The organism is Allobosea sp. 10L422 (assembly GCF_056395345.1).
The window spans coordinates 726,252-782,510 of the sequence record NZ_JBFTJI010000002.1 but is presented as its reverse complement, the minus strand read 5'-3'; the positions used below and the strand labels follow the sequence as shown (position 1 = coordinate 782,510).

The following is a 56,259-nucleotide window of genomic DNA, read 5'->3' as shown; positions in this document are numbered from 1 at the left end:
TGCTCGATCTCGACATCCGCCTTGAACAGTCCCGCGAGGAAGCTCTGGAGCCGCGAGGCGGATTTCGCCTGCGCGCCGATCAACCCGGCATGGGCGAGCTTCTCGGCATCGGGCACGCTGTCGCGATCCCGATAGGGCTTCGAGCCCACGCCGATCATGCTGCCGATATAGGCGGCGAAGCGGTCGAGATCGGGCCGGTCATGCTGCGCGATCGGCCGCGAATCCGCCCAGGCCCGGTAGAACAGCTGCAGGAAGCGATGGTTGAGGATGTCGAGGAAGCGCGGAAAGGCATCGTCCCGCGCGATCTGCCAGTGATAGCTCTCCTCGGTCGTCGCCAGCGGCAGCGCGCCTTGGGGACCGAGCAAGCCGAGGAACTTGACGAAGAGCCGGAGCCTGCCCTGCGCGTCGCGATCCGCCTCCGCGATGGTCGAGGCCGGAAAATCAAGGAAGGCCTGCTCTCCCAGCGCGACGTATTCCTCGCGCCGCGAGGCGACATCGCCGATGCGCGGCTTCTCCGGGAAGCTGCGCTCCAGCCGGCGCATCACCGCATAGAAGTCGAAACGCCAGGGCTCGGCTTCGAGCTGCGCCTGAAAATCCGGCGCTCTTTCCAGCGGGGTGGCGGCCTCTTCCGTCACAGGATTCGCCTCGAACCGGCGCGCGGTGGAAAGCGCATCACCTCGCCGCGCTCGACCGTGCGGATCACCGTCTGGGTGAAATGGTTCATCGCCGCGTATTCGGCGAAGAAGCGGTCGAGCACCGCCCCGAGCAGAATGACGCCCGAGCCCTCGAAGGCCTTCTCATCGAGCAGAACGGTGATCTCGAGACCGCGCCCTGCCCCCGTTCCGGCCCGCTGCGGAAAGCGGCGCACGACGGGGCGGCTGTCGACATCCTTGATGCCGCGGATGCGCCGCTCCGTCGCACTGTCGGCAAGGTCGGCGAAGAGCGAGAGCAGTTCGCGCAGCGCCTCGCCGTTCTGCCCTGCTCCGCGCTGGACGAGGCCGAGCTGGTTGAGGCTGAGCAGGTTGATCAATCGCCAGGTCACGACGCCGGTGCTCGCGGTCTCCGCCCGCAAGCGCAGCTGCGAGACGATGGGCTCGCGCGGCGGCGTCGGTCCGGCGAGGCACACGAGATCGAGCGAGACATTGTCGATCAGCCGGAAATCGGCGCCGCCGACGCCAGTCGGGAGATGCTCGGTCAGGTGCCGGTTCGAGCAGAGCGCGCGCACGCTGAGCTCGGCCACAGAGGCGCTGTCACCCACCCTGGCCGGCTCGGCCAGCGAGATAAACATCTCCGTGCCGGTATAGTCGGAGGCGCGCCCCTGCCGCCGCTCGGCCGAGGAGCGCCGCCGCGGCAGGCGCCTTTGCGTATAGTGCAGCCCCTGCAGCGGTGACGCGCCCTCGGGCGAGGAATAGAGCGGGTGCACCGGCTGCTTCTCGCGCCCGCCGGCATAATGCGCGTGGACTGACAGGATGCTGTGCGGCTCGTAGTCGAGCGCGCGGCTCCGATCGGGCACGACATGGAATTCGTGCTGATTGCTCTTCACAGGGATGCGGTCGGCCGTCTTCTCGAAGAGGTTGACCGCAGGCGCCGCGTAGAGCGCGAACATCTCCTTGCGCACGGCGCCCGGCAGCCGCGTATTGACCTCGTCGAAGACGAAGATGATCTCGACCGTCTTGGCGGTGAGCTTCGGCATGATCGTGTCCAGCCCATCCAGCCGAAAGCCGAGAAACTTGCGCGGGAACCAGAACAATTCGCGCAGCAATTCGAAGCCGCGGAAGATGCGGGTATCGGCCGGCAGCAGCGCCTCGTCCTCGTCAAAGCCGATCTGCTCCAGCCGGCAGCCCTCGCCCGGCGTCACCACCGGATCGCCGAACGGGTCGAGATGGCGGAAATGGATGCCGATGCAGTTCGCGAATAGCTGCTCGTAGAGCGCGACCGCATCGCCCTCGCCGCCGAGCAGATGGAAGTTCAGCTCGCGGGCGCGGCAGCCGGCAAACCAGCTCGCCGGGTTCTTCTGCGCTTCGGCCGCCGAAGGCTCCTGCTCGGAATCGGCCATGACGCGATGCATCAGCGTCAGGCGCAGCCCCGCCAGCGCGCGCGGCCCGGCCTTGAGGCCGAGCGCCTGCAGCGGCCCTGGCGCGGGGATATATTCGGCCGCCGTGATCTCGAAGGGCCAGAGCATCACGTCCGAGCCAACCCGGTAACGGCAGGCAACGCGCCGCTCGCGTTCGAGATAGGTCGCGTCGACGTAAGAACCACGCGGAATCCGGACACCCTCGCGCAGGCCTGGATCTGAATAAGGCGGGGTGATGCCGGCGAGCAGCGCCGAGGGTGTCGGCGCGAGGTAGTTCGGCAGGAGCTGTTCGAGGAGGTTGTTGGTGAATTCGGGGAACTCATGCTTCAGCTTCAGCTGCACGCGCGCGGCGAGGAAGGCGGCGCCTTCCAGCAGCCCACCGACCATCGGGTCCATGCGCTCGCCGACAAGCCCTCCCAGCCGCTCGGCAATGCCGGGATATTCCTCCGCGAACTCCTTGCTGTGCTCCATGAAGAGCCGGAGTTCCTGATTGTAGAGGTCTAGAAACTCCTGGTTCATCGCGTCAGCGCCCCTTGATCGCGATCTTGCCGGTATCGAGTTCGAGATCCGCGACGAACTCCACGGGCACGTTGAGCGGCTCGCAGTTGAGATCGGCGCGCACGAGGAAACGCACCTTGAGTTCGGCCGGATCCAGCGCGTGGTCCCGTTCGACGGCAATCGACTTGCGGATCAGCCGTGGCTCGTAGCCCATCAGCACACCAGCCAGATCCTCTCGGATCGTATCGACGCGATGCTCGTCGATCGACAGCCGCGTCAGATCCGGAAAGCCGTGGTTGAGGATGGAGCGGCGCACATGCTCCAGCCCCCCGAGATCGAGCGCGGAGGCGAGGTTGATAGTGTTCACCAAAGCATCGAGGTCGAACGCGATCTCGCGCCTGAGCTTCTGTTCGGTGATGGCGGCGCGCGGCGCCGCACGCCGGTTCGCAATCACGCGCTCGCCGCCCTCGTCCCTCAGGTCGAGCGCAGTCTTCGCATCCTTTTCCAGATGCGCTTCCCGAAAGGCGAACATCAGAGGCGGCCGCAGCCGCTTCTTCGCGATCGGATCGGTCATGTTGCTCCGCCCGGCTGGCAAGGTGCCGGTTCCGGCCGGATCGCCCGGCGTCCTCACGGACGCGGAATGGCGATCCAGCCCCTTTGCCGAGGCATCGGATGGGTCCGAAAGGCGCGTTCCACTTTTCGGTCCGATGCCGGCGGAACCGGCGCCTGCACTACTTCGCGTTGGCCTTGATGTCCCAGGTCATCGTCATCGCCGCATCGAGATCGCCATCGGCCTTCTGCGGCTTGTACTCGAATTTGATCTTGGCGTAGTTCAGCGAGAACTGGTCGGTCGGGATGCTGTTGCCGCCGACGGCATCGCCGGACTGATAGCTCGACACCAGCAGGTCCTCCAGCGTCACGACATAATAGTCCTTCTGCTGCTCGCCCTGCTTGCGGACATAGAGCACCGCCTTCTTGATATGCTTGCCGCTGGCGCAGGCCTGCGCAAGATTGGTCGAGGCCTTGCCGACCTGCGAGGTGAAATGGACGTCCTGGAAGCTCGCCTTGCCGGCGCCGCCGCCGGCATTCGCGGCATGCGAACCGGCGTTCGAGACGCCCCAGGAGAAGGAATCCACCTCGATCGTGTCCTTGTGGGTCTTGTCCTTGCTTTCGCCCTTGATGCCGTCGATCTCGAGCAGGAAGTCGGTAGCCATGTTTACCTCCAGAGTGTGAATGGTGGGATGCTCACTTCCGTGAGCGGACCGGTGGACGCACCTCTCCTGTCGCGCCGCCCGGGCGGGCCGACGCGCCGAAGATTCTCGTTGCCGCCGTCACCTGACGATCAGGTGGCGGTCACTGCTTGGGAGCTGGCAGTCGCGAGACCAGGCTCAGGCCGATATCCATGCCTTCGAGCTGGAAGTGCGGCCGCAGATAGAACTTGGCCGAGTAGTAGCCAGGGTTCTCCTCGTCCTCGAAGACGTCGATGCGCGCGTCGGAGAGCGGGCGCCGCGCCTTCGTCTCTTCGCTGGAATTGACCGGATCGCCGTCGACATATTCGGTGATCCACTCCTGCAGCCAGCGGCGCAGAGGCTCTTTCTCCTTGTAGGAGCCGACCTTGTCGCGAACCATGCATTTCAGGTAGTGCGCGAAGCGCGAGACCGCGAACATGTAGGGCAACCGCGCGGACAGGTTGTCGGAGGCGGTCGCCGCCACGCCGTCCGGCCCCGAGAAGGCCTTGGGCTTGTAAAGCGACTGGGCGCCGATGAAAGCGGCCTTGTCGGTGTTCTTGCGATGGATCAGCGGGATCAGGCCGGACTTGGCCAGCTCCGCCTCACGCCGGTCGCTGATCGCGATCTCGGTCGGGCATTTCAGGTCGATGCCGCCATCATCCGTCGGGAAGGTATGCGTCGGCAGGTTCAGCACCTCGCCGCCCGACTGGACGCCGCGGATGCGGGTGCACCAGCCATACTCCTTGAAGGCGCGGTTGACGTTCACCGCCATCGCATAGGCCGCGTTCATCCAGGCGTATTTTTCGCCACGATGGCCGTCGGTGTCCTCCTCGAAGGCGAACTCCTCGACGGGCTCGGACTTGGCGCCGTAGGGCACGCGGGAAAGCACCCGCGGCAGGCACAGGCCGACATAGCGCGAGTCTGCCGCGTCCCGCAGCCCCTTCCAGGCGGCGTAGTCCGGCGTATCGAAGACCTTGCCGAGATCGCGCGGGTTCGACAGCTCCGTCCAGCTATCCATGCCCATCAGGGTCGGTTCCGCGCCCGCGAAGAAGGGCGCATGGGCCGCCGCCGCGACCTTCGACAGATCGCGCAGGAGCTGCACATCGGTCGGGACATGGCTGAAGTGATAATCGCCGACCAGGCAGCCGAAGGGCTGGCCGCCGAGCTGGCCGAACTCCTGCTCATAGACCTGTTTGAACAGCGGGCTCTGGTCCCAGCGCGCACCGGGATAGGTCTTGAGATTGCGGGCGAGCTCGTTCTTCGAGACGTTCATCACCTTGATCTTCAACTGAGCATCGGTCTCGGAGTTGAAGACGAGGTAGTTGAGTCCGCGCCAGGCGCTCTCGATCTTCTGGTATTCGGGTGCGTGCAGCACCTCGTTCATCTGCTCGGTCAGCTTGGCGTCGAGCCTGGCGATCATCTCCTCGACAGTGTCGATGACATCGCCCTTGATCAGGGTCGAGTCCGCCAGAGCCTGGTTGACCAGGGTCGCGACCGCGTTCTCGACCTCGGTCGCCGCCCGTTCGGTCTTGGGTTTGAAACTCTGCTTGAGGATCGCCGAGAAATCATCGATCTCGCGGGTCTCTACAGCCGCGCCACCGGGCTGCTGGGTTTGTGCTTCCGCTGCCATTGCCGCCTCGCTCGCTTAACCGCCTGACGGACCCTCGATCACATGAGAGCATCGCTTCTGCGAAAACCGGTTCCCGCGTTTTCGCGCAATGCTCACACGGCGGGTCCGTGCCCCTGTCTTCAGTTCGCTGTCTTGTCTGCTGAAGGCTCGCTCTTGCCGAGCCTGTCCTTGAGCGCCGCCATCAAATGCGGATCGGCGAGCAGCGCCTTGATCTGGTCGCTCGCTGCCATCTTGCCGTCCATGTAGCGCAGCAGGTTGGCGAGTTGCTCGCGCGCTTCCAGAAGCTTCGACGTCGCCGGAATCTGGCGGGCGATCGCCGCCGGATTGAAGTCCTCGAACTTTTTGAACGTCAGCGTGACCGAGAGCTTCTCGTCGCTGTTCTCGCTCAGCTTGTTGGCAACGTTGAACGACACGGCGGGCTCGATCGCGGCCATGCGCTGATCGAAATTGTCCATGTCGAAGTCGAGGAACTTGCGCTGCGAGATCTCGGGTTTCTCGATCGCCGATGCATTGCCGGAAAGGTCGGCGAGAACGCCCATGACAAAGGGCAACTCGATCTTCTGCTCGGCGTTATACGGGTCCTCATAGGTGATATGGACCCGAGGTGGTCTGTTACGGCGGATGAACTTCTGCCCTGAATCTCCGGCCATGTTACGCGCCCTCTGCATCCGTGCCACGCCGACGTAACGTGACATCCTATCCGGTTTCACCCATCATCGATATAGTCGCGCCATCGAGACGGAAGGTTCAAAGAAAAGACAAAAGACTGACCTAGCTGTCGCTCTCCGGAATCTGTGCGACATCCGGCAGGATATTGCCGAGAAGCGACATGAAGTCCTGCTGTGCCAGCCCGCAGGCCTTGTCCATCAGCAGCGGCGTCGGATGCGATGGCTCGACCTGGCGATAGAAGGCGGAAATCGCTCTCATCGCGCTGACCGCATCGGCGCGGCTGCCGATCAGGATCGCAGGCGACGCGTGATTTGCAGGCACAGCAGCCGTCGCTGCAGTCGCCGCGGCGCCAGCATCCTCCCCAACCGGCTCGTCGGCGACCGCATCTTCGTCCGCACGACCGCTCTCATCGGGCTCCTCGGAAGCCTCGGCATAGCCAGCCTCAGCCTCGTTCTCTGCCCCGTAGCCATCCGGCGCCGGCAGCCGCTCGAGCGGCAGCCGGAATCGGCGCAGCTCGCCGATCTCGATCACCGCCTTGTCGACATGCTCGGGAAACATGATCTGGATGACCTCGATCAGTGACTTTCCGATCAGCTGCTGCGCTTGTCCGATCAGCAGGACGGCCGGGCTGGAAGGCTCGGTTTTGCGAAAGTAGCCGAGGCATGCGGCCAGCGTATCCTTCACTTGAAGGATGTTCGAAAGGCTGCCGGGACCGAAGCTCGCAGGGCTCGCCGCTGGCACTGGCGCGTCGTTCGCCCCTGGCGCCGCCCCGGCCGGTTGATGGCCCGGAACGCGCCGCGCGACCGCTGCGTCGAGAAAGGCTGCGATCTGGTCGAGAAGCGCCGCCAGGCGCGGAAAGCCGAGCGGATGATCGACACCGACCTTCTCGAGCCAGATCATCTGCAGGCGGCCAAGCGCGTCGCGCGCCGCACCGATATGGCCGAGACTGGCGGTGAGTTCCTCTGCGTCGACTTCCGCCAGCGCGGCGTTGATCGCCCCCGCATCGGGATGCTGCTCGCCCTCGACCAGGCGCGTCTCACCGCTGGCGACGAGCTGGCTGCGGAAGATGAATGGGCCGAGGCGACGGCTGACGAAGAGCGGCGCATGCTGCAGCGGCAGCACCACCGTCGGCAATTCGTCGAGCCCCTGCAGCGCGACTTCGCGCATGACGAAGTCACCGTCCGTCGCCCGCGGGTGAACTTCCTGCCAATGGCTGCCGAGGAGTTCGGCCATGGTTGAGAGGCTGCCCGCAAAACCGGCAACGTCCCGGTTGAGGATCGCCAGCTTGGCCGCGAGCACGAGCAGACGTAGATCGCGCGTGCGTTCAAGCAACTTGCCGAGGTCGGAGAACGCGGCCGGAAACTCGATGCTGGTGCGGTCGAAGGCGACCTGGCGGCCCTCGTCGTCGCGGCGGAAATACGAGGCCGGCAGCGCGACCTCGAGCCGCGCCGTGACGTTCATGAAGTCGTTGTCGTCCTCAAGGTCCGGTCCGCAGGGTTCTTCGGCCGAAACGGATTTCGTCCACTCGGCGAAATTCAAATCCGCCATCGCTCTCCCCGCTCGCAGGCTGGGCGACGAGGGCGGAGCCCGCACCGCCCGGGTCATCGGATCCGGCGCCTCATTCGGTGCGCAGGCGTGTCTCCACCCGGCGATTGTCGCCGGAGAGCGGATCGGCGACGAGCAGCCGCTCCTGGCCGTAACCCTTGGCAACGAGCTTGGCCGGACTCACGCCCTGCTGGCCGAGATAGCGGACCACCGCCTGCGCCCGCCGCTGCGACAGGTTGAGATTGTAGCCGGGCGTGCCGGCGGCGTCGGTATGCCCCTCGACCATGAAGGTCTGCGTGGCGAGCTGCGGCATCTTCAGCGCCTTGGCGAACTCGTCGAGATTGACCTTCGCCTCCGGCTCCAGCACGTCCGAATTGTATTTGAATTTCACCATGAGATCGAAGGCGCTCGGCGGCTTCGCCACCTCGACCGCATGGCCAGCCTTGGCACACTCGGCCTCGGTGCCGACGCACAGGCCGCGCGTGACGGCCGGCTTTGGCGCCGCCGTCGGCCCGAAATGCTTGACGATATCATCGGCCTTGTAGGTCTGCGCCACCGCCGGTGCGGCCACAGTGAGAACCGCAGCGCCGGTCAGTGCGACAAAGGCCATGAAGCCGGACTGCTCGCGCATGGGAACCCTCCCGATAAGTTGCGCCATTCGGCGAACGAAGACTTGAGGAGCCGACGATGACTCCCGCTGTTTGTTGCGTCAAGGCGAATTTAGGTTCAATCGGCGAGGGATTTCGTTGATGTCTGCCAATCTAGGGCAAGGTCAAAGAACCGCGTCATTCACGACGCCGTCTGGCCAAGATGAATTTACACTTATAAAGTTCGAAGCCGACGAAGCTTTGAGCGAATTGTTTACATATAACATCGAGGCGGCAAGCAAAACGGAGAACGCCGACCTGCAAAGCATCATGAGCGAAAAATGCTCGATCAAGTTCACGCTGAAGAACAAGAGCGAGCGGGTTCTGAACGGCACTCTGGTCGACGCACAGTGGCTAGGCCAGCAGGATGATCTTCACATCTACCGCTTCACGCTGAGGCCTTGGCTCTGGCTGCTCTCGCAACGGGCGGACTGCCGGATTTTCAAGAACAAGACGGCGCTGGACATCGTCAAGGAGATCTTCGGCAAGGAAGGCTCCGCGAGCTTCGAGGACAGAACGAGCGAGCCTCTCCAGCCGATCGACTACTGCGTGCAGTATCGCGAGACCGATCTCGATTTCGTGCTGCGGCTGATGGAGCAGTACGGAGTCTACTACTACTTCAAGCACAGCGACGGCGACCACAAGCTGGTGCTCTGCGACTCCCGCTCCGGCCATGACGAGGTCACGGCGGCGGCCGAGCCCAGCTTCCAGGGCGCGGCTTCGGCCTATGCCTTCGTGCCGCAGGGCAAGCGCTTCCCTCGCTCGCAGGTCGAGCATCTCACCCATTGGTCGACGATGCGCCGCCTGCGAAGCGGCAAGTTCGAGCTCAAGGACTATGATTTCGAGAAGTCGGAATCCGACCTGACGGCCAGGGCCGAGGAAGGCTTCCCGAAGGCGAGATCCTACGAGGCCTATGACTATCCCGCCGCCTACACCAGGCGCGACCGCGGCGAGCATTTTGCCCGCGTGATGGCGCAGGCCGAACAGGCCAAGGACGACCGGCGCTATGCCGGCGGAGACGCAGCCAGCCTTTATCCGGGCGCGCTGATGAAGCTCTCCGACCATCCGGCCGGTGCCGAGAATGCCGAATACCTCGTCGTCCGCGCCAGCCATGCCTACGGCATCCAGAGCTATCGCTCCTCCGGCCGGCAGGATGAGGCGCTCTATCACGGCTCCTACGAGTTGCAGAAAAGCGACCGCCGTTTCCGCGCCCCGCTCGTGACGCCACGCCCCACCGTCTACGGACCGCATACGGCCAAGGTCGTGGGCGAGCGCAACCAGGGCGAGGAAGGCGATATCGACGTCGACGAGTACGGCCGGGTCTGGCTGCGCTTCCATTGGGACCGCGAGGACGGCTCCACCTCCTGCCGCACGCGCGTCGCGCAGATGTGGGCCGGCAAGAACTGGGGCGGCCAGATCATCCCGCGCATCGGCCAGGAGGTGATCGTCGAGTATATCGAGGGCAATCCCGACCTGCCGATCATCGTCGGCGCCGTCGTCAACGACCAGCACAAGCCGCCCTATGATCTGCCGGCGAACAAGACCCAGTCCGGCCTCAAATCGGAATCGACCGACGGCGTCGGCTTTCCCGATTGCTACAACGAGATCAAGTTCGAGGACCGCAAGGGCCAGGAAGTCTTCGAGATGCACGCCGAGAAGGACCATAAGGTCGTGGTCAACAACATCGAGACGCGCGAGATCGGCGAGAACTTCCAGAGCGGCGGCTATTCGCGCAAGACGACGCTCCTGCAGGGCGACGACAAGCTCGACGTCCAGAACGGCAAGCTCGATGTCGAGGCGCTGACCGAGATCAACCTCAAGGTCGGCGAGAGCAAGATCAAGATGACGCCGGGCAGCATCGAAATCACTTCGCCCAGCATCAAGATCAAGAGCGTCGGCATCACGGAGGTCGGCAGCGACGGCACCGTCGTGATCAAGGCTCCTATGGTGACGATCAACTGAAAACGGCCGGAATCGCCATGTCACGCCTGCGCTTCAGCACCGCCCGCGAGGTGTTCGAGACCTTTCCCTCGGCACATGAGGCCGTCACCATGCCGCCGACGGTCGAGCCGCCGCTTGCTTTCCTGGCCCGGCTTGCCAAGGGTCCCGCGCCGACGGAGGCGATCGGCTTCTGCGCCTTCCTGTTGCCGCGGCGCGAAGCCGTCTGGTGGGGGCTGCAGGCCGTGCGCGCGATGCAGCCGCCCGGCACGCAGGACTCCTGCCTTGCCGCCGCCGAAGCCTGGGTACGCGAGCCCGGAGATCGCACGCGCTTCGAGGCGCTCAAGTTCGCCCAGGCCGGGGACCGCGCCCGGCCCGGCACCTGGGTCGCCTGGGCGGCCGGCTACTCCGGCGGCAGCATGGTCGAGAGCCACGGCGTGCCCTGCCCGCCCGATCTCACCGCCAAGATGATGCGCATCGCCGTGCTCAACGCCCTCAACCGCCTGCCCTCACGCGACCGCGAGGGCGCCTTGCATCGCTGCATCGAGGCGTGCATTCGTTTGGCGGAAGACGATGCCGGCAAGCGCTGACCCGCAGATCGCAACGGGACGTCCGCGATGGCGCTGACACTGACGATCGAGAACCAGACGTCCCTGCCGGATGGCGGGCCGCTGAGCGTGACTGCCAGCGGCGGGCGCGGCCTCGATATCGGCCGTGACCAGCATCTCGATTGGGCGCTTCCGGACCCGAGCCGCGCGGTTTCCGGCCGGCATTGCGAGATCCGCTTCCGCGACGGCGCCTGGTGGCTGCGCGACATCTCGACCAACGGCACCTATGTCAACGGCGGCGAGCATCGCGTCCAGTCGCCCTACCGGCTCCAGAACGGCGACCGGCTGGAGATCGGCCACTACATCATCGCCGTGACCATCCAAGACGAAGCCGGGCAGGCCCAGCCGGAATCCTCTTCGCCGCCGCCTAATGCGGTTCGGCCCGAAGCATTATGGGAGGGAAGCGAGGAGGCGGCCCCGCCCATTGCCCGCCGCGACCTGATGCCGCCGAGCCACGCCAGGCCCGTGCATGCGAGCTTCATCGACTGGGCTGCCGACATTCCCGCTCCCGATGCCACCCCGGCCCCACAACCTGCTCCCGGCTGGCCATCGCCCGCATCGCAGAGCGACGATTTCGCCTGGGCGCCCCTCCAGCCGGCGCCCGCGCCGCCGGCCGAACCGGTCGCACCCATCCCGACGCCGCGCCGCCCTCCGGCAAGCCCTGCTTCGGCGCATCCTTGGGACGAGCCCACCCCCAGTCCTGCAACGACGGAAGCGTCAGCCGGGCCCACGGCGCCGATCGTCGGGCCTGCCCCGGCCTTCCCGCCCGCCCCTTCGATTCCGAATGGCCCCTCGCCGATCTCGATGGGCGAGTTCATGCAGCGCTTCGCCAGAGGCGCGGGCGTCTCGCCGCAATCCCTGGCGACGCAGGACCCCGGCGCCTTCGCCGAGCAGCTCGGCGGGCTGATGCGGCTGATCGCGGAGGAGCTGAAGGCCCTGCTCGCCGCCCGCGCCGAGAGCAAGCGCATCGCCCGCAGCACCAGCCAGACGATGATCCAGGCGCAGGACAACAACCCGCTGAAATTCTCGCCGACGGTGGACGATGCCCTGCAACTGATCTTCGGAGAGCCGCGCAGCGGCTATCTCGATGCCAAGCGCGCCTTCGACGAGAGCTTCCGCGACCTGAAGGCCCATCAGATCAAGACCTATTCGGCCATGCAGCACGCGCTGAAGATGCTGGTCGAGGACCTCGATCCGCAGGCCATCGCGGAGGGCACGGCGCAGGATGGCGGCATCGGCGGCCTGCTCGGCTCGCGCAAGGCCAAGATGTGGGACGCCTATGTCGCGCGCTGGGAGGCCAAGACCGCGCCTTACGAGAACGGCCTCGTCGACGCTTTCATGATCTATTTCGCCGAATGCTACGATCGCGGCGGCAAATAGTCTCTGACGTCATGCTCGGGCTTGACCCGAGCATCTCGGAAACCAGAACCGTCTCTGGCAGGAGATTCTCGGGTCGGAGCTTCGCCCCGCCCGAGAATGACGCGCTACTACCGCTTCGCCGCAACCGCCGTGATCTCGATGCCGTAGCCCGGAGAGGCCAGTTTCGCCTCGACGGTTGCGCGGGCCGGAGCATGGCCAGGCGCCACCCATTTGTCCCAGACCGCATTCATCTCGCTGATCTTGGCGATGTCGGTCAGGAAGATCTGGACGCTGAGGATGCGCTCCTTGCTGCTGCCCGCCTGCGCCAGCGTGTCCTCCAGCAGCGCCAGCACCTCCTCGGTTTGCTCGGTCAGGGAGCGCCCTTCGGTCTGCTCCGGCACATGGCCGGCGAGGAAGACGATGCCGTTGAAGATGGCGGCGTCGCACCAGCGTGCTGTCAGCCCGATGCGTTCGATGGTCATGATAGCGATCCTGTCGGCGGGTTGGATGAAGCCGCCGGCTTCGCCCGCCCGCCACAGCAGGTCAAGCCGGCGGCAGCGCCAGGATCTCGCGGATCGCGCGCGGTTGGAGCTGCCGCGGAAGCTCGTCCATCGCCGCCTTGTAGTAGCCGAGGATGCTGAGCTGCTCATAGGTCGCCCAGATAGACTCGTCCGCGAAAGCCGCGGCGCGCTCGTCCAAGTTCATGATCATGCCGTATTCGAGGCCGCCGGGCTCGCCATAGACGATCGGCGGCGGCGTCGGCTTGCTGCGCTTCTGCGCCTCTGCCGCCGCGAAGGCGGCGAGCGCCTCCGGCTGCCAGATCTGATTGTAGGCCGCCAGGATGTCGCCGACCGGATCGCCTCTGGCCGCCAGGATCTGCCGACAGGCGTCGGCGAAGGCGTCGGTCAGACCATTCGCCTCGGCGGCTGAATCGGCCTTGTTGTAGTCGGCGCCGAGCGGCTCGACATAGGCGAAGAGGTTTTCGAGCTGCCGCGCCGCCGGCCCCGACAAAAACAGCCAGGGAAAGGCTCCGTCGATCGAGATCTGCCCGGGCAGGAGATGCGCCGCCTGCTCTCCGTCGTCGGCACGGAAGAACTGGCGGATCGCCGCCGTGCAGCTCACATTGGGCACCGGCAGCAGGGGCCGCTTGCGCCGGGCCGGATCCCGGATCAGCGCCATGAAGCAGAGCGCCTCAGCCACGCGGCCATTGCGGGCCATGCCATGGTTCAGCGCACGGCGCTGGTCGGAAGAAAGCCGCTGGACGATCTTGTGGCGGAAGCGCTCGCTCTTCGCCTCGTCCCTGTCCGGAACCGTCCGCCTGTTCTTGCCCATCGCGTCACCAGCAAAGGAAGCGCTTCGCGATCAACGGCTTGCGCCATTTTCCTGAATCGATCCGGGATCATCCGCCGATGACGACCGTCGGCAGGCCCATGATGATCTTGTTCGGCGGCCCAAGCGCCTCGACGATCGTATCGCCCATCCGGCAGGCCGGCAGATTGTTGATCAGCACGCTCTGCGATCCATCGACGACGACGCCCAGACCGTGCGGCACGGGAGGTGGCACGGGTGTCAGGCAGTTATGAATGTCGGCGCCGCCGGAGGCGCCGGTGATCAGCGCGCCCATGCTGGCGGAGACCGCGTTCTTCGTCGCGATCTCGGCCGCCAGGGCGGCCGGCGCGCCGGGAGTGCCGGCAGCGGCGAGCGTCGCGGCCTCGGCCGCCTGGACGGTCGCGTCTGCGGATGCCTTCGCCGACTGGATCGCCGCGGCCGCAGCGGCCGGGACGCCGCGCCAGGCCAGCAGACTGCCGATCAGCACGTTCGGGCTGCCTGGGCCGGGCTGAAGAATGCCCGGCAGGGGGTGGATCACGGGGTCGGTGGTGCGAGCCGCAGGCCCTTTCGGCATGATCGCTCCCTCGGTGATCGCTCCCTGGCCGGAACGGGTTCGGCAGCGACAGCACTGCGCCGAATTTCCCGACGCCGCATCCTTCAAGTCAATGACGGCGGCCGGCGCGCGGGCGCGCTAGCATTCCCTTGGTGACGCTGGGTTATCGCCCGGATAAACTCGCCATGCCTGCCTTCGAGTGAGCGAGACCGGAATGTCGTGGTACAGCAAGGTCGTCTGGTCGGAGGGGCTGTTCCTCAGGCCGCATCACTTCCAGCAGAGCGATCGTTACCTCGAGAATTTGCTGGAAAGCCGCGTCAGGACCATCACGCCCTATCCGTGGGGCTTCTCCGTATTGGAGATCGACCGCGACCTCGCCCAGCAGAGCCGCATCGGCCTGCGCCGTGCCGTCGGCGTGATGCCGGACGGCACGCCCTTCGCAATGCCGGACAACGCCCCGCTGCCGGCCGCGATCGAGGTGCCGGAGAACGCCGCAGGCCAGCTCGTCTGGCTCTCGCTGCCGCTCGCCGCCGCCAATACGCGCGAGGTCGAGGATGCCTTGAACGGCTCGGCCAGCCGCTATGTCCCTGCCAACGAAATGCTGATCGATTCCACCGCATCGCTGCGCACCGAGGAGGAGATCGACGTCGCCCATCCGCGCCTGGCGCTGGAGCTGCGCAAGACCGCCAAGGCCGGCTATGTGGGCTTAGCTCTCGGCCGCATCCTCGAAGTGCGCGACCGCGCCGTGCTCTTCGACGAGAAATTCGCCCCGCCGGTGCTGGTCTGCTCGGCCTATCCCGTCATCGAGGGTTGGCTCGACCGCGTCATCGGCTGGATCGACAACAAGCTGGAGGAACTCGCCCGCTACGCCGCCGACCCGACGGCGGGCGGCGGTTTGCAGAGCGCCGACTATTTCGTGCTCCAGCTCCTCAACCGCAGCATCCCCGTGCTGAAGCATATGCGCCGCTCGCGCTTCATCCATCCCGAGCGGCTGTTCACGACCTTCCTCGCGCTTGCCGGCGAGCTCGCGACCTTCACCACGGCCGAGCGCCGCGCCCGCGACTATCCAGCCTACGATCACGACGATCTGGAGAACTGCTTCGCCCCGGTGGTGCGCGACATCCAGGACTACCTCTCGGCCAATCTCGGCCGCCGCGCCATCCGGCTCGAGATCGTCGAGCGCGCGCCCAACGCCTTCATGTCGACGATCCGCGACCGCAGCCTCGTGCGCAACGCGACGCTCGTGCTGGAAGTCGCGGCGCGCCGGCCGCTGACCGAGATCCAGGCGCAGTTCCCGCAGCTCTTCAAGGTCGGCCCCAACACCAAGATGAACGAGATCGTCCATGCCCATCTGCCGGGCATCAATCTCGTCCATCTGCCGACGCCACCGCCACAGATCCGCGCACTCACGGATCATGTATACTTCTATCTCGACCGCACCTCGCCGCTCTGGCCGGAGTTCAGTACGGCGAGTTCGATCGGCATGCATTTTTCCGGTGACTGGCCCGATCTCGAGCTCGAGCTCTGGGCCGTTCTGGAGGGCAGGCGATGAGCAACGACGGTTCGTCCGACCCGTTCGGCCGTTCCGAGCGAACCATCATCCGGCCGAACCCCGGCGGGCGCCGCACGCCCCTGCCGCCCGCTCCCGCCGCGCCCACGCCGGGCCCGCCGCCGGCACCCCAGCCCTATCAGCCGCCGCAGGTCCCCTCGCCCGGCGTGCCCGGCGGCGGCGACGAGTGGATGTCGCAGCCGGCGCCGATCCCGCAGCGTCCGCAGGCGCCGCCGCCTCCCGGCGGCGGACAATCCCTGCCGCGCCGCGAGCAATTGCTGACGCCCAACGCCAATCCGCTGCTGCGCGCCGCAGGCCCGCTGCTGCTTCTGCTCGGACGGATGCGGGCGAATCTCTCCAACGCTCCCTTCGCCCAGCTCCTCGGCCAGGTCGGTGAGTCCATCGAAGCCTTCGAGCATGAGGTTCGCGCCGCCGGCGTATCGGCCGAGACGGCGCAGACTGCTAAATATGTGCTGGCTGCAACCGCCGACGACATCGTCCAGAACATCCCCGGCGACGACCGCCACGTCTGGACGCAGTACAGCATGCTCTCGCGTTTCTTCGGCGAGCGTATCGGCGGCGTGCGCTTCTTCGAGATGCTCGACAAGGCCAAGGCCGATCCGTCGGTCAATTACGATCTCCTGGAACTGATGCATGCCTGCCTGGCGCTGGGTTTCCAGGGTATCCATCGGACGTCCGCGGGCGGCGCCAACAACCTGCAGATGATCCAGCGCAACCTGTTCGAGACGTTGCGCCGGGTGAAGCAGCCCGATCCGGAACTGTCGCCGCGCTGGCGTGGACAGGCGATAGCCGCCACCGTGGCAGGCTTCAAGATCCCGGTCTGGTCGGTGGCGGCGATCGCAGGCGTCGCCCTGCTTGGCGTCTACTTCGTCTTCCGCGCACTGCTCTCGGGCAATGCCGAAGCGGCCTCGACCGCCCTGCTCTCGGTCCACCCCAAGGGCGAAGTCGGGATCATGCGCAAGGTCTTCTCGGCCCCGCCGCCGCCTCCGCCCCCTCCGCCACAGCCGCCCAAGGTTTGCGCCGCGGTGCAGCCGCCGATCGTCTGCCTGGTGACGCCGAACGTCGTCATCGTCCGCCTGACCGGCATCACCCTGTTCGAGCCCGGCCAGGCCGCCGTGCGCGCCGAGTTCCAGCCATTGATCGAGCGCATCGCCGCCGTGCTGGAGCAGGAGGGTGGCGCGGTGAAGGTCGTCGGCCACACCGACAACGTGCCGATCCGCACAGCCCGCTTCCCCTCCAATGTCGAGCTTTCGCAGGCGCGGGCCAAGGCGGTCGGCGACATGCTGAAAACCAAGCTCAGCAAGCCCGACCGCATCGGCTTCGAGGGCAAGGGTGCGGACACGCCGATCGCCCCCAACGCCACCCCCGCCGGTCGCGCCCAGAACCGGCGCGTCGAAATCCTGATCCAGCGCCAGGGCTGAGGAGGCGCGCATGAATCTCGCCACCTGGCTCCGCATCCTCGCCATCCTGATCGGCGCGCTCGCGCTTGCAGCGCTGATCTGGTTCGGCGGCCCCTTCCTCGCCTTCGGCGAGGTCAGGCCCTTCGAATCCTTCTGGGTGCGGATGCCGATCGCCGTGCTGCTGCTCCTGGGTGCGCTCGGCTGGATCGCTCTCATCGTCGTCCGCCGCCGCAAGGCCACCGCGGCGCTGACCGAGGCGCTGGAAAAGGAGGAGTCGACCGGCGACGGCGCTGCCCTCTCCAGCGCCATGAAGGACGCGCTCACGACCCTGAAGAGCGCGCGCGGCAAGGGCGGCGGGGACTATCTCTACGACCTGCCCTGGTACGTCATCATCGGCCCGCCCGGCGCCGGCAAGACGACTGCGCTGGTCAATTCGGGGCTGAAATTCCCGCTGGCGCGCGGCACGACGCCCGCCGCAGTCGCCGGCGCAGGCGGCACGCGCTATTGCGACTGGTGGTTCGCCGAGGATGCGGTGCTGATCGACACCGCCGGCCGCTACACCACGCAGGACATTGACACCAAGGCCGAGAAGACGAGCTGGTTCGCCTTCCTCGACCTGCTCAAGACCAACCGCCCGCGCCAGCCGATCAACGGCGTGCTTGTGGCGATCAGCGTCGAGGACCTGCTGACCTCATCGCCGGAAGAGATCGCCGCCCATGCCGACGCTATCCGGTCTCGCCTGCTTGAACTGCACGAGCGGCTGAAGGTCGATTTCCCGGTCTATGCCGTCTTCACCAAGGCCGACCTGATCGCCGGCTTCAACGAGTTCTTCGGCGCTCTGACCGAGCCACAGCGGCGCATGGTCTGGGGCCACACCTTCCAGACCGCCGACAAGACCCGCAACATGATCGGTGATGTGCCGCCGGAATACGACGCGCTGATCGAGCGATTGAACGAGCGCCTGCCCGACCGTTTGCAGGACGAGCACAACCCGACCTCGCGCGCCCAGATCTTCGGCTTCCCCAGCCAGATGGCGACGCTGAAACGCTCGATCGTCGACTTCCTCACCCGTGTCTTCGAGCAGACGCGCTACCACGCCAACGCGACCTTGCGCGGCTTCTACTTCACCTCGGGCACGCAGGAGGGAACGCCGATCGACCAGTTGATCGGCGCGCTCTCGCGCAATTTCGGCTCTGATCATGCTGGCGCGGCCGCTTTCTCCGGCAAAGGCAAGAGCTATTTCCTCACCGAGCTTATCCAGAAGGTTGTGATCGGCGAATCGGGCTGGGTCTCGACCGATCTCGGCGCCGCACGGCGCACGACAGCTTTGCGCATCGCCGGCTTTGCGGCCGTCGCACTCCTGTCGCTCGCAGCCCTCGGCCTTTGGTGGACGAGCTTCTCGCGCAACAGCGACCTGATCACCGCGACGAATTACGGCCTCTCGGATTATCGCAGCGCCGCCGCGCCTGTGCTGCAGGAAACCACGATCTCCGACCGCAATTTCAGCCGCATCCTGCCGCTGCTGCACAAGCTCCGGAACATGCCGGCCGGCTATGCGACGCAGGACGAGCCGACGCCGACGCTCGCCACCTTCGGGCTCAGCCAGCGCGAGCGCCTGCAGAACGCGGCCGAGATCACCTATCAGCAGGCGCTGGAGCGGATGCTGCGACCGCGCATCATCTTCCGCCTGGAGGAGCAGCTCGAGCAGCAGGCCAACAATCCCGGCTTCGTCTACGAGGCGCTCAAGGTCTACATGATGATCGGCGGCCAGGCGAAGCTGGACCGCGACCTCGTGACGTCCTGGATGCGGCTCGACTGGGCCGAGAACCTCTTCCCCGGCCCCGTAAACGCCAAGGGCCGCGAGGCGCTGGAGGAACACCTGACCGCCATGCTCGACCTCGACGAGGGTGATACCGAGCCGATGGTCAAGCTCAACCAGTCGCTGATCGAGCAGAGCCAGCGCACCCTGCGCCGCCTCAGCATCGCCGAGCGCGCCTATGAACTGCTGAGGACGCAGGCCCGCAGCGAGAGCCAGAAAGACTGGGTCGTCTCGCAGCGCGGCGGCTCCGACGTCCGCTTGGTCTTCGAAGGCGTCAGCGGCGAGGATCTCGACCAGATCCGCGTGCCGTATTTCTATACCTATGACGGCTTCCAGAACGCTTTCATCGGCCGGCTCGGCGACATCGGCGACCGCATCGAGAAAGAGCGCTGGGTGCTGGGCGAGAATGTCGACCAGCAAGCGATCACGTCCCAATACGCCACGCTGTTCCAGGACCTGATGAAGCTCTACAGCCGCGACTATATCGCGACCTGGCAGAAGACGTTGAAGCGGCTGAAGCTGCGTCCCCTCAACGCCGACAAGCCGCGCTACGTCGCCCTCAGCGCCATCTCGGCGGCGACCTCGCCATTCAAGCAGATCCTCGAATCCCTGCGCGACGAGACACAGCTCACCAAGGAACGTCCCAACGCGAAGAAGGCCGTGGCAGAGACACTCGCGAAAAACGCGGCGCAGACGCTCGACCAGCGTGCCAGCCAAGCGCTCGGCCGCCTCGGCACCAACCTCCCGATGGCCTCGGCCGGCGTCGACCGCGTGCTTGCCGGCGGCAACGACGTCACGCTCGGCGCGGATATCGAGAGCCAGTTCAAGCCCTTCCACGTCCTTGTCGACGGCGATCTCGGCCGCCGGCCGGTCGACCAGTTGCTGCAGACTTTCTCAGAGATCAACCAGAACCTGGCCACCGCCGCGACCAATCCAGCCCAGTCGGCGGCGGCGAACGCCACGCTGGTGCCGTTGATCGCGACCTTGCGCGCCAATTCCTCGCGCTACCCCGCCCCCTTCGACGGCATGATCATCCAGGCGGTCAACGACTTCGAGGGAGATGCGACCGGCGCCACTGTCGCATTGCTCAGGCAAGCACTCGCCGAGCAGGTCACCGGCGTCTGCAACGAGATCGTCACCAACCGCTACCCCTTCACCAAAGCGAGCGCCCGCGACGTGCCGCTCGCCGATTTCGCCCGGCTCTTCGCGCCCGGCCAGATCATGGACAAATTCTACAAGGAGCGGTTGGAGCCCTTCGTCGACACCTCCAAGCCGCAATGGGGCTGGCGCGCCGACAGCCGCATCGCCCGCGCGCTGTCGCCGACGACCTTGCGCGAATTCCAGCGCGCCAGCGAGATCAAGGAGGCGTTCTTCCCGACCGGTGGCAACCTGCCCTCCTTCCAGATGGTGGTGACCCCGACGGCGCTATCGGCCGACGCCTCCAACGCCAAGCTCGAGATCAACGGCTTCACCGTGACCAGCCAGCAGGGCGTCAACACGCCCGCCCCCGTGATGTGGCCGGGCGGCGGCGTCGGCAAGACAGCGGTAACGCTGACGCTCGGCGGCGGCAGCAGCAACAACTCCGGCGGCATGTTCGGCGGCGGCTTCTTTTCCTCGGGCTCGCAGGGACCTCAGGGCGAGGCCAAGCTCTTCGACAAGGACGGCACCTGGTCGTTCTTCCGCCTGCTCGATGCCGGCTCGGTGCTGAAGCAGGGCGACAATGTCGGCTTCACGCTCGCTGCCGGCGGCCGGCAGGTCGGCTATTCCTTCGGCGTCGGCTCGCTCAAGAACCCGCTGATCCTGCCGGCGCTGCGGGAGATCCGCTGCCCTTCGGGGATCTGACAGGGTGGCCTGCGGCCTCTTCGGCAAGCTCCCGGCCAAGCGCGACTTCATCGCGCTGAACGCTCCCTCCGGCTTCCTCGGGCCTTACGAGAAATGGCTGCAGGGCGGCTTGACCGCGAGCCGGCTCGAACTCGGCAGTCGTTGGCAGGATGCCTATCTCAACGCCCCGATCTGGCGCTTCTGGCTCGGCGGCGCCCATGGCGGGCAGACGGTGGCGGGCGCCTTCATGCCCTCGGTCGATGGCGTCGGCCGCTATTTCCCGCTGACGGTCTTCGCCGCCGCCGGTCAAGGCGTTGCCATCCCGCCGCCCGAGCTAGACCCGCAGGACCAATGGTTCGAGGCCGTCGAGGATTTCCTGCTGCAGGCGCTCGATCCGGGCGCAAGCTACGAAGCCGTGGCGCAGCGGCTGACCGCCCTGCCCGTCCCCAACGACCATCATCTCGCCGCCCCGCCACAGGACATGGTGCGCCTCTCGGACGGCACCATCGTCAGCGCCGCGATCACCTCCGGCTTCCCGGAACGGCTCGCGGCCCTGCGCGTCGAAGATCATGCCCGGGCCTATGCCCATGCCTGTTATCTCTGGACCGTCGGCGGGCCGAATTTCGAGCCGCTGGCGCTGACGGGACAGTCCCTGCCCGACCCCTATCTGTTTTCAGGCTTGCTGACCGGCCGCTTCGATGCCCATCTCCAACCCGAGCGCATCGGCTCATGAGGGTTGCGCCATGATCGACACCCCGCGCGAGGCCTCCGATTTCGAGACCGGCTGCATCAGCCACACCGGCAAGGTGCGCAAGGCCAACGAAGACAACTTCATCCTCCGCCCCGAAATCGGCCTCTGGGCCGTGGCTGATGGCATGGGCGGCCACGAAAATGGCGCGCTCGCCAGCGCGACCGTGGTCGGGGCGCTGGAAGCGGTCGGAACGGCCAGCTCGGCGCCCGATCTGCTCGCCATGCTGGAAGGCAGCGTGCTCAAGGCCAACCAGACCCTGCGCGAAGAGATCCATCGGCACGGCGCGACAATGGGCGCAACCCTTGTCGCGCTGCTCATCCACCACAGCCATTTCGCCTGCCTCTGGTCGGGCGACAGCCGGATCTATCTCGTCCGCGGCGGACATATCGCGCAGGTCTCGCGGGATCACACCGAGGTACAGGACATGGTCCACCGTGGCCTGCTGACACCCGACGAAGCCAGGCGCTCGCCGCGCCGCCATGTCATCACCCATGCGATCGGCGTCCATGAGCGCCCGGAGCTCGATCTGGAAAACGGCGAGATCGCCGATGGCGACGCCTTCGTCCTCTGCTCGGATGGCTTGACCGAGCATGTCGCCGACGGAGAGATCCTGCAGGCCGTAAAGGCCGGCGGGGCGCAGGCCGCCTGCGACGCCCTGCTCGCGCTGACGCTCGAACGTGGCGCGCACGACAACGTCACGATCGTCATCGTCCGCTATCGGCAGGGCACGCCAGAGAAGACCCTCTGGATGCCAAACCGGCGCGTGCAGGGCGCCGGCACGCCAGGGAGCACCACGCCATGAGCGACGACTCCGAGCGCACCGTCTTCGCGCCGCGCGCGAATGCCCGCATCGGCACGCGGCTCAATGGCATCTACGAGATCGAGAGCCTGATCGCGGTCGGCGGCATGGGCGAGGTCTATCGCGGCCGCGCCATCCAGACCGGCGACGCGGTCGCGATCAAGATGATTCGGCCCGACATGGCGCGCGACGAGGCCGTGATCGCCCTGTTCCGGCGCGAGGCCGCGGCCCTGCACAACCTCTATAACGAAGCGATCGTCCGCTATTACGTCTTCGCCATCGACCCCGCATCGGAGACGCCCTATCTGGCGATGGAATTCGTTGACGGCCAGCCGCTCTCCGAGCGCATCAAGGAGCGGCCGCTGACGCTGGAGGAAGCCGACATCCTGCGCCAGCGCGTCGCGCCGGGGCTGCACGCCGCCCATAGGCTCGGCATCGTCCACCGCGACATCTCGCCGGACAACATCATCCTGCCCGGCGGCGACCCCTCCCGTGCAAAGATCATCGATTTCGGCATCGCCCGTTCGAGCATCCTCGGCGAAGGCACGGTCATCGGCTCCGGCTTCGCCGGCAAATACAACTATGTCTCGCCCGAACAGCTCGGTCTCTACGGCGGCGAGATCACCGGCCGTTCGGACATGTATTCCTTCGCGCTGGTGCTGGCGCAGGCCGTGACCGGCCGCGCCGTCGATATGGGCGGCTCCCAGGTCGACATCCTCGACAAACGCCGCCGCCTGCCCGATCTCTCGGGCGTCGATGCACGCCTGCGTCCGCTGCTCGCCCGCATGCTGGCGCCCGATCCGAAGGACCGCCCGGCCGACATGGCGGAGGTCGCGGCCTGGCAATCTCCTGCGGCAGGAAAGAGGACCGCAGCCTCATCCGGCACAACCGGGAAGGCGCGCTCGCCGATGGCGCTCGTCGCGGGCGTCGGGGTGCTGGCATTGCTGGCTGGCGGCGGCTTCTATGCCTGGAGCACGCTGCAGGCCGACCAGGCGGCCCAGACGGCGCGGCTGCAGCAGGCCGCCCCGCCTTCCCTCTCCGAGCGGCCGTCTTCGACCGCCGACGGCACCGCCGCCAGCAATGGCGTGCCACCTCTGGCGGAAGCTCCAGCGGTGCCGCCGCCGCAATCCGCACCCGCCCCCAGCACCACAGCCCAGCCGCCTGCCGCACCGGCCCTTGCGTCGCCTGCGACGCCACCGCCTGCCGCACCGGCGCCGCAGAATACTGGAACGCCGCAGACCGCAACCAACGTCGAACCGGCGCAGCCTTCGCGCCCGCCCGCTGCCGAGCCTGCCGTCAAGCCGCCGTTGCCCGAGGCGAAGCCCGCCGAGAAGCCTCAGGCCACGGTCATGCCGCCACCGCCTTCCATCCCGCCCGCGAATCCGCCGGCTTCGCACGCCCAGCCAGCTATGGCCCGGGAGCCCGAGCCGCGCACGCCCGCCGAACGCGTCGAGCGCTATGTTCGCGATTATGACGGCGGCCCCTGTTTCTTCCTCTGGCCGCAGGAGATCGGCGACCGCAGGGCGACGCTGGAAGGCTTCGGCAGCGCCGCGGCACCCTTCATCGCCTTCGACAACGCCTTCAAGGCCGCACAGGGCTTCGAGGCCCAGATCAACCTGCGCCCGGTCACCGGCGCTCAATGCCCGATGGTCGATTTCCTGCGCCAGCCCGGCATCGGGATCGATCGCAGCCCCCGCCTGCAGATCGGCGCCTTCAACATGAAGAGCGGCGATGCCCTCAACGGCTCGGTCGATGCCGGTGGCGGCCAGAACCTGGATGTCGTGCTGATCGGCGACGACGGGCTGGTCTACAATCTCGAGAGCTTCATAAAGCGCGAAGGCGGCAAGGTCACTTTCAACCTCAAGCTCGAATCGACCGGCGGGGCGGCGCGTCCGCAGACAGTGCTCGCGCTCGTCAGCCAGGAGCCCCTGCCGGCCCTCTCCGGCCCCAACCCGGCGCCGGCCAACGAATTCTTCGCCAATCTCAAGCTCGATTTGGCCCGGCAGACCGGCAAGCTCGGCCTCGCCATCAAGTATTTCCGAATCGAGTAGGTTCCGGGCGAAGCGTCATTCTCGGGCGGAGCGAAGCGCAGACTCCAGAATCGCTTGCAGGAGATGCTCGGGTCGAGCCCGAGCATGACGGAGCCTGCCCGGCGCACCTCTCCCTCACTCCTCCCGATAGAGCACGCCCCACTCGTCCTGCCAGACGCCGTCGGCATCCGCGACAACGATCGGCGCCCGCAGTTCGTTGGCGAGGCGGATCGCCGTGCGGAAGGCGTCTTTCGCCGACAGCTCGTCACTGACGAAATCATTGACCAGATGCCCGGTGGCCAACTCGGCCGGGCAGAGCACGCGGCCGAAGGCCTCGCCGCCGCGCTCGCTCAGGCTGAGCGTGATCGCATCGGCCTGCGGCGCGTCGACCTGCTCGAAACGGTTCGCCGGCATGAGCTTTCTCCTTTCGAGGCCTCCCGAGGCGGGAGGAAATGGCCGCAGGCGGGATCGCGCGCGGCGAAACACGTCATTTCTTCGGCTGCGGGCGCGCCAGCCCCGGCCCCATGCTCGGCCTGACCGCGCTGTAACGATCGAGCCTGATCTTGATCATGTCGTTGAACTTCTTGTGGACCTCGGAGACCGAGAGCGTCTTGGTCTCGCCCCCGGCATCGGCATAGAAGATCGGCCGATTGGCCTGGGCAGGCTTGGGCAGCAGTTCCGCCGCCTTGACGCCCGGCGTCTCCTCCATCGTCTCGATGAAGGTCTGCGCCGCGTCCGGGCCGAGGAAGTGGATCAGATAGATCTCGCCGCCGGTGAGATGGCGTCCCATGGCCCGCTCGAGCCGCAACGTGTCGCGCTTGAGCATCTCCGCGGCCAGCAGCGCCGAGATATAGGGCTCGCGCCGCATGTCGAGGATGCGTTGGCGCTGCGCCCCGTCGGAGACGAAGAACTGCCGGCCGGAGCGCCCGATCAGCTTCGCCTCCGGAACGAGCCCGTGCTTGGCGCCGAATTCGGAGATCACGCCGAGCCAGGTCTGCTCGATGAATTGATAGAGCCCCGTCGCCGAGGAGGTCTGAGCCTTCACGGCGGTCGAGAAGGAGGATTCCTTGTCGGCCACCGCCATCAGCAGCGTCGGATCGGCGCCAACGATCTTGCTCGCGCGCACGATCGTGTCGACCAGATGCCGGCGAATCTTGATCGGCCCGAAGGTCAGGATCTGGTCGGGATCGCCGCTGGAAATCTGCGGCGGCGGTTGCGGGGCGCCGCTGGGCGTGACCGGCCCCGTCGGCGCGCCCTGCATCTTCGGGGGCACCAGCAGAATGTTCGACGGCAGTTGCAGCTGATTGACCGGTACCTGCTGCGTCGGCTGATCCTCCTGCGGTTTGATCGCGGCCAGAGACGGATCGTTGTCGAGCGCGAACTGAGCCGCCTGCCGGGCGCCCTCCAAATCCTGCTCGACCGAGGACAGGATGAGCGAAGGCCGGGCCGGGCCGTCCTTGAGGGCGGGAGCATCCGTCGCCGCGACATCCTCCGTCGCGGCCTGTAACGGCCGCTCCGGCTGCTGCAAACGCGCATATGCGAGGCCGAGCACCGCTGCCGCGATACAGGCGATGCCGCCTCCCACGACAGCGATCGCCGCGCCTCGGGAAAGACCCTTCCTCGGCGCCGGAGCCTGGACGGCTCCTCCTTCAGGCGAAGCAGACTTCTTCGCTGCAAGCGCTGGCGAACCTACAGCCGAAGCAGGCGCCGAAACCGATGACTGCGCCTTTGCGGCCGGTCCGGCGGGCTTGGCAGAGCCCGCCTTCCCGAGCGGTGCGATGACCGGCGGCGCTGCTGGCTGGGCGCGAACCAGCTCACCCATTGGCGAGCCCGTGCCATTGCTGACCGAGCGCCGCAGATCTGCGAACCAGGCCGCATTGCTGCGTTCGCCGAGCGCCGAAAGTTGGTCGACGAGCCGCTGCGCCGTCATTTGTGGGACGGTGGCCTCCCGCGCGATCGCCGCAGCCGCGCTGGCGCCGGGCTGCTCGGCCACGGTCTTCAAGGCGAAGAACCAGAGCTGCAGAGGCGTGCGCCGGCTCTCCATCGGCGTGCCGGCGGCGGGGTGGATCATGTAATGGCAGTGGTTGCAGGCGAAGCCCCGCAGCCTCAGTCGCATCTCGAACGAGGCGCCGCGCCCACAGGCCGGGCAGGCCATGATCGTCCCGCCATGGCGCAGGCGCATCAGCTCGGCGAGGCAGGCCTCCTCCGGAAACAGCGCCTGGAATTGCCGGAAGCGCTCGCTCATCCCGATGGTCCGCGCCTCATCGTCCGTGGCGCAAGGTTACGCCCGGTATCGCGGGGCAACAATCCTCAAGCGCGCAGCAATGCGAGGCGGGCGACATCCTTCAAATGCATTGCCACCTCCGCCGCCGTCGCCCGCTCCGGCAGGTTGGTGACCGCGATGCCGGCAGCCCTGGTCTCGGCCAGGAAGGCGTTGATGTCGTCGAGCAGCATGCGCTGGTCACGCGAGCCGTCGAGCAGACTGACGAATTTCCTGACGACGAGGCTGTCGAGCTGCACGGTGCGGTGGCGCAGATCCGTGACCTCCAGGGCGCTCGACGCCTGCCAGCGTGCGATGTCGCTGGCGGCGGGCTTCTCGCTGATCTCCGTCGTCAGTGCCGGCGGCTCCAGCCGGATGTCGAGCAGCCCCGCCTTGAAGATCGCGATCAGCGCCTCGTCCAGCCGCCCCACCTCATGATCGAGATCGGGACCGAGTTCACCGGCCGCCTCGCGGCAGGAGCGCGCGACCAGCTCCTCCCAGGTGATGCTGGCCGGCCAGATCGCGCTCATGACGCCGAGCGCCGCCTTGCAAAGCGGTAGATCGACCGAAAGCCGCACGCCCTCGTCGAACTCGAAACGCTCGACGCCCGGCCTTGCCTCCTCCGTCGCCTGCTGGGCCACCCGCGCATTGGCCGCGAGGTAGTAAGGCCGCAGCGCATCGGCCCGGATGCCACGCCGCAAGGGCAGCTCGGTGCGGCAGAGCAGCGTCTCGCGGAAGGCGCGGCCGATCAGCAGGTCGAGCATCTGCTCGCGCCGCGCCGCCTCCTCGACCGGGATTTGCGCCAGGAGCTGCTGGGCAGGCCCCTTGGCGGCTCCATAGAGGTTCGGGAACGACGCTTCCGCCAGAAATTGCAGCCCATGCCGCCCGGCGGCGGAAAGGACCTCGTGCAGCGCAAAAGCCCGCGCCCCGGCGTTCAGGTCGTCATGATAGAAGACATTGTCAGGCAGCTCGTCGATCTGCTTCAGGCGCTGGCGCAGCGCCGCGCCGTGATAGCTGTCGGGATCGCTGGCTTCGGCGACGTCCTTGAGCGCCGCGCGCGCCACCCGCACCCGCTCGCGCGGCTCGTCGATATCGCGGACCGCATAAAGCATGACATCCCGCGCCAGATCGCGCAGGCGGCAGCCCGGCAGCGCGTTGTAGCTGACATAGGCGACGCCTTGCGGCGCCAGCAACTCGCCGAACAGCGCGACGATCCGCTCCCGCACCGGATCGGGCACCCAGGAATAGACGCCATGGACGATGATGTAATCGAAGCGCCCTAGGTCGGCTGTCAGCTCCAGGATGTCCTCCTGCCGGAACGTGACATTCGACAGGCCGAGCTCTGCTGCATTGGCGTTCGCCTGCCGGATCGAATCCCCGCTGAGGTCGATGCCGAGGAATCGGCTCCGCGGATATTGCGCCGCCATCGGGATCAGGTTGCCGCCCCGCCCGCAGCCCAGTTCCAGCACGCGCATCTCCGATGGCAACGCCGGACTCATGCCGTGGAAATGCGCGATGGTCGCCAGCCTGGCCGGATGGGTCTGCGAGAATGAATGGCCGGGATAGGCCACCGCATCATAGGGGTTGATCGCTGAAGCGTTCGTCATGGCCGCTCGCCCGGCTGCATTCCGCCCATTCCAGCCCAGCCGCCTTTCGGATGCCTCATCCATTTGAAGGAGCGGCCAAGCCATCGGCGGCGGGCCTGCGGCGCGACACGGCAGACAAGAAGCCAATTCGACCCCGAGGACTGGCACGAAACTGAATCGAAGCCTCAGAACATCGGCACAAGCCAAGGCAGATCATGCCGATTTGAGTTTGGCCGGCCATGGGGCGGCATCGCAAGGGCGGCTTCAACTTCGGCTTCTGCAAAGCGACCGGACTGGCTAGGCTGTCGGCACATGTCCATCCCTGCCGGGTCCGTCGATGCGCAGCCAGAAGATCATCCATGTCGTCGGCTGCCACGCCGCGGGCGAGGTCGGAGACGTCATCGTCGGCGGCGTGCGACCGCCGCCGGGCGACACGATCTGGGAACAGTCGCGCTTCATCGCGTCCGACGAAACCTTGCGGAACTTCATGCTCAACGAGCCGCGCGGCGGCGTCTTCCGTCATGTGAACCTGCTCGTTCCGCCCAAAGACCCGCGCGCCCAGATGGGCTGGATCATCATGGAGCCGGCCGACACGCCGCCGATGTCGGGCTCCAACGCGATCTGCGTCGCGACCGTGCTGCTCGATACCGGCATCTTGCCGATGCGGGAGCCGCACACCGACATCGTGCTGGAGGCGCCGGCCGGGCTGATCGAGATCCGCGCCACCTGCCGCAATGGCAAGGCCGAGGCGATCAGCCTGCGCAACGTCCCCTCCTTCGCCGCGCGCCTCGACGCAACGATCGAGGTCGCCGGCCTCGGCACGCTCACCGTGGACATCGCCTATGGCGGGGACAGCTTCGTCATCGTCGACGCAGCGCGCCTCGGCTTCGCGCTCGCTCCCGACGAAGCCCGCGAGATCGCCGAGACCGGCATGAAGATCACCCGCGCAGCCAACGAGCAGCTCGGCTTCACCCATCCGGGCGATACGGCGTGGGATCACATTTCCTTCTGCCAGTTCGCCGCCCCGGTCGAACGCATCGATGGCCTCCTGACCGGCCGCAATGCGGTGGCGATCCGCCCCGGCAAGATCGACCGCTCGCCGACCGGCACAGGTTGCTCGGCGCGGATGGCCGTGCTCCATGCGCGCGGACAATTGTGCGTCGGCGAGCCCTTCGCAGGTTTGTCTATCATCGGCTCCCGCTTCGACTGCGCAATCGAGAGCCTGACGCGCATCGGCGATACACCGGCGATCGTCCCGCGAATCACCGGCAGCGCATGGGTGACCGGCACCTCCCAGCTCATGCTTGATCCCGACGACCCCTGGCCCGCCGGCTATCGCCTGTCCGATACCTGGCCGAAACTCTGACAGACGGATGTTCCAGCTCTGAAACGGCGCAGCGGCCCTTGACACCTGCCGGTGCGATGGGGAATTTGGCGGCCGATGCGGGTGTAGCTCAATGGTAGAGCAGCAGCCTTGATGCGCCACCTCCAAAAACGTTCAGGCTGACGAGGTGGCCAGATTTGGGCTAGCAGCGCTGTCGTTGGTTTGATAAGGCGTCTGAGACGCGCGGGCGTAGCTTAGTGGTAAAGCACTAGCCTTCCAAGCTAGCTATGAGGGTTCGATTCCCTCCGCCCGCTCCATCACTCTCTGGCAATCTCATCACTTGTCTGGACGGTAAGGTGGCTCGTGCGATGGCGGGCCGGCGCGCCCTCAATAGCGCCGTAGCCGGCCCGACTTCGTGCCAACCACCGGATCCAGCTTGGCTTCAGACTGCCCGTCGTCAGGATGTGAAGGATCCCGCTGATCACCCGCCGGTCATCGACGCGTGGCTTGCCTGGCTTGCGGCGGGGCAAATGCGGCCCATTTATACGGGCGTATCTCAATAGCTAGCGCAGGACCAGGTCCTGCACACTGCCTCTGGCAAACGGAGAAATACCAAATCCGAATTGGAGGTCGTCTATGAGCCAGGTACAAGTCGAGAAGAAAACCTATCAGATGCCGCCGCAGGATGGGTTTACCGTCGCGCACTTTCTTACCGTCGCCGACGTCGAGCGATCGCTGCGATTTTACGAAACGGTCTTCGGAGGTCGCATTCTAAGCAGAGGCGACAGCAGCGGCGCGCCGGGGTACATCCAGATCGCGAACACGTGGCTCCTCGTTAACCCCGGGGGCGGTCCGACACCCGACAAACCATCGGTAACGCTCAGTGTCCCCGCCGATCCCGATTTAGTCAGCAGCTTTATGAATATCCGCGTTGCAGATATTCAAGCGTGTTATGACCTTTGGCGAAGTCGAGGAGCCGAGTTCATCACGGAGCCAAAGCCCAAGTACGGCGAGACGCGCTGCTACATTCGCGATCCCGATGGCTATATTATAGAAGTTGGGCAAAGCAATCCGGGAGTTGCTTACGGCTGAACCGACGAGCTGATCGAATAACTCGCCACTTCCGCTATTGGCCTTTCGCGACATATTGCAGTGCCGCACGACCTCATTCGCTTTGTGAGCAAAGCAGGCATGGCAATCGTCGCGTCATGCAACCAAGTTTATGGGTACACGGCCTAAAGCCATACCGTGACGAAGGTCGGATTGGCGTGAATGTCAATCATCTCTAAGCGCCCAGGCCCCATGTTCTCGAAACGGTGGGGAGCGTTGGCCGGTGCCACGAGGATATCGCCTTCAGTGGCGATGGTGACCTTGCCATCTATTGGCGTTGAGATAGGCACTTGAACATGGGCAGGGTGCATTACCGCCTTCCAAGCTGAATACCCGGGTTCGATTCCCGGTACCCGCTCCAACCCCCACCGTAATCTACGCCTGAGCCGGCCACGCATGGGTCCCGAATTGGCCCGCGTGGTCATCGCGCGCCTTCTCCTGCCCCGACGTCAAACCCGTCATGAAGCGCGGCCTTAGTGCTGGCGAGGCTACGTAGCTGTGGTCTCCAAGACGTCCGCTCCCTTTGTCCTGGAGAGCTTTCCGCTCGGGGCTGTGCGGGACGGCTGCAATTGCGCGGGGGCAACGGCGAGGGGCCGAGCTGCGGTCATGACGATGCGCTCGGCGTCAGACGGGCGTTCTTGTGCAGGTTTGTCCGGGTATCTCCGGTCCCGGGGTTACAGCTTCGCAACCCCGGCCTCTCGGGCCGCGCCCGGTCGAAGCAACCTTCATTGCTTCGGCGGCTAGCGCTCTTCGATGGCGAGCACCGCAAAGGTCGCGAGCCAATGCTCGCCCATATAATCGCCGGCGATATGCGGCAGCCCGGCTTCGAGATGCCGCCGCCCCGCATCCGCGATGATCGGCCGCCGTGCATCGCCCGCCGGCAACCCCGCGGCGAGCGCGCTCCAGCACCAGGCCCGGCTGAGATTCAGCCCGTCGAGATGCGCGATCTTGCCGTCGGTCCGGTCGCTCACAATGGCCGGCTTGAACAGAATAGCCGGCTCGCTCTGCGCGACATGCGGCAGGAAGCGTTCGAACCAGGGCAAGAAGCGTTCCGCCGGCAGCAGGCGGCGCATGCATTCCGCCTCGATCAGTGTCGAGGATTGGAAATCGTCTCCGCTGGGCTCGCCCCAGGCCGGGCAATCGACATCGGCGCCGTACCAGCGCAACGCCGTCTCGCGCAGCAGCGTCAAGAATGCCCCGTCCTCGGTCGCAGCCGCATAATCGGCCGCCATCCGAAGGCCGAAGGCGGTGTTGAAATGCGTGCCCACACGGACCGGATAGGTCGCGATCGGCAGGAAATCGCGGAAGCGCTGCGCGAAGGCCTCCGCCAGCGGAGCCATCGCCCTGCCCCAGCGCCCGTCATCGAGCCCCTTCAACTCGGCCGCGAGCTTCAGGAGCCAGCCCCAGCCATAGGGTCGCTTGAAGCCGCGCGCCGTGGGCCTGGCGAGATAGGCACACTCGACCGCAATCTTCTCCGGGACGAGCTGCGCGTCGAACAGCGCGACGATATCGGCGGCGGCTTCCATCCCGGGGTAGCGCCGGAGCAGGCGTGCGAGCATCCAGTAGCTATGCACGCAGGAATGCCAGTCATAACTGCCATAGAACACCGGATGCAGCTCGCTGGGCGTGCGCGCATCCTCCGGCCCGGCAAGCGTATGGTCCGGCTTGTTCGGATATTCCCGGCGGACATGGCTGAGCGCGATCCGGGCGAAGCGAAGCGCAATCTCTTCGGTCAGGACGGGGGTGGTCATGGCTCGGCAGTCTCCGGTTCGGCGCGACGCATCGACAAGGTCGTGGGCCCCCGGAGACTGCTTCGGCGCGCCGGAAAGCGCCAGATGCGATCACTCGATCTTCACATTCGCCTTCTGCGCCACCTCGGCCCAGCGCTTCGTCTCCGAGGCGATATGGGCTGTGAACTGCTCCTGCGAAGAGCCGACCGGATCGACGCCGAGCTTCTTGAGTTGATCGATCACCGCCTGCTCGCGCATGATCGCCTGCGTCTCGGTCGAGAGTCTGGCGACGATCTCCTTCGGCACGGCGGACGGCGCGAAGAAGCCATGCCAGGAGCTGGCGTCATAGCCGGGAATGAACTCGGCCAGCGCCGGCATGTCCTTGGCGACCTCCAGCCGCTGCGGCGTTGCCGTCGCCAGAGCGCTTATCTTGCCGTCCTGCACATGCGGCCAGGCGATGGTGATGTTGTCGAAGGTGATCTGGATCTGGCCGGAGAGCAGATCCTGCGTCACCTGCCCGCTCGAACGATAGGGCACATGCGCCATATCGGTGCCGGTCGAGACCTTGAACAGCTCTGCCGCCATATGGGTCGAGGTGCCCGCCCCCGACGAGCCAAAGGAATATTTACCCGGGTTCTTCTTTAGCAGGTCGATCAGCTCGGGAACCGTCTTGGCCGGCAGGTCGATATTGACCATCAGGATGTTCGGCACGCTCGCGACCTGCGAGATCGGCGCGAAATCCTTGACGTGGTCGAAGGGCAGCTTGGCGTAGACGGCCGGGTTGATCGCATGGGTCGAGACCGTGCCCATAGTCAGCGTGTAGCCGTCCGCCGGCGCACGCGCGACGGCAGCAACGCCGGTGTTGCCGCCGGCGCCGGCCCGGTTCTCGACGATGAACTTGCCGCCGAGACGTGCGCCGAGACGGTCGGCCAGGATACGGCCGAGCAGATCGGTCGTGCCGCCCGCCGCGAAGGGCACGACGATGGTGACCACCTTGCCGCCGGGATAGTCGCCCTGCGCGAAGGCGGGGCCCGCTGCGGCAAGACACGCCCCAGAAAGGCAGGCGGCGGCGATGATGGTTCTGCGCGTCATGCTCATCGATTCGTCTCCCCGTGGCGGACAATTCCGCCTGCGCCTCATAACGGGCGCTTGCCTCGATCGATAACACAGGATCGCAGATTTGAAATCTGAAATTTCAGATTGCCGCACGTAACGCTTTGTGCTGTTTGATGGGTCATGGTGCCCGGTCTCGCAGCCGCGATGCAGCGGCCCGACACGGCACCTCGGAAGAACCATGTTGCAGCCTGCCGTCGAACCCGTTGCGCCCGATCTGCTGCGCTCCCTGCGCGAGCACGTGCATGAGCGCTTGCGCCGCGCCATCGTCGCCGGCCGCTTCCGCAATGGCGAACGTTTGAACGAGCGCCATCTCGCCGAGATGCTCGGCGTCAGCACGACGCCGGTGAAGGACGCGATCCGCAAGCTCGAAAGCGAGGGCCTGGTCCGCACCGAGGCGCGCCGCGGCGTCTTCGTCGAGTTCTCGCCCCGGCAGGCGCTGGAAATGGCGCTCGGCCGGGCCGCGCTCGAAAGCGTCATGGCCCATATCGCGGCGAACCACCTGACCGGCAGCGACGAGAGAGACCTTGCCCGGTTGATCGCCGAGATGGAGCAGGCGACCGAGCATGGCGACCTCGAGGATCTCGTCGCGCTCAACGAAACCTATCACCGCGCGATCCATCGCATCTCCGGCTGCACCTATCTGGAGCGCAGGCTCGACGGCCAGCGCATGTACGATCATGCCCAACGCATTTCGCTGCATTCGGAGCTGGCCGAACGCCGCCGCGGCTTCGAGGAACACCGCGGCATCTACGAGGCGCTCCTGGCGCGCGATCCCGCGCTCGCTGAACTCAGGATGCGCCGCCACATCGTCCGCTCGGCGAAGGCCCATGTACGGCTGGTCTTCGGCGCGGACGCGGAAGGACTGGACTATGACGAATGACAAGGTGCGCAGTGCGCTGCGCGGCATTTCCGGCGTCCACGTCACCGCCTGGAAGGTGGATGGCGAAGCCGACTGGGCCCTGACGGGCAAAATCGTCCGGCGCATCGCCGAGGCCGGCATCCACAACATCGTCTCGGCTGGCAACACCGGCGAATTCTACCCGATGACAACAGCCGAAGTGGAGCGCTCGCACGCCGTCGCGGCGGAGGCGGCCGCCGGCAAGGCGCTGGTCACCGCCGGCATCGGCAGGTCCCTGCGCGAAGCCATCGCGACCGGAAAGCTGGCGGCGAAGGCCGGCTGCGACGCCGCGATGGTGCATCACCCGCTCGACCCTTTCGCCGCGCCGCAATCCCAGGCCGACTACATCCTCGCCATCGCCGAGGCGCTCACCATTCCGCTCGTCGCCTATATCCGCTCGGACGCGATCGGCGTGAAGGACCTGATCCGCGTCGCGACCCATCCGAACGTCGTCGGCGTGAAATTCGCCTCCAGCAACATGATGCTGCTCGCCGACTGCGTGCGCGAGACACTGGGCACCTCGGCCAACTGGATCTGCGGTCTCGCCGAAGGCTGGGCAGCGCCTTTCTATGCGCTCGGCGCCCGCGGCTTCACTTCGGGCCTGATCAACGTCGCGCCGGAACGCTCGCTTGCCGTCTGGCGTGCGCTGGAAGCCGGCGACTACGTCACGGCGCGCCGCGAGGTCGACGCCATCGCGGGCTTCGAGAAGCTGCGCACCAAATACGGCAACGGGGCCAATGTCACGGTGGTGAAGGAGGCGCTCGGGTTGCTCGGCACCGATGTCGGCCCGGTCCGCCTGCCCGGCCTGCCGGAATTGAACGAGGCCGAGCGGGCAGAGCTGCGCGGCATCGTGTCGAGCTGGGGTGCAGCGAAGGCCGTGGCAGAGTGACAAACCGTCATTCTCGGGCGGAGCGGAGCGCAGACCCGAGAATCTCATGACAAGATGACACTGGTTTCCGAGATGGTCGGGTCAAGCCCGACCATGACGCCAGTACCGCTTAGAACGACAAGAATTCGAGGAAGCGCCCATGTCCGCCCGCCCCCGCAAGACGCCCGAGACCCTGCGCAGCTGGCGCTGGTTCGGGGCGAGCGACCTGCGCTCGTTCGGGCATCGCTCGCGGGCTTTGCAGATGGGCTTTGCTCATGAGGAGTTCATGGGCAAGCCGGTGATCGGCATCATCAATACCTGGTCCGAGATCAACCCCTGCCACACCCATCTGCGTGACCGCGCCGAAGCGGTGAAGCGCGCGGTCTGGGCGGCCGGCGGCTTCCCGATCGAGATCCCGGTGATGTCGGTCTCGGAGCAGTACCAGAAGCCGACGACGATGCTCTATCGCAACTTCCTGGCGATGGAGACGGAGGAATCGATCCGCTCCCACCCCCTCGACGGCGCCGTGCTTCTCGGCGGCTGCGACAAGTCCACGCCGGCGCTGATCATGGGCGCCTGCAGCGCGGGGCTTCCCTTCATCTTCGTCCCGGCCGGGCCGATGCTGCGCGGCAACTGGGCCGGCAAGGTGCTGGGCTCAGGCGCAGATGTCTGGAAATACTGGGCCGAGAAGGAAGCCGGCAACATCACCGACGGTGAGTGGAAGGACATGGAGAGCGGCATCGCCCGCTCCTACGGCACCTGCATGGTGATGGGCACGGCCGCGACGATGATGAGCCATGCCGAGGTGCTCGGCCTCACCTTGCCCGGCGCCTCCGCTATCCCCGCCGCCGACGCCGCCCATCCGCGCATGGCCGCCGCGGCGGGAAAACGCATCGTCGAGATGGTCTGGGAAGACCTGACTCCGGACCAGATCCTGACCCGCAAGAGCTTCGAGAATGCGCTGACGGTGCATATGGCCGTCGCCGGCTCGACCAATGCGATCATCCATCTCGTCGCCATGGCCGGTCGCGCCGGCGTGCCGCTGACGCCTGATGATTTCGACGCCTTCTCGCGCACGGTCCCGGTCATCGCGAATTTGCGCCCCTCCGGCGATTTCCTGATGGAGGATTTCTTCTATGCCGGCGGCCTGCCGGCCCTGCTGAAGCAGCTCGAGAGGAAGCTCCACACCGATGCGATGACGGTGACCGGCAAGCCGCTGGCGCAGACCATCGCGCTCGCCAACGTCTATGACGACAACGTCATCCGCCCGCTCGACCGCCCGGTCTCGACCGCCAACGGCCTCGCCGTGCTCAAGGGCAACCTCGCTCCCGATGGCTGCGTCATCAAGCCCTCGGCCGCCGAGCCGCGCCTGCTCAGGCATTCCGGCCCGGCCCTCGTCTTCGAGGACTACGACGCGATGATGCGGGCCGTGAATGACGAGAACCTCGAAGTCACCGCCGATCACATCATGGTGCTGAAGAATTGCGGCCCGGTCGGCGGCCCCGGCATGCCGGAATGGGGCATGCTGCCGATCCCGAAAAAGCTCCTGAAGCAGGGCGTGCGCGACATGCTGCGCATCTCGGATGCCCGCATGTCCGGCACCAGCTACGGCGCCTGCATCCTGCATGTCGCGCCGGAAGCCTACATCAAGGGCCCGCTCGCCGCGGTGCAGACCGGCGACATCATCAGCGTCGATGTCGAGGCCCGCAGCATCTCTATGAACCTCACGGACGCCGAGATCGCAGCCCGCCTCGCAATCTGGACGCCGCCCAACCGCGACTATCCGCGCGGCTGGGGCAAGATGTCCGCGGCCCATATCCGGCAGGCCGACAAGGGCTGCGACTTCGACTATCTCGAAGGCACCGCCAAGGTGGCGGAGCCGGAAATCCATTGAGGCATGTGGGAAGCGCCATTCTCAGGCCGCCCCCCTGCGCGGACCTGAGAATCGCCTGCCGAACGAGGCTCCAGAACCGATCTTCCCGCGATGCTCGGGTCAAGCCCGAGCATGACGCGCTGCTTTACAGCTCCGCATCGAAGGCGACGGCGTCGAACGCCGCCCGCACCCGCCCCAGCGCTTGCGCGGTGACATGGGCATAGGCGCGTTCGAGCGACTGGGCGACGACACCGCGGTCGCTGCCCTGCACGTTGAGTTCCTGCGAGACCGAGAAGCTGACAGCCGGCGTCGCCCGCATCGGCACGGGCATCCCGATGCTCTGGCGAGAGCCCGCCGCCGGGGCCTGGTAGGCGTCGAGCAGGATCTGCCCGTCCGGTCGCCAATGGTAGCGTCGGCACAGCATCTGCTCAATCGCGAGCGGGCGCGCGCGCCAAGCAGTAGCGATACTCCCCTGCTCCAGCTTGATGCGGGCGAAGTTGACCGTCCCGGCGCTCGGGGACAACCGTACCGTCAAGGCGCCCGTGTCCCCCACAGCCGGCGTCAGCGTCACCGAGCGGCGGCCTGCGCCTGCCGTGATCGTGCCGGACTGGCTGGCGATGGCGACCGTGAGATTGCCGCCGCTCAGCCCTTCGACGGAAAGCGTCAGCGACAAACCGGCAAAAGAGGCAAGGCCCCACAGCGCCGGCTCGACGACCTGCACGATTCCGCCGGAATTCAGCGTGATCGCGAAGCCGCTGCGCCAAAGATTGGCGCCCCCGCTCGCCGCCTTCCAGCGGTCGAAGCCGTAGCTTCCCGCCGCGAGCGCACCGCCCCCAAAGCCCCGTTGGTTGATCTGCATATCGCCATTGATCAGGAAGTCTGGTCCGGCCGCCCAGGCCGAGCCGGGGAGCGCCACGCCGCCCGTCCCGCGATCGATCGCGATTGCATCGTGCCAGGACGAGCCATCCGCGCTGACCTTGACCCGAAAATCGTCGTCTCCGGATAGGCCGAACTCGGCCCGCCCCGACCAGTTGCTCTGAAACAGGACGCTCGCGGTGCTGCCGGCGCTGCCCTTGTTGATCTTGAGGCGATGGTCGCCGCCGGCATGGTTGAACAGGCTTGCCTCGGAGGACACGGCGAGACGATTGGTTGCGTCGGCCGTCGCGTTGATCCCCCAGCGCTCGGCCCCGAGGCTGCTGAGAGGGCTGGCGCGCCGCCATTCCGTACCGGTCCAGAGATTATGCTCCGCCTCATCCGCGATCCAGGCCTGCCAGCCCTTGCGCGGCGTCAGGAACGTCCAGCCGCCATCCTCGAACAGCGCCAGTTGATCGGTCCGGCCGGCGAAGACACCCGCGCCGCCCGGCGGCACGATATAGGCGGAAAGCTCAGTCGGCGAAGCCGGCGGCGCGGCCTGCGTGCGGCTGTCGACGACCAGATGGATCAGGGCATCGAGCCGCATCAGGGCGTCGTTATGGGTCACATGCTTCTGCGCCTGCCCGGCTGCGAGCAGGGGCAAGGAAAGTCGGGGGGTATCGGTCATGAGGCCTCGCGAAGGGGATGCAGCGCCGGGCTGTCGCGAGGGGGATTATCGAGCGGTTGCCGGCGCCGGGGATAAGTCGGCCAGCGCAATTGGAGCGGCGCGGCCTCAGGCTGGAACCAGCTCATCAGCGAGGAGATGCATAGATCGCCTTGGCGCCGCGCGCGATCCGCGCCGCCGGCGATGCGGCAGAACTCTTCAGCATGAAATCTCTCCCCTTCATCGCCGACACGCTGTCCCGGCGCCCTTGCGACAGCATAGCCGGCGCGAAGACATGACACAGTTTTGCCCTATGCCATTGCTTCGCCGTTTTTACCTTGCCATAAAGGCATAGCTGCGCATCGGCGCGAAACGATTCTGACAGTGCTGGCCTAAATCTTGCTGCGCGTCCCGCCAGCATTCGGAGTCCCGGTTTGAACGCCTCCCTCGACAAGTTGCGCCGCGCCGCCGTGCTGATCGGCTGGACCGCCCTCCTCGTGATCATCGTGTCGACATTGTCGCCGATCGATGCCCGGCCACACCTTCTGAATCTGGGGCCGGACGTCGAACGCTTCCTTGCCTATCTCGCCGCTGGCGCGTTGCTGACCTTCGCTTACCCGCGCCAACGCTGGCTCGTGCTGCCTGGCCTGGTCGCTCTGGCCGCCGGTTTGGAATGGCTGCAGACGCTGGAGATGACCCGTCACGGGCTGCCTCATGACGCGCTGGTCAAGATCATGGGTGCGGTTATCGGCTCCGCCATGGCAAGCTCCTTCGAATACATGCTCCGGCGCTTCCGCAACGCCTTCTGAACGTCGGGCCTGCTCGATCCGGTGTTCCGATCTGGTCCAGCGGCCCGCGGCACAGGCATTGCCACCTCAGCCTTCAAGACGATCCGCTGCGCGCCCGCGTCCCGCATTGGGACAGGGCGTCGCTGCAGCTCGGATCTGGGGCGGAGTGACATGAGCGTCAACGATCTGGACAGCACGCTGCTGACGACGTCCGCAAGCCGGCGGCGCCTCTGGCGGCACTGGCTCGGGCCGCTGACCGCAGCGAGCGACGCGTTCGTCGTCGGCTCTCTCGTTGCGGGGGCGTCGGCCACCTATTACCTGGTAACCCAGCATGAAATCGGCATGGATCGCGCCGCCCCCGAGCTGGCAGCGATGTTGATGACGATCTTCGTCTTCATCAATCTGATGCAAGGGCGCTATCAGCTCAAAAACTACCTCTCGCCCCAGGGACAGATCGCATCGGCTTTCTCCGTCTGGAACCTCACGATGGTCGCGTTCCTGGCGTTGATCTTCGTTGCCAAGATCACCGGGCACTACTCGCGAATTGTCATTTTCACGACCTATTTCGCCGGAATACCGGTGATCGCGCTCTCGCGCTCTCTTCTTGCCCGGTGGGTCGCAGCCGGCAGCAAGGCAGGCCGGATCACGGCCGAGCGCGTCTTCCTGATCGGGCAGGAAGACAACGTGATGTCCTTCGTCGCCCGGCACAAACCCTGGCATGTCGGTTTCGCGATCACCGACGTTGCGTTCCTTAAACCCGGCCGGAATGGCAATCGGGCGGAACTCGCGGCCAATCTGGCCGCCGCCGTGGCAAACTGCCGGGCCGGGCGGCCCGATGCCGTCCTCATCGCCCTGCCCTGGTCGGAACAGCAGACGATCGAGGCCTGCGTCAGCGCCTTCACCAATCTTCCGGTCGCGATCCATCTCGCGCCCGAGCCAATCATGGAGCGTTTTGAGACGCCGCATTTCGTACGCTCCGGCTCGTTTTCCAGCCTGCGCCTGACCCGGCAGCCGCTATCTGGGGCAGAGATCGCAGCCAAGCGCGCTTTCGACATGGTCGCGGCAGTCGCGGGTTTGGTGCTGACCCTGCCGCTCCTCATCATGATCGCCGCCCTGATCAGGCTCGACTCGCCCGGCCCGATCCTGTTCCGGCAGCGTCGCTATGGCTTCAACCAGCAGGCGTTCCGCATCTTCAAGTTCCGGACCATGACCACGACCGATGACGGGCAGGTCGTCATCCAGGCCAAGCGCAACGATCCCCGTATCACCAGAGTCGGGCGGTTTCTCCGCCGCTACAATCTCGACGAACTGCCCCAGCTTCTGAACGTCATTGCCGGTGACATGTCCCTGGTCGGACCGCGGCCGCATGCGCTTGCCCATGATGTCGAGTTCCAGCGCAGGATCGCCAACTATGCGCGCCGTCACAACGTCATGCCGGGCATCACCGGCTGGGCTCAGGTGAACGGCTTTCGGGGCGAGACCGATACCGACGAGAAGATGGCCAAGCGCGTCGCCTATGATCACTGGTACATCGACAACTGGTCGTTCTGGCTTGATGTCGCGATCCTGCTCAGAACCGTCTTCAGCCGCAAGGCTTTCACCAACGCGCGTTAGACGCGGGCCAGGTGACTTGAATCAACCTTTCGGGAACCGCCTATAACCTATTGATTATATGAAGCATTGTCAGGCCTTGTTACGACCAGGCCGGGTCGGCGCGCCATTGTCCGCGCATTGCGCGGCTTCGCGCCGGCAAGAGCGGCCGGCAAGGATGGCCGGCTCGCACCTCTTATGAGAACAGGTGCCAGATGCCCCGCCCGAGCCAGACGGCGCAGCCGAACATGATCGCCAGCGCCAACACCAGCGTCCCGAAGATCACGGACCGCCCGGCAAAAAAGCTCGCCAAGCTCGCCCGGTTTTCGGGAACATTGTCGTTCGCCGCCCGCGGCACGCGAGCCGGGCTGGAGATGCGGAACGGGGTGGGAATTCGATGCACGCGCTCTGGTCGCATGGCACGGGCTCATAGCGTTAAAATTGCGTTAATCCGACGCAATGATAATCGACTGAAATCGATCTGCGCAAAAGCCCAAGGTGAACATTCCGCCGAGTTTGGCCGAACAAGGTTAACCTAAGGTCAGCTCCACCCGGCCGCCGGCTCGCGCGCGATGCTATTCCATCACCATCGCATGGTCGTCGGCCGGGGCGGCGGCCTCTTTTCGAGGCGTGCGCAGCAGCGCCAGGAAAGGCAGCGCGGCAAGGCAGAGGATCATCAGCAGCTTGAAGTCGTCGACATAGGAAATGATCGTGGCTTGACGCGTCACGACCTCGTCGAGCGCGGCGCGCCCCGCGAGCTTCAGCGGATCCCAGGCCTCCTTGATCGCCGGCGTATCGAAGATGCGGTTGAACGGCGTGACGTAATTCGCGATCTCGGCATGGTTCACCTGCACGTTGCGGGTGAGCAGATAGGCGACCAGCGAGATGCCGACGCTCGAGCCGATATTGCGCGAGAGGTTGTAGAGGCCGGTGCCGTCGCCGCGATACTCCGCCGGCAAGGTCGCGAAGGTGATCGTCGTCAGAGGGACGAACAGAAGCCCGAGCCCAGCCCCCTGCAGGAAGCCGGTCAGCATGATGGTCTGTTGCGATACGTCAGGCGTCCAGCCGGCCATGTCGTACATCGCCCAGGCGCTGACCAAGAGGCCCGAGCCGAGCAGGATGCGCGTGTCGACCTTGCCGATCAGCTTCCCGACCACGAACATGCAGACCATGGTGCCGAGGCCGCGCGGTCCCATGACGACGCCGGCAGTCACCACCGGATAGCCCATCAGCGTCTGCAGATAGGGCGTCATCAGCGCCAGCGACGCCAGATAGCAGATGCCCACGATGAAGATGAAGATCAGCCCGACGCAGAAATTGCGGTCGAGGAAGAGCCGCGGCTTGATGAAGGAGTTCTCGGCCGTGAAAGTGTGCACCACGAGGATGTAGAGCGCCGCGGCGCAGACGGTCGCCTCGACGATGATCTCGAAGGAGTCGAACCAGTCGAGCTGCGCGCCGCGATCGAGGAAGAGCTGCAGCGCGCCGATCGCGATGCTGAGCGCGCCAAAGCCGATCCAGTCCAGCTTGGCGGAAGCGCTGGACCTGGTCTCGCTGACGAAGATCGAGACGCCGACCAAAGCCAGGATGCCGAGCGGCAGGTTGATGTAGAAGACCCAGCGCCAGGAGATGTTCTCGGTCAGCCAGCCGCCGATCACCGGCCCCAGCACCGGCCCGACCATCACCGAGACGCCGAACAGCGCCATGGCCGAGCCGCGCTCCTCCGGGATGTAGATATCGAGCAGGATGCTCTGCGACAGCGGCACCAGCGCCGCGCCGAAGAAACCCTGCATCAAACGAAAGCCGACGATCTGGGGCAGCGACTGCGCCGCGCCACACAGGATCGATGCGACGACAAAGCCGATGATCGCCACCGACAGCACCCGCTTGCGCCCGAAGCGAGCGGCCAGGAAGCCCGAGGGCGGCGTCATGATTGCCGCCGCGACGATGTAGGAGGTCAGGACCCAGTTGATCTGGTCGGCGCTCGCCGAGACGCTGCCCTGAATATAGGGCAACGCGACATTGGCGATCGTGGTGTCGAGCGCCTGCATGATCACCGCGAGGATGACGCAGGCAGTGATGGCGCCGCGGTTGGCGACCGGGGTCGCTGCCGCGGCGATGGCGCTAGCCATGGTTGTTCTCTGTCTTCTTGCTCGTGCCCGGGTTCTTGCTCATGCCCGGATTCTTGCTCATGCCCGGGGTCTTGCTCATACCCATGGCCGAGCCGACGAAGTCCGGCAGGCCGCGCGCATGGCCGGTGTCGACATCGAGCGTCACGCTCATGCCGGCGCGCAGTTGCGGCCTGTCGGGCGGCGTCTCGATCTTCACCCGCATGGCGATGCGCTGGACGACCTTGACCCAGTTGCCACTGGTGTTCTGCGCCGGCAGCAGCGAGAAGCTYGCCGCCGARGCCGGGCTGATACTGTCGACCGTGCCGCTCCAGTTCGCGCCCGGATAGGTGTCGACATAGACCTCGGCCTTCTGCCCGGGCCGGACCCAGGTCAACTCGGTCTCCTTGGGGTTCGCCTGGATCCAGACATGATCGGTGGAAACCAGGCTGAAGGCGTTGGTCGCCTCCGCCAGATACTGCCCCTTCTGCAGCGAAGGCACGTTGGTGACGATGCCGTCCATCGGCGCACGCACCACGGTGTGGTCGAGCTGTCGCGCAGCCTCGGCGCGAGCGGCGACGGCATCGCGATAGCGCGGATGCTCCTCGACAGGAGCATCCGGGTTGCCGTTCAGGCCGGCGGCGATGCCGGCGAGCTGGGTCTGCAACTGCACCAGTTTCTGCTGCGCGCCGTCGAGATCGTGCTTGGCCTGGTCATAGGTCACCTGCGACGCGACGGATTTGGTGGCGAGATCCTGCTGGCGCTTGAACGTGGTCTGGAAGAACGCGATATCGCTCCCGGCCTGGGCGATCTGGCTTTGCATGCCCTTGTAGGTCGCCTTCAGCGCCTCGAGATCGTTGCTGACCACGCCGATCTGCGCGTCGGCCCGCTCCAGCGCGAAACGGAACGGCTTGTCGTCGAGCCGGAAGAGCACTTCGCCGGCCTTCACCGGCTGGTTGTCGCGGACATCGACCTCGCTGACGATGCCGGCGACATCCGTCGAGATGCCGACGATATCGGCCTGCACATAGGCATTGTCCGTCGACATCACCTGACCACCGGTGACGTAGTAATAGCCGCCCGCGGCCAGGGCGATCGGCAGCAGCGCGAAGAGCAGCTGGCGCTTGCGATTGGGGCCAGGACGCGCTGCCGGAACCCCGGATGTCGCGATGGGCGCTGTCTCGGGCGTCTTGTCGGCGGGCGCAGCGGGCGCCTTCGCCTCTCCGGCGCGCTTGATCTCGGTCACGTTGCCGCGCATCTCCGGGTCGGAAGCGCTTGTCGTGCCGGCATCGGCTCTTCTGGCAACGTCATCCATGGCGGGCCTGTCCTTCGGCGGCCGGCGATTGGCAGGCAGCCACGAGATTCTCTTTCATGGTTTCGAGCAGGCCGAGCAGCCGCGCGCGCTCCGTTTCCGGAATCGCACCGAACGCCTCGGCCCGCGTGACTTCGCCGAGCCCGCGCATTGTATCGAGCGTCGGCCCGGCCTTCTCGGTCAGGTAAAGCTGCCAGCTGCGCCGGTCGGTCGGATGCGGCCTGCGCTCGACGAGCCCGCAGCTCTCCAGCTTGTCGACGATCCGGCCGACGGTGATCGGCTCGACATCGATCAGCTCGGCGAGCATCCCCTGCTGAATGCCGGCATTTCGGTCGAGATAGGCGAGCACCTGCCATTGCGAGCGCGTCAGCCCGGTGTCGCGGGCGTTCTGCTCAAAGCGTTTGCGCAGCAGGCGCGCGACATCGTGCAGGAGGAAGCCCACGGTCGGTGGCGGCTTTGTAGGCATGCTTGTCATAAGCATCTATATAATATCCTGATACAGCCATGCCAAGCGCGGGGGCCATGGTCGCGCGGTACGTCCCCCCTGCATGGCGCGCATTGCCAGGCGCGATCGGCCGCGGCTACCTTCGCCCGGCGGGAGCGCAGTCGGGGATCAGCCCGGGCGTCCCGTGCGGGGGGAGTAGCGTGCTGGGGCGTTGGATTCGCGGGCAGTTGGCGTCGCTGTCAGGTGTGGGATTGGCGCTGGGAACCCTGCTGTTCGCAGCCGCCCTAACGCCCACCCTCGTGCCCCGCAGTTATCTGACGCAAGGAGCGCTAGCCGGCATTTGCTTTGCGATCGGCTATGGCCTCGGCGTTTCGTCCCGGCAGCTCTGGCGCTATCTCGAACTGTCGGAGCCTTCGGCGCGGTTGCGGCGCCCGGCGAATGCCGTGATCCTTGCCCTGTCGGTGCTGATCGCACTGTGGTTTCTCTGGAAGGCGGGGGATTGGCAGAACTCGGTCCGTGCCGTCTTCAGCCTGCCACTGCTACCGAGCTCACACCCGGCCAAGCTCTGCCTTGTCGCGCTCGCGACCTTCGTGCTGGTCCTGGTCATCGCGCGCCTGTTCAAGCGGCTGGCCGCCTGGCTTGTCGGAATTATCCGGCGATACATCCCCGTTCGGCTCGCCAACATCATCGGGATCGGCCTCGCCGCGCTCTTGTTCTGGTCGCTGGCGAGCAACGTTCTGGCGAGCGCGGCCTTCCGCGTGCTGGATTCATCCTATCGCGAGCTCGATGCCCTGCTCGAGCCGGAGCGCGCCCGGCCGACCGCTCCGAACAAGACCGGCAGCCCGGCCTCGCTCGTCAACTGGCGGGAGCTCGGCCGCGCCGGCCGCGAATTCATCGCCGCCGGCCCGACTGCCGAGAGCATCAGCAAACAGACCGGACGCCCCGCCCAGGAGCCGATCCGGGTCTATGTCGGCCTGCGCGGCGCCGAAACGCCGGAAGCGAGGGCCAGGCTCGCCCTGGAGGAACTCAAGCGCGTCGGCGGCTTCTCCCGCTCGACGCTCATCGTCGTCACGCCGACGGGCACGGGCTGGGTCGATCCCTCCGCGATGGATGCGCTCGAGCATCTTCGCGATGGCGACGTCGCCAGCGTCGCGGTGCAATACTCCTATCTGAGCAGCCCACTCTCCCTTCTGACCCAGCCGGAATACGGAGCCGAGACGGCCCGCGCGCTCTTCCGCGAAATCTATCGATACTGGACCGCCCTGCCCCACGACACGCGCCCGAAGCTCTATCTGCACGGCCTCAGCCTTGGGGCCATGAACTCGGAGAAATCCGCAGAGCTGTTCGAAATGATCGGCGATCCGATCGACGGCGCGCTTTGGAGCGGCCCGCCCTTCGAAACCCGCGGCTGGCGCTCGATCACCGAGGCCCGCAATCCGGGAACGCCGCAATGGCTCCCCGAATTCGGGGACGGGCGCATCGTGCGCTTCATGAACCAGAACGGCCCTACGGTCCCGCCCGACCGGCCCTGGGGGCCGATGCGGCTGGTCTATCTGCAATATGCCAGCGACCCCATCGTCTTCTTCGACTATCGCGACGCCTACCGGCAGCCGGCCTGGATGCAGTCGCCACGCGGGCCGGACGTGTCGTCCGAGCTGCGCTGGTATCCGATCGTCACGATGCTGCAGCTGGCGCTCGACATGGCCGTGGCGACCAGCACCCCCATCGGCTACGGCCATGTCTACGCGCCCGAACACTATGTCGAGGCGTGGACGGCAGTGCTCGGCCCCGGCCGCTGGTCGGCGGAGGAACTCGCGGCCCTGAAGCGGGATCTGGCCGCGCGGGCGCGGGCTCGGGCAGGCGCCGATCGCCCCGCCAACGACCCATACGACAACCGGGGCGGATAGCTCCGGCGATGAAAGAAGGGCAAAGGGGCTTGATCCCGATCGCGTTTGCGGCTGTGCTGCTGCATCTCTGGCCAGGGGGCCCTCCGGGAAGCCGATGGACGCCACGCGATCACCAGCTCCAGGATCAATGACAAGGGCCATGCTGTCCTAGCATCGGCCACCCCTTTGCCTTTCACCATGATGCATCGCTTCGACTCTGACCAATCGCGATGGAGGACCGATGAGACAGCTAGGGTTTAGGGCCGGAGGTTCCGGTGCCGGAATCGGTTCGTTGAGCGGAAGCCTGCTTCTGGCGCTGTTGCTCTCAGGCTGTGGCGGCGGCGAGACGCTGTCGCCGGTGGCGAGCGTCGCGGACACCGCCCCGGCCCCGACCAATGTCACGCGTGATGCGCTGGTGGGCCGCTGGGGCATCGCCTCCTTCCACACCGAAAAGGACCGCAAGCGCACCGAGGCCGAAGCGCGGGCACAATGCAAGCAACCCTATACGATCACGAAGGGCCCCGGCGACGGCGTGATGATGCATGTCGCCGACGACCCCAAGCCCTATGAGCTTCGATTGAAGGCCGGCCCGGGCGGCAAGAGCTATGTCGGCTTCGAGGCGCCGGCCGGCGATCCGCAAGATCGCGAGCTGCTCTCGGTTTCGCAGAAGGAGCTGGTGATGCGCTTCGTCGATCCGGACGCGAACCGGCGCTACGGCACCTTCGTCTACAGCCGCTGCTGATCTGGAGCTGACGGGACATGAACCTCTCAAAGACCCTCGCCGGCATCGGCCTCGCTGCCAGCTTCGCCTGCCTGCCGCTGCTCGCCCTCTCCGGCGCCTCCCTGGCGCAGCCGCGCGCGCCGGCGGCGATGAAGGAGACGATGGATATCGGCGACGAGCCCGGCCGCATCTCGACCGAGGAAGTGACCATCACCGACGGCCCCTATGCCCGCCAGATGGTGCTGTTCCGCTCCAACGAGGCGCCCGGCACGGTCGTGATCCATTCCGGCGAGCGCTTCCTCTACGTGGTGCAGGGCAATGGCCGCGCGCTGCGCTACGGCATCGGTGTGGGCCGCGAGGGCTTCACCTGGTCCGGCCAGGTCCAGGTCAGCCGCAAATCCGAATGGCCGGATTGGCGCCCGCCGCCGGAGATGCTGCAGCGCCAGCCCTATCTGCCGCGTTTCATGGCCGGCGGCCCCGGCAACCCGATGGGCGCGCGTGCCCTCTATCTCGGCTCGACCGTGTTCCGCGTCCACGGCACCAACCAGCCGGAGACGATCGGCCAGGCGATCTCCTCCGGCTGTTTCCGGCTCGCCAATGGCGACATCATCGACCTCTACGAGCGCGTCCCGGTCGGGACCAAGGTCATCATCCGCCACAACGCCACGCTCTGACCGGCGCGGTGCGCAACCGAATCCGAAGGGAGAAGAGAGCCATGTCAAAGGCCTCATGGTTTCGCCTGCCCGGCCTCGCCGCCGGCGCCGCGCTGGCCGCCACGCTGGCGGCCCCGGCAGGGGCAGGCACGCTTGAGACGGTAAAGCAGCGCGGCACGCTCCAATGCGGCGTCAGCGAAGGCGTCCTCGGCTTCTCGGCCAAGGACGCCGAAGGCAAATGGAACGGCTTCGACGTCGATTTCTGCCGCGCCGTCGCGGCCGCCGTCCTCGGCGACGCGAACAAGGTCGCCTTCACCCCGCTCTCCGCGAGCGAGCGCTTCGACGCGCTGAAGGGCGGCAAGGTCGATCTGCTGGCACGCAACTCGACCTGGACTCTCGGCCGCGAAGCGGAACTGGGCCTCGCCTTCGCCGGCATAACCTATCACGACGGGCAGGGCTTCCTGGCGAAGCGTTCGCTCAAGGTCGACAGTGCGCTCTCCCTCGACAAGGCGAAGATCTGCGTCGAGGGCGGCACCACCACGCAGCTCAACCTCGCCGACTTCTTCAAGGCCAATTCCATGACCTATGAGGAGAAGGTCTATCCGAGCGCGGCGGAAGCCTTCGCCGCCTTCGAGGGCGGACAATGCGATGTGCTGAGCCGCGACCAGTCGGCGCTGCACGGCGAGCGACTCAGGCTGGCGAAGCCCGCGGATGCGATCGTGCTGCCGGACGTGATCTCGAAGGAGCCGCTCGGGCCGGTGGTGCGCAGCGACGACTTCCCCTGGTTCAACGTGGTGAAGTGGGTGAACTTCGCGTTGGTCAACGCCGAGGAACTCGGCATTTCCACCGCCAATGTCGACGAGGCCCTGAAATCGCAGAAACCCGATGCACGCCGCTTCACCGGCGCGGAAGGCGGCTTCGGCAAGGCCATGGGGCTCGATTCGGACTGGGCGATCCGGGCGGTCAAGGCGACGGGGAACTACGCCGAGATCTATGAGCGCAATCTCGGGACCGGCTCGAAGCTCGGTATCCCGCGCGGCCTCAACCAACTCTGGAGCATGGGCGGCGTGCTCTATGCTCCGCCGCTGCGGTAGAGCATGGCGGCTGCTTTCGTCGGGAGCGGGTTCAGGCCCGCTCTCGACATGGCATCAGCGGCAGAAGCCGAGCCATTTCGAATTTGAAGGAGATGGGTGGTGGGGGAAGCAGGACTCGAACCTGCGAAGGCATAGCCAGCGGATTTACAGTCCGCCCCCTTTGCCGCTCGGGACATTCCCCCGCCTGCGCCCATGATCGGCCTGTGGGGCCGAGGGCCACCGATATGTCACTTTCGCGACGACCGGCAGGCGCGGCCGGACTTATGGTGACCGGGCCGCGCCCTGTCAACGGCAAAAAGACCGGAGATGCGAATTCACTGTGAAGCCAACCCGGCCCGAAATCGCTCAGCTCGCAACGCCGAGGCGCTGCAGGATAAAACCGACACGGATTTCGACGCTTTCCCGCGGCAATTCGACGAGATCGTAGCCGTAGTGCGGATAGGTCCGGGCCATCGCCTCACAGGTCTGCACGGCCTCTGCGAAGTCCTGCTTGCGTTCGGCATCCTGCCCGAAGATCGCAGGCCATGGCGGCGCAATGAATACGGTCCTGCGATAGCGGAATCGTTCGGCCGCCGCCTCGACATGCGGTGGCACCGGCAATCCACAGAGCGTGAGATAGCCGGCGATGTCGGGCAGGCCGCGGTCGAAGAAGACAAGCTTGCCTTGTCCGCGCGCCTCATCGTAGCTGCGCAGATCGGCCGCGAGCATCAGCTCTGCGAAGAGCGCTCGATTCTTCCATGGCAATCCCTCGCCACCCATCGCCAGCTGGTCGCGGATAACAGCCCGGCCGGCCTCGGGCTGCACGGCATGGCCGCGCTTCGCCAGCGCCTCGATCAGGGTCGTCTTGCCTGAGCCGGGCCCTCCGGTGAGGACGATCAGCCGGTCTCTGTCTTCTGTCATGGTCGCTCCTTTCCTCAGCGATCCGTCCACGCCGCGCGCTTGGCTCTGGCCAAGCGCCTCGCGCCATGGCACGGCACTCCGGTCAATCTGGAGAATGCGATGGCCCCGCCATTCCGTCCGAAACAAGCCAGGCCCGCAGGCGGCAGACCCGGCAGCGCCCGCGGCGCCGGTGGTCCGCCGCCGCATCGGCCCGGCGATATCGACGAGGCCGTGCTCTACGGCGTGCATCCCGTGGTCGAAGCCCTGCGCAACCCGCAGCGCCGCCACCGGCGCCTGCTCGCCACCGAGAACGGCCTGAGGCGATTGCAGGAGGTGGTGGGCACGTTGCCGCTGGAAGCCGAGATCGTGCGCCCCTCCGAGATCGATCGGCTCCTCACGCCTGATTCGGTGCATCAGGGCCTTTATCTGGTCTGCGATCCCCTGCCCTCGCCCGAACTCGACAGTCTGCCGGACGACGCTGTCGTGCTGGCGCTCGACCAGATCACCGACCCTCACAATGTCGGCGCCATCCTGCGCTCCGCGGCCGCCTTCGGCGCGGCGGCGGTCATCGTCACCATCCGCCATTCACCGGCGGCCACCGGCGTGCTGGCAAAATCAGCCTCCGGCGCGCTGGAGCACGTGCCTTTGATCTCCGTCCGCAATCTCGGCGATGCGTTGGAGACGCTCGGCAAGCGCGGCTTCCAGCGCATCGGCTTCGATTCGGATGGCGACGTCGCGCTCGACGACGTGGCGCTGAAGCGGCCGCTCATCATGGTGATGGGAGCGGAAGGCAAGGGCCTGCGCCAGCGCACCCGCGAACTCTGCGATCACGTCGCACGGCTCGAAGTCCCCGGCGCGATCACCAGCCTCAACGTCTCCAACGCCACCGCGATCGCGCTCTACGTCGCGAGCCGCCGCTAGAGACGAAACCGAAGCCCCGGCTCAGCCGAGGCTTGCCGGGGCGGGCGAAGTCGGATCAGCGGCGCGGCACCGTCAGCAGCAATGCGCCCGTCTCGGCATGGGCGTACCGGCTGCGGGCGCCGCCGCGGGCATCGTCGGCACCGCCAATCCGGATGATGCGAGCGACCGGACGCGAGCGTGGCCCCTCCAGCCGGTAGATGGTCGGCTCTGGCGTGGGCGAGCGCTGGATCCCGGCCCGCACCGGCAGGTTCTCGAAAGCGTCGGGATCGATCGTCTGCGGCGCCTCGGCTTGCTGCTCGATGACGCTGACACCGCTTGTCGGCCCGCCGACATCGTACCAGGGCCAGTCATAACCCAGCGAACTCCCGCCAAAGCGGCGATGATGCCAGCCCCGCGCACCACGGCCGGCGCCGCGCCAGGCCCGAGCGGCTTGGATGGGATGCCCGACAATGGCCCGCCCGTGGCCTATCGAGACAGGTATCCCGTGTCCGCCGCCGCGCCCGGCAGCCCAGGTGCCCGTCGATAGCGACGCAGCGACGCAGAAACCACATGACAAGGCGATCGCAAGCCGCGACATCGCGCGCTTCCTCCACCGCATCTCGTCAGGCCTCCCCAAGAGGACTATAATGCCGCCTTGTCTGCTGGAAAGCCACAGCTTTTCCACAGCCGTTGGTCGCCCGCCCGCCTCGTCGATAGTCTTAAGACGAATGGTGCAAGACCAAGTGCTCGATTGCCCCTGCGACAATACGCGCGCAAATCTCTGATCCAGCCTGGCGTGGCGGGATTTGTCCGCCACCCGGCATCGCGGTCATCGCCACATCAGAAGCGCGAGCCGCGCGGAAGGAACCGGCCGGGACATCCCGGCTTCCGGGCTTTACCAGGGGAGACAACCGCCATGAGCATGGCATCGCAAACATCGGATTCGAGGGCTGCCCCTCGGCCGATGACCAAGGAAGAGCGGAAAGTCATCATTGCCTCGTCGGCCGGCACGGTCTTCGAGTGGTATGACTTCTATCTGGCGGGCTCGCTCGCCGCCAACATCGCCCAGACCTTCGTGCCCGGCGACAACGACACGGCGAAGTTCATCTTCGTGCTGTTCGGTTTCGCGGCCGGCTTCGCGGTCCGTCCCTTCGGTGCGCTGTTCTTCGGCCGCCTCGGCGACATGATCGGCCGCAAATACACCTTCCTCGTCACGATGACCGTGATGGGCATTTCGACCTTCCTCGTCGGCCTGTTGCCCGGCTTCCAGACCATCGGTTACGCCGCCCCCGCGATCTTCATCGCCTGCCGCCTGCTGCAGGGCCTCGCGCTCGGCGGCGAGTATGGCGGCGCCGCGACCTATGTCGCCGAGCATGCCCCGATGGGCCGGCGCGGCTTCTATACCTCGTGGATCCAGACCACCGCGACTGTCGGCCTGTTCCTGTCGCTGATCGTGATTCTCGGGCTGCGCCTCAGCATGACGCCGGAAGCCTTCGCCGCCTGGGGCTGGCGCGTTCCGTTCCTGCTCTCGATCATCCTGCTCGGCTTCTCGATCTGGATCCGCCTCCAGCTCTCCGAATCGCCTGCCTTCGTGAAGATGAAGGAAGAAGGCACCCATTCGAAGGCCCCGCTCTCCGAGGCCTTCGGCACCTGGGCGAATGCCAAGATCGGCATCATCGCGTTGCTCGGCGGCACCGCCGGCCAGGCGGTGGTCTGGTACACCGGCCAGTTCTACGCGCTCTTCTTCCTGACGCAGACGTTGAAGATCGACGGCACCACCGCCAACCTGCTGATCGCGCTCTCGCTGCTCGCCGGCACGCCGTTCTTCATCCTGTTCGGCTGGCTCTCTGACAAGATCGGCCGCAAGCCCATCCTGCTCGCCGGCTGCCTGATCGCGGCGCTGACCTACTTCCCGCTGTTTACGATGCTCGCCAGCACGGCCAACCCGAAGCTGATCGCGGCCACCGACAACGTGAAGCTCGTCCTCACCGCCGATCCGGCCGAGTGCGGTACGCTGTTCGACCCGGTTGGCGTGCGCACCTTCACCAAGCCCTGCGACGTCGTCCGCCGCACGCTGGCCACCAACTCGATCCACTACGATCTCGTGCCCGGCCCGGCTGGCTCGCCGCTCAAGGCAACGATCAACGGCAAGGATGCGCCGAGCGGAGCTGCGGATCTCATCACCGCCGCCCAGGCCGCCGGCTATCCGAAGGTGGGTGACGCGACCATCCTGAAGACGCCCTCGATCGGCCAGGTGCTGACCGACGGCCGCGCCATGAAGGCTGTCGGCATCCTGTTCGTGCTCGTCCTCTTCGTGACGATGGTCTACGGCCCGATCGCGGCGCTGCTGGTCGAACTCTTCCCGACCCGCATCCGCTACTCCGGCATGTCGCTGCCCTATCACATCGGCAACGGCTGGTTCGGCGGCTTCCTGCCTCCGACCGCCTTCGCGATCGTGGCCGCCAGCGGCAACATCTTCTCCGGCCTCTGGTATCCGATCATCGTGGCGCTCGGCACCTTCGTGATCGGCTTGCTCTTCCTGCCGGAAACCAAGGACCGCGACATCCTGAAGTAAGCGCCACTTCAAGCGATCTTCTCGGCTCCGCCCGCAAGGGCGGGGCCTTTTCTCTGTGCTCGCGCCCGGGACTCCTCTCGCTGCCCCAAAGCGGCTTTGCCGTGCTGTTCCGCCGCTCGCCGTGCTATCCTAACGTCAGGGTCCGGCAGATGGCATGAGCCATCCCAACCAGCGGCGACGATCGGGTCGCCGCCCGATACTTCCGATGAACAGGCCGGGCCGTTTCAGGGAGTAGCGCGATGACGACCTACATCATGCTGGCCAATTGGACCGATCAGGGCGCGCGCCACGTCAACGCCTCGCCGAGTCGTCTCGACGCCGCTAAAAAGGCGCTCAAGGAGATGGGCGGCGAGTTCAAGGCCTTTTTCATGACCATGGGAAAATACGACATGGTGATCGTCTGCGAGGCGCCGGACGATGCGGTCCAAGCCCGCTTCTGCTTGCAACTGGGCATGCTCGGCAATGTCCGCACCCAGACCCTCAAGGCCTTTCCCGAGGCCGCCTATCGCGAAATCATCCGCTCGGTGAGCTAGATCCTCGTGCGTCCTTTCCGGCGCTACGCAGCGCTCTAACGCTTTGTTGGTGCATCGGATTTCTCCGAAAGGCGGATTGGGCTTCCTGGTCCGATGCGCGGGCCTGTCGGCCAGACGATGAGGCCAGGAAAGCGCTCGTGAAACGGGCCCGCACGCCATTGCGAACGCATGCCGCGCGACGGAACGGCAACAGTAGCATCGGAGATGCTTGCTCTTGCTGCCATCGGCTGGTAACCGCTACGGCACCGCCGACGCGAAAATTCCGTCGGCGGCTATCCTGGCCGCGCAGTCAGGAGCGCCGGTGTAGCACAGCGGTAGTGCAGCGGTTTTGTAAACCGAAGGTCGGGAGTTCGATCCTCTCCACCGGCACCAATGAATTCCGGAATGATTTCAAGATGTTGATGCGAGGCGCTGGATACGATCCGGCGCCTCGCTCCGACGTCCCCCGGGGCGCGCTCGGAACCGCGTCGAGATGCCCCCGTTTGGGGGCTGCGAAGCTTCCACAAATCTCTTGAAATCGGCGGGTTGGAACGTGGCGCGAGGGGGCGATGTTCGAGAACGGCGAAGTTCCGGTAATCGTCGCCGCGGTCGTGCCTCACTGGTTGCTGACGACGATCAACATCATGGGTGCCCTACTGGTACTCGCTGCAGCCTCGTAAGCGCCCCGGCGCTTCCTTGTGCCGGCAGCCGCAAGCCAGACGGATACGATCGCGATACATCCAGGCAAGCCGCTGCCATGGCATCGCAGCCTTGGCTGGCTCAAGGAAGTCCGCTTCGGGATTGACATCCGCCCCGCTCCGGGAACGTCCTGACGAAGCGGGTCAGTCCGGCTCGACAGATCGGGAGGCTCCGATGAAGGCCGTCGCTCTCACGCTCGTTCTCGTGCTGAACGCAGGCGCCGCGCTGGCTCAGGCGCGCCCCTCCACCGTGACGCGCCCTTGTGCGGCCAGCCAGAGGGATGTCCAGGTGCATGGTGCGATCGTACTGGGCACAGGCGGCTTCACCTATGACCGCTTCGTCCGGGACCGAAGCTTCTGCCAGTTCGACGAATCGCTCGATCCGGCCTGGGTGCCCAGTCGTGATCAGGAAGCCTGCTTTGTCGGCTACCGCTGCAAATCGCAGTCGCGCTGGTTCGACTGATCGCATCCCGCCCCTGGCATACGCGGTGATCTCGATGGAACCTGCGCCGCGGGGCAACGTTCAGAGTTCGGGGTGAATGCTGTTCTCTGGGGAGGTTCGCATGCGTCGCTCTCTGCTTCTCGCCGTATCTGTTGTGCCGTTGCTGCTGGCCTCCGGTTTCGCAGCGACCGCTCAATATCGTTTCGGAGGCGGCGGCTTCCGTGCGGGCGGGTTTCACGGCTACGGCATGGGCATGAGGCCCTATGGCGGCGCCTGGCGTGGCGGCTGGGGCTGGCATGGCGGCGGCTTCTACCCGCGCTATTTCCGGGGCGGTTACTATCCCTATCGGCGCTATGGGGGCTGGGGCGGCTATCCCTATTGGGGCGTTGCTTCCGGCCTTGCCGCAGCTGCGACCCTCGGCGCCGTGGCGGCCTATCCGGCCTATGCCTACCCGGCCTACGGTTACCCTGCCTACCCCGCCTACCCGGCCTATGAGATCGTACCTGCCGCGGACGGCGGCCAATGCAGCACGCCGGTGAGGATCTGCACGCTCTATGCGCCCGCCCCGCTTGGCACAGGCTGTTCCTGCCGCGTGCCCGGCGGTCAGGCCCGCGGCACCGTCGTCGGCTACTGACGCGCGGCGAAGGCAGCTCGGATCGACCGGCCCATGCACAGATGGCTGGCCGACACGCGCCTTCATGGGATAGATGTTCGGTCGCGCCGCCGCCATCAGGCGGCGTCTCCCCCAACGCCCCTTATGCGAACCCGGAATGGACGACCGGACTCATCTTCTGACACTGGCCGCACGCTGCGAGGCCTCCGGCAAGCCCGACCGGGCACTCGATGCCGATATCTACGAGGCGCTCGGATACACCGTGCGGCGCAAGCCGACACGGCTCGCCACGCGCCGCACGCCGGCCGGCGGGATCTATCAGCACGGCTCCTTCTGGAAGACGCTCGGGGCGGTCAGCGCCGACATCGACGTCGCCGTCTCGCTCCTGCGGCAGAAGGCGCCCGGGTGGAGCTGGAGCCTGCAATGCCTGGTCGGCGACGAAGCCACGGCGTTCCAGGCCCTCGTCGCCGACTGCTCGGGCCAGGGCATGATGGGG

51 protein-coding genes, 3 tRNA genes and 1 pseudogene (2 of these 55 running past the window's edge) are annotated in these 56,259 nt (G+C 66.2%); 28 read left to right on the top strand and 27 right to left on the bottom strand.

Annotated features, from left to right (window positions below; genetic code table 11):
* The 8 genes from tssG to AC1DEZ_RS08145 form a co-directional block, all read right to left on the bottom strand.
* Positions 1-635: the 5' portion of a type VI secretion system baseplate subunit TssG gene (gene tssG / locus AC1DEZ_RS08180; protein ID WP_476779332.1), read on the bottom strand. Its footprint begins 418 nt before the window's first position; 635 of the gene's 1,053 nt are visible here — the first part of the coding sequence; its start codon is at positions 633-635; the stop codon falls past the left edge of the window.
* Entirely contained in the window at positions 632-2,593 is a 1,962-nt protein-coding gene (gene tssF / locus AC1DEZ_RS08175) for a type VI secretion system baseplate subunit TssF (RefSeq protein WP_476779331.1), read from the bottom strand. The genes tssG and tssF overlap by 4 nt, the downstream gene beginning before the upstream one ends.
* A 4-nt stretch (positions 2,594-2,597) precedes the next feature.
* Positions 2,598-3,146 (bottom strand): GPW/gp25 family protein, encoded by a 549-nt coding sequence (locus AC1DEZ_RS08170; RefSeq protein WP_476779330.1) that lies wholly within the window; start codon positions 3,144-3,146, stop codon positions 2,598-2,600.
* A gap of 157 nt (positions 3,147-3,303) precedes the next feature.
* A complete protein-coding gene (locus tag AC1DEZ_RS08165) occupies positions 3,304-3,786 on the bottom strand; it encodes an Hcp family type VI secretion system effector (protein ID WP_441512859.1) in 483 nt (160 codons plus the stop codon).
* Between the two features lie 139 nt (positions 3,787-3,925).
* Positions 3,926-5,431, bottom strand: coding sequence for a type VI secretion system contractile sheath large subunit (gene tssC, locus AC1DEZ_RS08160; protein WP_441512860.1), 1,506 nt, complete (start codon positions 5,429-5,431; stop codon positions 3,926-3,928).
* Positions 5,432-5,550: 119 nt separating this feature from the next.
* A complete protein-coding gene (gene tssB, locus AC1DEZ_RS08155; protein WP_476779329.1) occupies positions 5,551-6,081 on the bottom strand; it encodes a type VI secretion system contractile sheath small subunit in 531 nt (176 codons plus the stop codon).
* Positions 6,082-6,202: 121 nt separating this feature from the next.
* Positions 6,203-7,648: a type VI secretion system protein TssA gene (locus AC1DEZ_RS08150; RefSeq protein ID WP_476779328.1), complete on the bottom strand. Its 1,446-nt coding sequence runs from the start codon at positions 7,646-7,648 to the stop codon at positions 6,203-6,205.
* Positions 7,649-7,718: 70 nt separating this feature from the next.
* Positions 7,719-8,276: an OmpA family protein gene (locus AC1DEZ_RS08145; RefSeq protein WP_476779327.1), complete on the bottom strand. Its 558-nt coding sequence runs from the start codon at positions 8,274-8,276 to the stop codon at positions 7,719-7,721.
* A 118-nt stretch (positions 8,277-8,394) separates the two neighbouring features.
* On the opposite strand from AC1DEZ_RS08145, the gene AC1DEZ_RS08140 reads away from it, so the two are divergent.
* The 3 genes from AC1DEZ_RS08140 to tagH are packed head-to-tail and all read left to right on the top strand — an operon-like array spanning position 8,395 to position 12,218.
* Positions 8,395-10,254, top strand: a complete 1,860-nt coding sequence (locus AC1DEZ_RS08140) for a type VI secretion system Vgr family protein (protein ID WP_476779326.1) — start codon at positions 8,395-8,397, stop codon at positions 10,252-10,254.
* Positions 10,255-10,271: 17 nt separating this feature from the next.
* Positions 10,272-10,820, top strand: a complete 549-nt coding sequence (locus AC1DEZ_RS08135) for a DUF6931 family protein (RefSeq protein WP_441512865.1) — start codon at positions 10,272-10,274, stop codon at positions 10,818-10,820.
* Positions 10,821-10,847: 27 nt separating this feature from the next.
* Complete coding sequence (gene tagH / locus AC1DEZ_RS08130; RefSeq protein WP_441512866.1) at positions 10,848-12,218, top strand: type VI secretion system-associated FHA domain protein TagH; 1,371 nt, start codon at positions 10,848-10,850, stop codon at positions 12,216-12,218.
* 107 nt (positions 12,219-12,325) lie between these two features.
* Here tagH and AC1DEZ_RS08125 read toward each other — a convergent pair whose 3' ends face one another.
* From AC1DEZ_RS08125 to AC1DEZ_RS08115, 3 genes are all read right to left on the bottom strand, one after another.
* A complete protein-coding gene (locus AC1DEZ_RS08125) occupies positions 12,326-12,679 on the bottom strand; it encodes a RidA family protein (protein WP_476779325.1) in 354 nt (117 codons plus the stop codon).
* 61 nt (positions 12,680-12,740) lie between these two features.
* Complete coding sequence (locus AC1DEZ_RS08120) at positions 12,741-13,529, bottom strand: hypothetical protein (protein WP_476779324.1); 789 nt, start codon at positions 13,527-13,529, stop codon at positions 12,741-12,743.
* Between the two features lie 67 nt (positions 13,530-13,596).
* Positions 13,597-14,100, bottom strand: a complete 504-nt coding sequence (locus AC1DEZ_RS08115; RefSeq protein WP_476779323.1) for a PAAR domain-containing protein — start codon at positions 14,098-14,100, stop codon at positions 13,597-13,599.
* Positions 14,101-14,293: 193 nt separating this feature from the next.
* Here AC1DEZ_RS08115 and tssK point away from each other — a divergent pair, with 193 nt between their 5' ends.
* Genes tssK through AC1DEZ_RS08085 form a run of 6 tightly spaced genes read left to right on the top strand, consistent with a single transcriptional unit; the run spans position 14,294 to position 24,290 of the window.
* Complete coding sequence (tssK, locus tag AC1DEZ_RS08110; protein WP_476779322.1) at positions 14,294-15,631, top strand: type VI secretion system baseplate subunit TssK; 1,338 nt, start codon at positions 14,294-14,296, stop codon at positions 15,629-15,631.
* Positions 15,628-17,070: a type VI secretion system protein TssL, long form gene (gene tssL, locus AC1DEZ_RS08105; RefSeq protein ID WP_476779321.1), complete on the top strand. Its 1,443-nt coding sequence runs from the start codon at positions 15,628-15,630 to the stop codon at positions 17,068-17,070. Before tssK ends, tssL begins: the two co-directional genes overlap by 4 nt.
* A gap of 10 nt (positions 17,071-17,080) precedes the next feature.
* Entirely contained in the window at positions 17,081-20,710 is a 3,630-nt protein-coding gene (tssM, locus tag AC1DEZ_RS08100; protein ID WP_476779320.1) for a type VI secretion system membrane subunit TssM, read from the top strand.
* Positions 20,711-20,714: 4 nt separating this feature from the next.
* Positions 20,715-21,422, top strand: coding sequence for a type VI secretion system-associated protein TagF (gene tagF, locus AC1DEZ_RS08095; protein WP_476779319.1), 708 nt, complete (start codon positions 20,715-20,717; stop codon positions 21,420-21,422).
* Between the two features lie 10 nt (positions 21,423-21,432).
* Complete coding sequence (locus AC1DEZ_RS08090) at positions 21,433-22,242, top strand: PP2C family protein-serine/threonine phosphatase (RefSeq protein WP_476779318.1); 810 nt, start codon at positions 21,433-21,435, stop codon at positions 22,240-22,242.
* Positions 22,239-24,290: a serine/threonine-protein kinase gene (locus AC1DEZ_RS08085; RefSeq protein ID WP_476779317.1), complete on the top strand. Its 2,052-nt coding sequence runs from the start codon at positions 22,239-22,241 to the stop codon at positions 24,288-24,290. The genes AC1DEZ_RS08090 and AC1DEZ_RS08085 overlap by 4 nt, the downstream gene beginning before the upstream one ends.
* A 114-nt stretch (positions 24,291-24,404) precedes the next feature.
* Here the strand turns inward: AC1DEZ_RS08085 and AC1DEZ_RS08080 are convergent, their stop codons facing one another.
* From AC1DEZ_RS08080 to AC1DEZ_RS08070, 3 genes are all read right to left on the bottom strand, one after another.
* On the bottom strand, positions 24,405-24,683 hold the full coding sequence (locus AC1DEZ_RS08080; protein ID WP_476779316.1) for a hypothetical protein: 279 nt from the start codon (positions 24,681-24,683) through the stop codon (positions 24,405-24,407).
* A gap of 73 nt (positions 24,684-24,756) precedes the next feature.
* The gene (locus AC1DEZ_RS08075; protein ID WP_476779315.1) at positions 24,757-26,514 is read right to left on the bottom strand and encodes a transglycosylase SLT domain-containing protein; all 1,758 of its coding nucleotides are present in this window, start codon (positions 26,512-26,514) and stop codon (positions 24,757-24,759) included.
* 65 nt (positions 26,515-26,579) lie between these two features.
* Positions 26,580-28,136 carry a methyltransferase regulatory domain-containing protein gene (locus AC1DEZ_RS08070; RefSeq protein WP_476779314.1) on the bottom strand — a complete coding sequence of 519 codons (1,557 nt, stop codon included), beginning with the start codon at positions 28,134-28,136 and terminating at the stop codon, positions 26,580-26,582.
* Between the two features lie 316 nt (positions 28,137-28,452).
* On the opposite strand from AC1DEZ_RS08070, the gene AC1DEZ_RS08065 reads away from it, so the two are divergent.
* Together AC1DEZ_RS08065 and AC1DEZ_RS08060 are read left to right on the top strand one after the other, a co-directional pair.
* A complete protein-coding gene (locus tag AC1DEZ_RS08065) occupies positions 28,453-29,481 on the top strand; it encodes a trans-3-hydroxy-L-proline dehydratase (protein ID WP_476779313.1) in 1,029 nt (342 codons plus the stop codon).
* Between the two features lie 201 nt (positions 29,482-29,682).
* Positions 29,683-29,756, top strand: a tRNA-Gly gene (locus tag AC1DEZ_RS08060).
* 132 nt (positions 29,757-29,888) lie between these two features.
* On the opposite strand, the pseudogene AC1DEZ_RS08055 reads toward AC1DEZ_RS08060, so the two are convergent.
* Positions 29,889-29,999: pseudogene (locus AC1DEZ_RS08055) on the bottom strand (IS5/IS1182 family transposase); the annotation flags it as partial.
* Between the two features lie 76 nt (positions 30,000-30,075).
* Between AC1DEZ_RS08055 and AC1DEZ_RS08050 the strand changes: the two are divergent.
* Positions 30,076-30,531, top strand: a complete 456-nt coding sequence (locus AC1DEZ_RS08050; RefSeq protein WP_476779312.1) for a VOC family protein — start codon at positions 30,076-30,078, stop codon at positions 30,529-30,531.
* Positions 30,532-30,674: 143 nt separating this feature from the next.
* Here AC1DEZ_RS08050 and AC1DEZ_RS08045 read toward each other — a convergent pair whose 3' ends face one another.
* The 3 genes from AC1DEZ_RS08045 to AC1DEZ_RS08035 all read right to left on the bottom strand — a co-directional run bounded on the left by AC1DEZ_RS08045 (position 30,675) and on the right by AC1DEZ_RS08035 (position 33,377).
* Positions 30,675-30,860: a cupin domain-containing protein gene (locus AC1DEZ_RS08045; protein ID WP_476779311.1), complete on the bottom strand. Its 186-nt coding sequence runs from the start codon at positions 30,858-30,860 to the stop codon at positions 30,675-30,677.
* A 429-nt stretch (positions 30,861-31,289) separates the two neighbouring features.
* A complete protein-coding gene (locus tag AC1DEZ_RS08040; protein WP_476779310.1) occupies positions 31,290-32,300 on the bottom strand; it encodes a DUF2891 domain-containing protein in 1,011 nt (336 codons plus the stop codon).
* A gap of 90 nt (positions 32,301-32,390) precedes the next feature.
* Positions 32,391-33,377 carry a Bug family tripartite tricarboxylate transporter substrate binding protein gene (locus AC1DEZ_RS08035; RefSeq protein WP_476779309.1) on the bottom strand — a complete coding sequence of 329 codons (987 nt, stop codon included), beginning with the start codon at positions 33,375-33,377 and terminating at the stop codon, positions 32,391-32,393.
* Positions 33,378-33,573: 196 nt separating this feature from the next.
* Between AC1DEZ_RS08035 and AC1DEZ_RS08030 the strand changes: the two genes are divergently transcribed.
* The 3 genes from AC1DEZ_RS08030 (at position 33,574) to araD (ending at position 37,055) form a co-directional block, all read left to right on the top strand.
* Entirely contained in the window at positions 33,574-34,275 is a 702-nt protein-coding gene (locus tag AC1DEZ_RS08030) for a GntR family transcriptional regulator (RefSeq protein ID WP_476779308.1), read from the top strand.
* On the top strand, positions 34,265-35,182 hold the full coding sequence (locus AC1DEZ_RS08025; protein ID WP_476779307.1) for a dihydrodipicolinate synthase family protein: 918 nt from the start codon (positions 34,265-34,267) through the stop codon (positions 35,180-35,182). Before AC1DEZ_RS08030 ends, AC1DEZ_RS08025 begins: the two co-directional genes overlap by 11 nt.
* Positions 35,183-35,321: 139 nt before the next feature.
* Positions 35,322-37,055, top strand: a complete 1,734-nt coding sequence (araD, locus tag AC1DEZ_RS08020) for an L-arabinonate dehydratase (protein ID WP_476779306.1) — start codon at positions 35,322-35,324, stop codon at positions 37,053-37,055.
* 124 nt (positions 37,056-37,179) lie between these two features.
* Here araD and AC1DEZ_RS08015 read toward each other — a convergent pair whose 3' ends face one another.
* Complete coding sequence (locus tag AC1DEZ_RS08015; RefSeq protein WP_476779305.1) at positions 37,180-38,574, bottom strand: DUF2793 domain-containing protein; 1,395 nt, start codon at positions 38,572-38,574, stop codon at positions 37,180-37,182.
* 124 nt (positions 38,575-38,698) lie between these two features.
* A complete protein-coding gene (locus AC1DEZ_RS08010; RefSeq protein WP_476779304.1) occupies positions 38,699-38,971 on the bottom strand; it encodes a hypothetical protein in 273 nt (90 codons plus the stop codon).
* 13 nt (positions 38,972-38,984) lie between these two features.
* On the opposite strand from AC1DEZ_RS08010, the gene AC1DEZ_RS08005 reads away from it, so the two are divergent.
* Entirely contained in the window at positions 38,985-39,359 is a 375-nt protein-coding gene (locus tag AC1DEZ_RS08005; protein WP_441512888.1) for a VanZ family protein, read from the top strand.
* Between the two features lie 150 nt (positions 39,360-39,509).
* Entirely contained in the window at positions 39,510-40,952 is a 1,443-nt protein-coding gene (locus AC1DEZ_RS08000; protein WP_476779303.1) for an undecaprenyl-phosphate glucose phosphotransferase, read from the top strand.
* 172 nt (positions 40,953-41,124) lie between these two features.
* Here the strand turns inward: AC1DEZ_RS08000 and AC1DEZ_RS07995 are convergent, their stop codons facing one another.
* The 4 genes from AC1DEZ_RS07995 to AC1DEZ_RS07980 all read right to left on the bottom strand — a co-directional run bounded on the left by AC1DEZ_RS07995 (position 41,125) and on the right by AC1DEZ_RS07980 (position 44,826).
* The gene (locus tag AC1DEZ_RS07995) at positions 41,125-41,346 is read right to left on the bottom strand and encodes a hypothetical protein (RefSeq protein ID WP_441512890.1); all 222 of its coding nucleotides are present in this window, start codon (positions 41,344-41,346) and stop codon (positions 41,125-41,127) included.
* Between the two features lie 157 nt (positions 41,347-41,503).
* Positions 41,504-43,057, bottom strand: coding sequence for a DHA2 family efflux MFS transporter permease subunit (locus tag AC1DEZ_RS07990; protein WP_476779302.1), 1,554 nt, complete (start codon positions 43,055-43,057; stop codon positions 41,504-41,506).
* Complete coding sequence (locus AC1DEZ_RS07985; RefSeq protein WP_476779301.1) at positions 43,050-44,348, bottom strand: HlyD family secretion protein; 1,299 nt, start codon at positions 44,346-44,348, stop codon at positions 43,050-43,052. Before AC1DEZ_RS07985 ends, AC1DEZ_RS07990 begins: the two co-directional genes overlap by 8 nt.
* Positions 44,341-44,826, bottom strand: coding sequence for a MarR family winged helix-turn-helix transcriptional regulator (locus tag AC1DEZ_RS07980; protein WP_441512893.1), 486 nt, complete (start codon positions 44,824-44,826; stop codon positions 44,341-44,343). The genes AC1DEZ_RS07985 and AC1DEZ_RS07980 overlap by 8 nt, the downstream gene beginning before the upstream one ends.
* 191 nt (positions 44,827-45,017) lie before the next feature.
* Between AC1DEZ_RS07980 and AC1DEZ_RS07975 the strand changes: the two genes are divergently transcribed.
* The 4 genes from AC1DEZ_RS07975 to AC1DEZ_RS07960 all read left to right on the top strand — a co-directional run bounded on the left by AC1DEZ_RS07975 (position 45,018) and on the right by AC1DEZ_RS07960 (position 49,144).
* A complete protein-coding gene (locus AC1DEZ_RS07975; protein WP_476779300.1) occupies positions 45,018-46,697 on the top strand; it encodes an alpha/beta hydrolase in 1,680 nt (559 codons plus the stop codon).
* A 271-nt stretch (positions 46,698-46,968) separates the two neighbouring features.
* Positions 46,969-47,418, top strand: a complete 450-nt coding sequence (locus AC1DEZ_RS07970; RefSeq protein WP_441512895.1) for a hypothetical protein — start codon at positions 46,969-46,971, stop codon at positions 47,416-47,418.
* 17 nt (positions 47,419-47,435) lie between these two features.
* Positions 47,436-48,071: a L,D-transpeptidase gene (locus tag AC1DEZ_RS07965; protein WP_476779299.1), complete on the top strand. Its 636-nt coding sequence runs from the start codon at positions 47,436-47,438 to the stop codon at positions 48,069-48,071.
* A 41-nt stretch (positions 48,072-48,112) separates the two neighbouring features.
* Positions 48,113-49,144, top strand: coding sequence for an amino acid ABC transporter substrate-binding protein (locus AC1DEZ_RS07960; protein WP_476779298.1), 1,032 nt, complete (start codon positions 48,113-48,115; stop codon positions 49,142-49,144).
* A 97-nt stretch (positions 49,145-49,241) separates the two neighbouring features.
* Here the strand turns inward: AC1DEZ_RS07960 and AC1DEZ_RS07955 are convergent.
* Positions 49,242-49,326, bottom strand: a tRNA-Tyr gene (locus tag AC1DEZ_RS07955).
* Between the two features lie 163 nt (positions 49,327-49,489).
* Positions 49,490-50,044: an AAA family ATPase gene (locus AC1DEZ_RS07950; RefSeq protein WP_476779297.1), complete on the bottom strand. Its 555-nt coding sequence runs from the start codon at positions 50,042-50,044 to the stop codon at positions 49,490-49,492.
* Between the two features lie 99 nt (positions 50,045-50,143).
* Between AC1DEZ_RS07950 and rlmB the strand changes: the two genes are divergently transcribed.
* Positions 50,144-50,944, top strand: a complete 801-nt coding sequence (gene rlmB, locus AC1DEZ_RS07945; RefSeq protein ID WP_476779296.1) for a 23S rRNA (guanosine(2251)-2'-O)-methyltransferase RlmB — start codon at positions 50,144-50,146, stop codon at positions 50,942-50,944.
* 55 nt (positions 50,945-50,999) lie between these two features.
* Here the strand turns inward: rlmB and AC1DEZ_RS07940 are convergent, their stop codons facing one another.
* Entirely contained in the window at positions 51,000-51,521 is a 522-nt protein-coding gene (locus AC1DEZ_RS07940) for a hypothetical protein (protein ID WP_476779295.1), read from the bottom strand.
* A gap of 366 nt (positions 51,522-51,887) precedes the next feature.
* Here AC1DEZ_RS07940 and AC1DEZ_RS07935 point away from each other — a divergent pair, with 366 nt between their 5' ends.
* From AC1DEZ_RS07935 to AC1DEZ_RS07910, 6 genes are all read left to right on the top strand, one after another.
* A complete protein-coding gene (locus AC1DEZ_RS07935; protein ID WP_441512901.1) occupies positions 51,888-53,498 on the top strand; it encodes an MFS transporter in 1,611 nt (536 codons plus the stop codon).
* A gap of 239 nt (positions 53,499-53,737) precedes the next feature.
* A complete protein-coding gene (locus AC1DEZ_RS07930) occupies positions 53,738-54,031 on the top strand; it encodes a GYD domain-containing protein (protein ID WP_441512902.1) in 294 nt (97 codons plus the stop codon).
* Positions 54,032-54,328: 297 nt separating this feature from the next.
* Positions 54,329-54,403 (top strand) — tRNA-Thr (locus tag AC1DEZ_RS07925).
* Between the two features lie 480 nt (positions 54,404-54,883).
* Positions 54,884-55,171 carry a hypothetical protein gene (locus AC1DEZ_RS07920; RefSeq protein WP_441512903.1) on the top strand — a complete coding sequence of 96 codons (288 nt, stop codon included), beginning with the start codon at positions 54,884-54,886 and terminating at the stop codon, positions 55,169-55,171.
* Positions 55,172-55,271: 100 nt separating this feature from the next.
* Positions 55,272-55,784, top strand: coding sequence for a hypothetical protein (locus AC1DEZ_RS07915; RefSeq protein ID WP_476779294.1), 513 nt, complete (start codon positions 55,272-55,274; stop codon positions 55,782-55,784).
* Between the two features lie 136 nt (positions 55,785-55,920).
* A protein-coding gene (locus AC1DEZ_RS07910; RefSeq protein WP_476779293.1) for a hypothetical protein crosses the window boundary here: on the top strand, positions 55,921-56,259 show its 5' portion. The gene runs 129 nt beyond the window's last position; the window shows 339 of its 468 coding nt (coding positions 1-339); it begins with the start codon at positions 55,921-55,923; the stop codon falls past the right edge of the window.

Coding starts and splice junctions, on each gene's coding strand:
- tssF (WP_476779331.1), bottom strand. CDS start 2,593: ATGAACCAGGAGTTTCTAGACCTCTACAATCAGGAACTCCGGCTCTTC.
- AC1DEZ_RS08170 (WP_476779330.1), bottom strand. CDS start 3,146: ATGACCGATCCGATCGCGAAGAAGCGGCTGCGGCCGCCTCTGATGTTC.
- AC1DEZ_RS08165 (WP_441512859.1), bottom strand. CDS start 3,786: ATGGCTACCGACTTCCTGCTCGAGATCGACGGCATCAAGGGCGAAAGC.
- tssC (WP_441512860.1), bottom strand. CDS start 5,431: ATGGCAGCGGAAGCACAAACCCAGCAGCCCGGTGGCGCGGCTGTAGAG.
- tssB (WP_476779329.1), bottom strand. CDS start 6,081: ATGGCCGGAGATTCAGGGCAGAAGTTCATCCGCCGTAACAGACCACCT.
- AC1DEZ_RS08150 (WP_476779328.1), bottom strand. CDS start 7,648: ATGGCGGATTTGAATTTCGCCGAGTGGACGAAATCCGTTTCGGCCGAA.
- AC1DEZ_RS08145 (WP_476779327.1), bottom strand. CDS start 8,276: ATGCGCGAGCAGTCCGGCTTCATGGCCTTTGTCGCACTGACCGGCGCT.
- AC1DEZ_RS08140 (WP_476779326.1), top strand. CDS start 8,395: ATGTCTGCCAATCTAGGGCAAGGTCAAAGAACCGCGTCATTCACGACG.
- AC1DEZ_RS08135 (WP_441512865.1), top strand. CDS start 10,272: ATGTCACGCCTGCGCTTCAGCACCGCCCGCGAGGTGTTCGAGACCTTT.
- tagH (WP_441512866.1), top strand. CDS start 10,848: ATGGCGCTGACACTGACGATCGAGAACCAGACGTCCCTGCCGGATGGC.
- AC1DEZ_RS08125 (WP_476779325.1), bottom strand. CDS start 12,679: ATGACCATCGAACGCATCGGGCTGACAGCACGCTGGTGCGACGCCGCC.
- AC1DEZ_RS08120 (WP_476779324.1), bottom strand. CDS start 13,529: ATGGGCAAGAACAGGCGGACGGTTCCGGACAGGGACGAGGCGAAGAGC.
- AC1DEZ_RS08115 (WP_476779323.1), bottom strand. CDS start 14,100: ATGCCGAAAGGGCCTGCGGCTCGCACCACCGACCCCGTGATCCACCCC.
- tssK (WP_476779322.1), top strand. CDS start 14,294: ATGTCGTGGTACAGCAAGGTCGTCTGGTCGGAGGGGCTGTTCCTCAGG.
- tssL (WP_476779321.1), top strand. CDS start 15,628: ATGAGCAACGACGGTTCGTCCGACCCGTTCGGCCGTTCCGAGCGAACC.
- tssM (WP_476779320.1), top strand. CDS start 17,081: ATGAATCTCGCCACCTGGCTCCGCATCCTCGCCATCCTGATCGGCGCG.
- AC1DEZ_RS08090 (WP_476779318.1), top strand. CDS start 21,433: ATGATCGACACCCCGCGCGAGGCCTCCGATTTCGAGACCGGCTGCATC.
- AC1DEZ_RS08085 (WP_476779317.1), top strand. CDS start 22,239: ATGAGCGACGACTCCGAGCGCACCGTCTTCGCGCCGCGCGCGAATGCC.
- AC1DEZ_RS08080 (WP_476779316.1), bottom strand. CDS start 24,683: ATGCCGGCGAACCGTTTCGAGCAGGTCGACGCGCCGCAGGCCGATGCG.
- AC1DEZ_RS08075 (WP_476779315.1), bottom strand. CDS start 26,514: ATGAGCGAGCGCTTCCGGCAATTCCAGGCGCTGTTTCCGGAGGAGGCC.
- AC1DEZ_RS08070 (WP_476779314.1), bottom strand. CDS start 28,136: ATGACGAACGCTTCAGCGATCAACCCCTATGATGCGGTGGCCTATCCC.
- AC1DEZ_RS08065 (WP_476779313.1), top strand. CDS start 28,453: ATGCGCAGCCAGAAGATCATCCATGTCGTCGGCTGCCACGCCGCGGGC.
- AC1DEZ_RS08050 (WP_476779312.1), top strand. CDS start 30,076: ATGAGCCAGGTACAAGTCGAGAAGAAAACCTATCAGATGCCGCCGCAG.
- AC1DEZ_RS08045 (WP_476779311.1), bottom strand. CDS start 30,860: ATGCACCCTGCCCATGTTCAAGTGCCTATCTCAACGCCAATAGATGGC.
- AC1DEZ_RS08040 (WP_476779310.1), bottom strand. CDS start 32,300: ATGACCACCCCCGTCCTGACCGAAGAGATTGCGCTTCGCTTCGCCCGG.
- AC1DEZ_RS08035 (WP_476779309.1), bottom strand. CDS start 33,377: ATGAGCATGACGCGCAGAACCATCATCGCCGCCGCCTGCCTTTCTGGG.
- AC1DEZ_RS08030 (WP_476779308.1), top strand. CDS start 33,574: ATGTTGCAGCCTGCCGTCGAACCCGTTGCGCCCGATCTGCTGCGCTCC.
- AC1DEZ_RS08025 (WP_476779307.1), top strand. CDS start 34,265: ATGACGAATGACAAGGTGCGCAGTGCGCTGCGCGGCATTTCCGGCGTC.
- araD (WP_476779306.1), top strand. CDS start 35,322: ATGTCCGCCCGCCCCCGCAAGACGCCCGAGACCCTGCGCAGCTGGCGC.
- AC1DEZ_RS08015 (WP_476779305.1), bottom strand. CDS start 38,574: ATGACCGATACCCCCCGACTTTCCTTGCCCCTGCTCGCAGCCGGGCAG.
- AC1DEZ_RS08010 (WP_476779304.1), bottom strand. CDS start 38,971: ATGCTGGCGGGACGCGCAGCAAGATTTAGGCCAGCACTGTCAGAATCG.
- AC1DEZ_RS08000 (WP_476779303.1), top strand. CDS start 39,510: ATGAGCGTCAACGATCTGGACAGCACGCTGCTGACGACGTCCGCAAGC.
- AC1DEZ_RS07995 (WP_441512890.1), bottom strand. CDS start 41,346: ATGCGACCAGAGCGCGTGCATCGAATTCCCACCCCGTTCCGCATCTCC.
- AC1DEZ_RS07990 (WP_476779302.1), bottom strand. CDS start 43,057: ATGGCTAGCGCCATCGCCGCGGCAGCGACCCCGGTCGCCAACCGCGGC.
- AC1DEZ_RS07980 (WP_441512893.1), bottom strand. CDS start 44,826: ATGCTTATGACAAGCATGCCTACAAAGCCGCCACCGACCGTGGGCTTC.
- AC1DEZ_RS07965 (WP_476779299.1), top strand. CDS start 47,436: ATGAACCTCTCAAAGACCCTCGCCGGCATCGGCCTCGCTGCCAGCTTC.
- AC1DEZ_RS07960 (WP_476779298.1), top strand. CDS start 48,113: ATGTCAAAGGCCTCATGGTTTCGCCTGCCCGGCCTCGCCGCCGGCGCC.
- AC1DEZ_RS07950 (WP_476779297.1), bottom strand. CDS start 50,044: ATGACAGAAGACAGAGACCGGCTGATCGTCCTCACCGGAGGGCCCGGC.
- rlmB (WP_476779296.1), top strand. CDS start 50,144: ATGGCCCCGCCATTCCGTCCGAAACAAGCCAGGCCCGCAGGCGGCAGA.
- AC1DEZ_RS07940 (WP_476779295.1), bottom strand. CDS start 51,521: ATGTCGCGGCTTGCGATCGCCTTGTCATGTGGTTTCTGCGTCGCTGCG.
- AC1DEZ_RS07935 (WP_441512901.1), top strand. CDS start 51,888: ATGACCAAGGAAGAGCGGAAAGTCATCATTGCCTCGTCGGCCGGCACG.
- AC1DEZ_RS07930 (WP_441512902.1), top strand. CDS start 53,738: ATGACGACCTACATCATGCTGGCCAATTGGACCGATCAGGGCGCGCGC.
- AC1DEZ_RS07920 (WP_441512903.1), top strand. CDS start 54,884: ATGAAGGCCGTCGCTCTCACGCTCGTTCTCGTGCTGAACGCAGGCGCC.
- AC1DEZ_RS07915 (WP_476779294.1), top strand. CDS start 55,272: ATGCGTCGCTCTCTGCTTCTCGCCGTATCTGTTGTGCCGTTGCTGCTG.